This is a genomic window from Microtetraspora sp. NBRC 13810 (assembly GCF_030268685.1).
GTDB lineage: Bacteria > Actinomycetota > Actinomycetes > Streptosporangiales > Streptosporangiaceae > BSRQ01.
The window spans coordinates 52896-106675 of record NZ_BSRQ01000015.1; the positions used below are offsets into that span (position 1 = coordinate 52896).

The 53780-nt window shown below is 71.5% G+C and carries 60 protein-coding genes (1 of these 60 only partly in view); 29 read left to right on the plus strand and 31 right to left on the minus strand.

Annotated features, from left to right (window positions below; genetic code table 11):
- The 4 genes from QSK26_RS26970 to QSK26_RS26985 all read left to right on the plus strand — a co-directional run.
- Nucleotides 1-452: the 3' portion of a heme-binding beta-barrel domain-containing protein gene (locus QSK26_RS26970; RefSeq protein ID WP_285778058.1), read on the plus strand. 55 nt of this gene lie to the left of the window's left edge; 452 of the gene's 507 nt are visible here — the last part of the coding sequence; its start codon lies off the left edge, out of view; the stop codon is at nucleotides 450-452.
- Nucleotides 453-873: 421 nt separating this feature from the next.
- A complete protein-coding gene (locus tag QSK26_RS26975; protein WP_285778059.1) occupies nucleotides 874-1368 on the plus strand; it encodes a SigE family RNA polymerase sigma factor in 495 nt (164 codons plus the stop codon).
- On the plus strand, nucleotides 1365-2456 hold the full coding sequence (locus QSK26_RS26980) for a WD40 repeat domain-containing protein (protein ID WP_285778060.1): 1092 nt from the start codon (nucleotides 1365-1367) through the stop codon (nucleotides 2454-2456). Before QSK26_RS26975 ends, QSK26_RS26980 begins: the two co-directional genes overlap by 4 nt.
- Before the next feature lie 129 nt (nucleotides 2457-2585).
- Nucleotides 2586-3032: a hypothetical protein gene (locus tag QSK26_RS26985; protein WP_285778061.1), complete on the plus strand. Its 447-nt coding sequence runs from the start codon at nucleotides 2586-2588 to the stop codon at nucleotides 3030-3032.
- A gap of 99 nt (nucleotides 3033-3131) precedes the next feature.
- On the opposite strand, the gene QSK26_RS26990 is transcribed toward QSK26_RS26985, so the two are convergent.
- Nucleotides 3132-3482 carry a hypothetical protein gene (locus QSK26_RS26990; protein ID WP_285778062.1) on the minus strand — a complete coding sequence of 117 codons (351 nt, stop codon included), beginning with the start codon at nucleotides 3480-3482 and terminating at the stop codon, nucleotides 3132-3134.
- Nucleotides 3483-3621: 139 nt separating this feature from the next.
- Between QSK26_RS26990 and QSK26_RS26995 the strand changes: the two genes are divergently transcribed.
- From QSK26_RS26995 to ygfZ, 3 genes are all read left to right on the plus strand, one after another.
- A complete protein-coding gene (locus QSK26_RS26995) occupies nucleotides 3622-3963 on the plus strand; it encodes a MerR family transcriptional regulator (RefSeq protein ID WP_285778063.1) in 342 nt (113 codons plus the stop codon).
- Nucleotides 3964-4174: 211 nt separating this feature from the next.
- The gene (locus QSK26_RS27000) at nucleotides 4175-4630 is read left to right on the plus strand and encodes a Fur family transcriptional regulator (protein ID WP_285778064.1); all 456 of its coding nucleotides are present in this window, start codon (nucleotides 4175-4177) and stop codon (nucleotides 4628-4630) included.
- A gap of 9 nt (nucleotides 4631-4639) precedes the next feature.
- Nucleotides 4640-5620, plus strand: a complete 981-nt coding sequence (gene ygfZ / locus QSK26_RS27005) for a CAF17-like 4Fe-4S cluster assembly/insertion protein YgfZ (RefSeq protein WP_285778065.1) — start codon at nucleotides 4640-4642, stop codon at nucleotides 5618-5620.
- Nucleotides 5621-5642: 22 nt separating this feature from the next.
- Here ygfZ and dtd read toward each other — a convergent pair whose 3' ends face one another.
- The gene (gene dtd, locus QSK26_RS27010; protein ID WP_285778066.1) at nucleotides 5643-6068 is read right to left on the minus strand and encodes a D-aminoacyl-tRNA deacylase; all 426 of its coding nucleotides are present in this window, start codon (nucleotides 6066-6068) and stop codon (nucleotides 5643-5645) included.
- Between the two features lie 80 nt (nucleotides 6069-6148).
- Between dtd and QSK26_RS27015 the strand changes: the two genes are divergently transcribed.
- On the plus strand, nucleotides 6149-7087 hold the full coding sequence (locus QSK26_RS27015; RefSeq protein WP_285778067.1) for an asparaginase: 939 nt from the start codon (nucleotides 6149-6151) through the stop codon (nucleotides 7085-7087).
- A gap of 47 nt (nucleotides 7088-7134) precedes the next feature.
- Here the strand turns inward: QSK26_RS27015 and QSK26_RS27020 are convergent, their stop codons facing one another.
- A complete protein-coding gene (locus QSK26_RS27020) occupies nucleotides 7135-7713 on the minus strand; it encodes a TetR/AcrR family transcriptional regulator (protein WP_285778068.1) in 579 nt (192 codons plus the stop codon).
- A gap of 63 nt (nucleotides 7714-7776) precedes the next feature.
- On the opposite strand from QSK26_RS27020, the gene QSK26_RS27025 reads away from it, so the two are divergent.
- Nucleotides 7777-10896, plus strand: coding sequence for a bifunctional cytochrome P450/NADPH--P450 reductase (locus QSK26_RS27025; RefSeq protein ID WP_285778069.1), 3120 nt, complete (start codon nucleotides 7777-7779; stop codon nucleotides 10894-10896).
- Between the two features lie 4 nt (nucleotides 10897-10900).
- Here the strand turns inward: QSK26_RS27025 and QSK26_RS27030 are convergent, their stop codons facing one another.
- Nucleotides 10901-11725 carry a site-specific integrase gene (locus QSK26_RS27030; RefSeq protein ID WP_285778070.1) on the minus strand — a complete coding sequence of 275 codons (825 nt, stop codon included), beginning with the start codon at nucleotides 11723-11725 and terminating at the stop codon, nucleotides 10901-10903.
- 163 nt (nucleotides 11726-11888) lie between these two features.
- Between QSK26_RS27030 and QSK26_RS27035 the strand changes: the two genes are divergently transcribed.
- Both QSK26_RS27035 and QSK26_RS27040 read left to right on the plus strand, forming a co-directional pair.
- Nucleotides 11889-13274, plus strand: a complete 1386-nt coding sequence (locus QSK26_RS27035) for an MFS transporter (protein ID WP_285778071.1) — start codon at nucleotides 11889-11891, stop codon at nucleotides 13272-13274.
- A 1-nt stretch (nucleotide 13275) separates the two neighbouring features.
- On the plus strand, nucleotides 13276-13740 hold the full coding sequence (locus QSK26_RS27040; protein WP_285778072.1) for a hypothetical protein: 465 nt from the start codon (nucleotides 13276-13278) through the stop codon (nucleotides 13738-13740).
- Here the strand turns inward: QSK26_RS27040 and QSK26_RS27045 are convergent.
- The 4 genes from QSK26_RS27045 to trxA form a co-directional block, all read right to left on the minus strand.
- A complete protein-coding gene (locus QSK26_RS27045; protein ID WP_285778073.1) occupies nucleotides 13671-14822 on the minus strand; it encodes a glutathione-independent formaldehyde dehydrogenase in 1152 nt (383 codons plus the stop codon). The two genes, QSK26_RS27040 and QSK26_RS27045, sit on opposite strands and share 70 nt — an antisense overlap.
- A gap of 203 nt (nucleotides 14823-15025) precedes the next feature.
- Complete coding sequence (locus tag QSK26_RS27050; protein ID WP_285778074.1) at nucleotides 15026-15475, minus strand: DUF1931 family protein; 450 nt, start codon at nucleotides 15473-15475, stop codon at nucleotides 15026-15028.
- A 27-nt stretch (nucleotides 15476-15502) separates the two neighbouring features.
- A complete protein-coding gene (locus QSK26_RS27055; RefSeq protein ID WP_285778075.1) occupies nucleotides 15503-17173 on the minus strand; it encodes an FAD-dependent oxidoreductase in 1671 nt (556 codons plus the stop codon).
- Entirely contained in the window at nucleotides 17157-17600 is a 444-nt protein-coding gene (gene trxA, locus QSK26_RS27060; protein WP_285778076.1) for a thioredoxin, read from the minus strand. The genes QSK26_RS27055 and trxA overlap by 17 nt, the downstream gene beginning before the upstream one ends.
- A gap of 383 nt (nucleotides 17601-17983) precedes the next feature.
- On the opposite strand from trxA, the gene QSK26_RS27065 reads away from it, so the two are divergent.
- The 6 genes from QSK26_RS27065 (at nucleotide 17984) to QSK26_RS27090 (ending at nucleotide 22542) form a co-directional block, all read left to right on the plus strand.
- Entirely contained in the window at nucleotides 17984-18139 is a 156-nt protein-coding gene (locus QSK26_RS27065; protein WP_285778077.1) for a hypothetical protein, read from the plus strand.
- Between the two features lie 216 nt (nucleotides 18140-18355).
- Nucleotides 18356-19216 (plus strand): MbnB/TglH/ChrH family RiPP precursor modification enzyme, encoded by an 861-nt coding sequence (locus tag QSK26_RS27070; protein WP_285778078.1) that lies wholly within the window; start codon nucleotides 18356-18358, stop codon nucleotides 19214-19216.
- On the plus strand, nucleotides 19203-20039 hold the full coding sequence (locus tag QSK26_RS27075) for a hypothetical protein (protein ID WP_285778079.1): 837 nt from the start codon (nucleotides 19203-19205) through the stop codon (nucleotides 20037-20039). The genes QSK26_RS27070 and QSK26_RS27075 overlap by 14 nt, the downstream gene beginning before the upstream one ends.
- Nucleotides 19991-21796 (plus strand): glycosyltransferase, encoded by a 1806-nt coding sequence (locus tag QSK26_RS27080; protein ID WP_285778080.1) that lies wholly within the window; start codon nucleotides 19991-19993, stop codon nucleotides 21794-21796. Before QSK26_RS27075 ends, QSK26_RS27080 begins: the two co-directional genes overlap by 49 nt.
- Nucleotides 21797-21837: 41 nt before the next feature.
- A complete protein-coding gene (locus QSK26_RS27085; protein ID WP_285778081.1) occupies nucleotides 21838-21999 on the plus strand; it encodes a hypothetical protein in 162 nt (53 codons plus the stop codon).
- 201 nt (nucleotides 22000-22200) lie between these two features.
- Entirely contained in the window at nucleotides 22201-22542 is a 342-nt protein-coding gene (locus QSK26_RS27090; RefSeq protein ID WP_285778082.1) for a hypothetical protein, read from the plus strand.
- 70 nt (nucleotides 22543-22612) lie between these two features.
- Here QSK26_RS27090 and QSK26_RS27095 read toward each other — a convergent pair whose 3' ends face one another.
- The 6 genes from QSK26_RS27095 to QSK26_RS27120 form a co-directional block, all read right to left on the minus strand.
- Nucleotides 22613-23476, minus strand: a complete 864-nt coding sequence (locus QSK26_RS27095; RefSeq protein WP_285778083.1) for a S1 family peptidase — start codon at nucleotides 23474-23476, stop codon at nucleotides 22613-22615.
- 174 nt (nucleotides 23477-23650) lie between these two features.
- On the minus strand, nucleotides 23651-24049 hold the full coding sequence (locus tag QSK26_RS27100) for an STAS domain-containing protein (RefSeq protein WP_285778084.1): 399 nt from the start codon (nucleotides 24047-24049) through the stop codon (nucleotides 23651-23653).
- Nucleotides 24046-24417: a DUF5994 family protein gene (locus QSK26_RS27105; RefSeq protein ID WP_285778085.1), complete on the minus strand. Its 372-nt coding sequence runs from the start codon at nucleotides 24415-24417 to the stop codon at nucleotides 24046-24048. The genes QSK26_RS27100 and QSK26_RS27105 overlap by 4 nt, the downstream gene beginning before the upstream one ends.
- Before the next feature lie 340 nt (nucleotides 24418-24757).
- Nucleotides 24758-24961: a cold-shock protein gene (locus tag QSK26_RS27110; RefSeq protein ID WP_285778086.1), complete on the minus strand. Its 204-nt coding sequence runs from the start codon at nucleotides 24959-24961 to the stop codon at nucleotides 24758-24760.
- Between the two features lie 410 nt (nucleotides 24962-25371).
- Nucleotides 25372-25680 (minus strand): DMT family transporter, encoded by a 309-nt coding sequence (locus tag QSK26_RS27115; RefSeq protein WP_352244396.1) that lies wholly within the window; start codon nucleotides 25678-25680, stop codon nucleotides 25372-25374.
- A 14-nt stretch (nucleotides 25681-25694) separates the two neighbouring features.
- Complete coding sequence (locus QSK26_RS27120) at nucleotides 25695-26426, minus strand: SDR family NAD(P)-dependent oxidoreductase (RefSeq protein ID WP_285778088.1); 732 nt, start codon at nucleotides 26424-26426, stop codon at nucleotides 25695-25697.
- A gap of 85 nt (nucleotides 26427-26511) precedes the next feature.
- Between QSK26_RS27120 and QSK26_RS27125 the strand changes: the two genes are divergently transcribed.
- From QSK26_RS27125 to QSK26_RS27150, 6 genes are all read left to right on the plus strand, one after another.
- Entirely contained in the window at nucleotides 26512-27087 is a 576-nt protein-coding gene (locus QSK26_RS27125) for a TetR family transcriptional regulator (RefSeq protein ID WP_285778089.1), read from the plus strand.
- Between the two features lie 436 nt (nucleotides 27088-27523).
- Nucleotides 27524-28885: a DUF6002 family protein gene (locus QSK26_RS27130; RefSeq protein ID WP_285778090.1), complete on the plus strand. Its 1362-nt coding sequence runs from the start codon at nucleotides 27524-27526 to the stop codon at nucleotides 28883-28885.
- Nucleotides 28882-29400, plus strand: a complete 519-nt coding sequence (locus QSK26_RS27135) for a thiamine pyrophosphate-binding protein (protein ID WP_285778091.1) — start codon at nucleotides 28882-28884, stop codon at nucleotides 29398-29400. Before QSK26_RS27130 ends, QSK26_RS27135 begins: the two co-directional genes overlap by 4 nt.
- The gene (locus tag QSK26_RS27140; protein ID WP_285778092.1) at nucleotides 29397-29993 is read left to right on the plus strand and encodes a thiamine pyrophosphate-dependent enzyme; all 597 of its coding nucleotides are present in this window, start codon (nucleotides 29397-29399) and stop codon (nucleotides 29991-29993) included. Before QSK26_RS27135 ends, QSK26_RS27140 begins: the two co-directional genes overlap by 4 nt.
- On the plus strand, nucleotides 29963-31060 hold the full coding sequence (locus QSK26_RS27145) for a hypothetical protein (RefSeq protein ID WP_285778093.1): 1098 nt from the start codon (nucleotides 29963-29965) through the stop codon (nucleotides 31058-31060). The genes QSK26_RS27140 and QSK26_RS27145 overlap by 31 nt, the downstream gene beginning before the upstream one ends.
- Complete coding sequence (locus QSK26_RS27150; RefSeq protein ID WP_285778094.1) at nucleotides 31053-31895, plus strand: EamA family transporter; 843 nt, start codon at nucleotides 31053-31055, stop codon at nucleotides 31893-31895. The genes QSK26_RS27145 and QSK26_RS27150 overlap by 8 nt, the downstream gene beginning before the upstream one ends.
- A gap of 2 nt (nucleotides 31896-31897) precedes the next feature.
- On the opposite strand, the gene QSK26_RS27155 is transcribed toward QSK26_RS27150, so the two are convergent.
- Nucleotides 31898-32422, minus strand: a complete 525-nt coding sequence (locus QSK26_RS27155) for a CGNR zinc finger domain-containing protein (RefSeq protein ID WP_285778095.1) — start codon at nucleotides 32420-32422, stop codon at nucleotides 31898-31900.
- A 25-nt stretch (nucleotides 32423-32447) separates the two neighbouring features.
- Between QSK26_RS27155 and QSK26_RS27160 the strand changes: the two genes are divergently transcribed.
- The 3 genes from QSK26_RS27160 to QSK26_RS27170 all read left to right on the plus strand — a co-directional run bounded on the left by QSK26_RS27160 (nucleotide 32448) and on the right by QSK26_RS27170 (nucleotide 33993).
- Nucleotides 32448-32636 carry a hypothetical protein gene (locus QSK26_RS27160; RefSeq protein ID WP_285778096.1) on the plus strand — a complete coding sequence of 63 codons (189 nt, stop codon included), beginning with the start codon at nucleotides 32448-32450 and terminating at the stop codon, nucleotides 32634-32636.
- A gap of 143 nt (nucleotides 32637-32779) precedes the next feature.
- Entirely contained in the window at nucleotides 32780-33406 is a 627-nt protein-coding gene (locus QSK26_RS27165; protein WP_285778097.1) for a ClpP family protease, read from the plus strand.
- Complete coding sequence (locus QSK26_RS27170; protein WP_285778098.1) at nucleotides 33403-33993, plus strand: ClpP family protease; 591 nt, start codon at nucleotides 33403-33405, stop codon at nucleotides 33991-33993. Before QSK26_RS27165 ends, QSK26_RS27170 begins: the two co-directional genes overlap by 4 nt.
- A 27-nt stretch (nucleotides 33994-34020) precedes the next feature.
- Here the strand turns inward: QSK26_RS27170 and QSK26_RS27175 are convergent, their stop codons facing one another.
- Nucleotides 34021-34377, minus strand: a complete 357-nt coding sequence (locus QSK26_RS27175; RefSeq protein ID WP_285778099.1) for a helix-turn-helix domain-containing protein — start codon at nucleotides 34375-34377, stop codon at nucleotides 34021-34023.
- A 245-nt stretch (nucleotides 34378-34622) separates the two neighbouring features.
- A complete protein-coding gene (locus QSK26_RS27180; RefSeq protein WP_285778100.1) occupies nucleotides 34623-35357 on the minus strand; it encodes an alanyl-tRNA editing protein in 735 nt (244 codons plus the stop codon).
- 173 nt (nucleotides 35358-35530) lie between these two features.
- Between QSK26_RS27180 and QSK26_RS27185 the strand changes: the two genes are divergently transcribed.
- Nucleotides 35531-36076 (plus strand): SGNH/GDSL hydrolase family protein, encoded by a 546-nt coding sequence (locus QSK26_RS27185; RefSeq protein ID WP_285778101.1) that lies wholly within the window; start codon nucleotides 35531-35533, stop codon nucleotides 36074-36076.
- A gap of 288 nt (nucleotides 36077-36364) precedes the next feature.
- Here the strand turns inward: QSK26_RS27185 and QSK26_RS27190 are convergent, their stop codons facing one another.
- From QSK26_RS27190 to QSK26_RS27205, 4 genes are all read right to left on the minus strand, one after another.
- The gene (locus tag QSK26_RS27190) at nucleotides 36365-38875 is read right to left on the minus strand and encodes a glycoside hydrolase family 9 protein (protein WP_285778102.1); all 2511 of its coding nucleotides are present in this window, start codon (nucleotides 38873-38875) and stop codon (nucleotides 36365-36367) included.
- Nucleotides 38876-39008: 133 nt separating this feature from the next.
- Nucleotides 39009-41957, minus strand: coding sequence for a glycoside hydrolase family 48 protein (locus tag QSK26_RS27195; protein WP_285778103.1), 2949 nt, complete (start codon nucleotides 41955-41957; stop codon nucleotides 39009-39011).
- A gap of 164 nt (nucleotides 41958-42121) precedes the next feature.
- Entirely contained in the window at nucleotides 42122-43312 is a 1191-nt protein-coding gene (locus QSK26_RS27200) for a lysylphosphatidylglycerol synthase transmembrane domain-containing protein (protein WP_285778104.1), read from the minus strand.
- A 23-nt stretch (nucleotides 43313-43335) separates the two neighbouring features.
- Entirely contained in the window at nucleotides 43336-44724 is a 1389-nt protein-coding gene (locus tag QSK26_RS27205; protein WP_285778209.1) for an MFS transporter, read from the minus strand.
- A 180-nt stretch (nucleotides 44725-44904) separates the two neighbouring features.
- On the opposite strand from QSK26_RS27205, the gene QSK26_RS27210 reads away from it, so the two are divergent.
- Entirely contained in the window at nucleotides 44905-45372 is a 468-nt protein-coding gene (locus QSK26_RS27210; RefSeq protein ID WP_285778105.1) for a MarR family winged helix-turn-helix transcriptional regulator, read from the plus strand.
- A 114-nt stretch (nucleotides 45373-45486) separates the two neighbouring features.
- On the opposite strand, the gene QSK26_RS27215 is transcribed toward QSK26_RS27210, so the two are convergent.
- From QSK26_RS27215 to QSK26_RS27245, 7 genes are all read right to left on the minus strand, one after another.
- Entirely contained in the window at nucleotides 45487-47010 is a 1524-nt protein-coding gene (locus QSK26_RS27215; RefSeq protein WP_285778106.1) for a serine/threonine-protein kinase, read from the minus strand.
- Nucleotides 46997-48001, minus strand: coding sequence for a LacI family DNA-binding transcriptional regulator (locus QSK26_RS27220; protein WP_285778107.1), 1005 nt, complete (start codon nucleotides 47999-48001; stop codon nucleotides 46997-46999). The genes QSK26_RS27215 and QSK26_RS27220 overlap by 14 nt, the downstream gene beginning before the upstream one ends.
- 149 nt (nucleotides 48002-48150) lie before the next feature.
- Nucleotides 48151-48483, minus strand: coding sequence for a DUF2516 family protein (locus QSK26_RS27225; RefSeq protein WP_285778108.1), 333 nt, complete (start codon nucleotides 48481-48483; stop codon nucleotides 48151-48153).
- Between the two features lie 164 nt (nucleotides 48484-48647).
- A complete protein-coding gene (locus QSK26_RS27230; RefSeq protein ID WP_285778109.1) occupies nucleotides 48648-49085 on the minus strand; it encodes a hypothetical protein in 438 nt (145 codons plus the stop codon).
- Nucleotides 49086-49087: 2 nt separating this feature from the next.
- On the minus strand, nucleotides 49088-49609 hold the full coding sequence (locus tag QSK26_RS27235) for a helix-turn-helix domain-containing protein (protein WP_285778110.1): 522 nt from the start codon (nucleotides 49607-49609) through the stop codon (nucleotides 49088-49090).
- Nucleotides 49610-49689: 80 nt separating this feature from the next.
- The gene (locus QSK26_RS27240) at nucleotides 49690-50613 is read right to left on the minus strand and encodes a M56 family metallopeptidase (protein WP_285778111.1); all 924 of its coding nucleotides are present in this window, start codon (nucleotides 50611-50613) and stop codon (nucleotides 49690-49692) included.
- Complete coding sequence (locus QSK26_RS27245) at nucleotides 50610-50966, minus strand: BlaI/MecI/CopY family transcriptional regulator (protein ID WP_285778112.1); 357 nt, start codon at nucleotides 50964-50966, stop codon at nucleotides 50610-50612. The genes QSK26_RS27240 and QSK26_RS27245 overlap by 4 nt, the downstream gene beginning before the upstream one ends.
- An 84-nt stretch (nucleotides 50967-51050) precedes the next feature.
- On the opposite strand from QSK26_RS27245, the gene QSK26_RS27250 reads away from it, so the two are divergent.
- On the plus strand, nucleotides 51051-51578 hold the full coding sequence (locus QSK26_RS27250; RefSeq protein ID WP_285778113.1) for an O-acetyl-ADP-ribose deacetylase: 528 nt from the start codon (nucleotides 51051-51053) through the stop codon (nucleotides 51576-51578).
- Here the strand turns inward: QSK26_RS27250 and QSK26_RS27255 are convergent.
- The 3 genes from QSK26_RS27255 to QSK26_RS27265 are packed head-to-tail and all read right to left on the minus strand — an operon-like array spanning nucleotide 51559 to nucleotide 53691.
- Entirely contained in the window at nucleotides 51559-52086 is a 528-nt protein-coding gene (locus tag QSK26_RS27255; RefSeq protein WP_285778114.1) for a GNAT family N-acetyltransferase, read from the minus strand. The two genes, QSK26_RS27250 and QSK26_RS27255, sit on opposite strands and share 20 nt — an antisense overlap.
- 43 nt (nucleotides 52087-52129) lie before the next feature.
- On the minus strand, nucleotides 52130-52951 hold the full coding sequence (locus QSK26_RS27260; protein ID WP_285778115.1) for a class I SAM-dependent methyltransferase: 822 nt from the start codon (nucleotides 52949-52951) through the stop codon (nucleotides 52130-52132).
- The gene (locus tag QSK26_RS27265) at nucleotides 52948-53691 is read right to left on the minus strand and encodes an SDR family oxidoreductase (protein WP_285778116.1); all 744 of its coding nucleotides are present in this window, start codon (nucleotides 53689-53691) and stop codon (nucleotides 52948-52950) included. Before QSK26_RS27265 ends, QSK26_RS27260 begins: the two co-directional genes overlap by 4 nt.
- Between the last annotated feature and the right edge of the window lie 89 nt (nucleotides 53692-53780).

Consider the following 53780-nt stretch of genomic DNA (forward strand, 5'->3'; position numbering starts at 1 on the left):
GCTGGGAAGGCGCCGGTGTGGGCGGATATCCGACGATGGAGAGCATCCAGTTCGGCCAGGAGATCGTTTTCGGCCACAACGGCAAGCCTTTCCTGACCTACCGGAGCCGCACCTGGCTGCTCGACGAGGCGGGCGAGCGGGTCCGGCCGCTGTCCACCGAGTCCGGCTTCTGGCGCGCGCAGCCGGAGCGGCAGCTTGAGGTGGTGCTCGCGCACCCGACCGGCATCGTGGAGATCTACCTCGGCGAGGTCGTCTTCCACAAGATCGAGCTGCGCACCGACGTGGCCGCGCGCACGGCCACCGCCAAGGAGTACAACCAGGGCCACCGGCTCTACGGCCTGGTCAACGGCAGCCTGATGTGGGCCTACGACATGGAGGCGATGGGGCAGCCGCTCCAGTCGCACATGTCGGCCGAGCTGAAGAAGGTGGCCGACTTCACCGGCGAGGAGTAAGCAGAACGACCCTTCCGCGAGACGCGGAAGGGTCGAAGAAATGAAGAACCTCGGGCTGCTCCGTCCGATCTGCGGACGGGCCGGATGGACCAGTGGACGGGTTTCTGCCCGTCCTCCGGCGGCCCGAGGTCCCGGTGGTGTCATGGATTCGCCGGACGTCGCCAAACGTCCAGACGTGGTCCGGAGTCGGCGAGCCCTAGCGGACAGCCACCTCGCTAGCCCAATTATGATCAACCATTACTTGGACCACCTCCTTTCCGCGTGCTTGTACCTTATGCAGCGGGTGCGGGGCGGGCAAATGTTTTTCGAACGGCATCCCGGCCAGGCGCGATCCCGCCGCCGCGCCGAGCCCGGACCCTCCTGAGGACCTTTCGCGCCGGGCATTCCAACCTGGAGCCCCTCAGCGGAGTTGTTTCGATACATGGACCGTTACGAGGGGTTCCATGAGTTCGTGCGCGCGCGTCAGCAGTCGCTGATGCGGACGGCGTACCTGCTCACCGGGAACCCCCATCTCGCCGAGGACCTGTTACAGACGGTCCTGATCCGCGTCGCCTCCCACTGGGCGAAGCTCGCCAAGGGCGGCAACCCCGAGGCGTACGCCCGCAAGGCCCTGGTGAACCAGACGCTCTCGTGGCGCAGGCGCAGGCGGGTCGAGTTGCCCGGGGCCGAGTTGCCGGAGCGGGCCGAGGCCGGGCAGTCGCACGACGAGGTGACCGTGCGCCGCATGGCCCTGCGCCAGGCGCTGGCGCAGCTCACGCCGAAGCAGCGCGCGGTGATCGTGCTGCGGTTCTACGAGGACCGCTCGGAGCACGAGACCGCGCAGCTCATGGGCGTCTCGGTCGGCACCGTCAAGAGTCAGACCCATTACGCGCTGTCCAAGCTCCGGGCGCTCACCCCCGAAGAGGTGTACCGATGAACACACTGCGTGATGATCTGCAGGCGCTGGCCGAGGAGGCGCATGTCGTCGATCTGGCGACACGGGCGGTGCGGGGTGCGCGCAGAAGGCGGGCGACCCGGCTGGCCGTGGCGGCCGCCGCCGTCACCTGCCTGATCGCGGGCGGTGGGTCCGTGTTGCTGCTGAAAGCGAACCCCTCGCCGCCGGTCGTGCTCACCCCGCCGGAGACGAAGGCGCCCCCACTGCCCGCGAAGGGCGTCGCGCCGGTGGAGCAGGCGTATGAGCCGGAGTGCCGGATCACGGTGGAGACGTGCACCGAGCGTGCCTGGCGGATCGTGACCCGCGACGGCCGCACGTACGAGCTGGGCGAGGATGTGGCGCGACCGCTGGAAGTCACCGCGGACGGCCGCAGGATCGCGTACTACAGCTCCAGGCATCGCGCGATCGTGGTGCGCGACCTCGCGAGCGGGAGAACGTGGAAGTCGCCGCTGAAGCAGCCCGCGGAGGACTTCTCGGTCGAGTACGCGCTGCGGCTGTCGCCCAACGGGCTGAGGTTCATCGTGTCCGGGTGGGGCGGTCGGCGGCAGCCGAACAAGCTGGTGGACCTGGAGCGCGGGACGGTGACCGACCTCAGGCGAGGATGGTGGCCGGTGAGCGTGTCGGACGGTTCAGGACCCGTGGTGCTGGTCAAGCCGTACGACAAGTCCAGCCGGGTGTGGGTGCTGGGCCAGGAGCCGATCACCATCAAGGACTTCACGTACGACTACAGCGCCCTCGCGCCGGACGGACGGACGCTGGCCAGGGTGGGGACGACCCGCGACCCGGATCGGGAGCCGATGATCCAGAAGGACGGCTCGATCGTCGTCTTCGACGCCGTGCGGGCCGGCCGGGAGACCCGTGTCCCCGTATCCGGGCTCGCCGAAGGTTGGCGTCCCTGGCGGCTCGGGAGCTGGCTGAACGCCACGGAGGTGACCGTGCTGGCCGGTGCCGAATCGCCGAACAGCCCGCCGCCGGTGGCTTATGCGGTCGATGTGCGCACGGGCGCGAGCAGGGAGCTGTTCGCACTGCGCGGAGAGGGGCGGGTCGTGGTGCCGGGGCTGGTGCGCTAGTGCCTGACGTCCTCGGTGTTCCTGACCGGTTCGTCCGACCTCACCAGGTTTTGGGACGACCGCCACACCAAGCTTTGGGATGTCCACTACGGTGATCACGGAAATTGATCCCCTTTGTGAGGTTGGCGCATGAATCGCAAGAAGCTCGCATCCGTTCTGCTCGGCTCCGCCACCGCGGCGGCCCTGCTGCTGACTCCGGAAACGGCTGCGTCCGCGCAGGCGGGCGCCGCATCGTCCAACGCGGCCACCGCCGCGGCGAAGGCGGCTCCGGCGAAGGCCGCTACGGCGTCGGCCCGAGCCGCGGTCGAGCGCGACAGTGTGAAGTGCTCCAAGCCCGGTGGCAAGTGGGCCAACTACTCCTGGGGCGAGGGCAACACGACCGTGACCATCTACTTCAACAACCACTGCAGCCACAAGGTCAGTACCAAGATCGCGTTCGAGAGGAAGGGCTCGGTCGGCGACAAGGTCACCAAGTACCGGTGCATGACGGTCAACGCCAGGACCAAGGGCAAGAAGAAGTTCTACGCCGCGGCCTACAAGCCGTACTCCGTGATCCGGGTCGCGCGCTGCAGTTGAGCCGCTCGACCGGGGGACCGGGTGGACACCCCCGCCGGTTGGCCGGGGCAGGTCCCACCTGACCCGGCGCCGGGTGAGAAGGCGGGCCGATCGGGCTCCTCAGTCTCCCTGAGACCAGGCGGCTACCGGAAGTGACAGGTAGACGCCGAAATCGAGGAGCCCGGTCGCGGCGCCGATGCTCTCATGGAGCCGGTCCACGCGCTCCTGGCGGTTGACGGCCCTGCTCTCGAACCACTTGGACCGCACCTCGATCACGACATCCAGGCCGCAGCGGTCCAACGGCCCGAGCCCGCGGAAGCGCATCTCCACATCGCCCGGTTGCAGGTTGCCGTCGTAGGGCTCCTCGGGACACTCCACGGCCTGGGACACCAGATGCGGCAGCACCGACCCGAGTTCGCGGAGTGTGGTCTCGGCGACATGCGGAGCGTAGGTGATCTCGACGAGCGGCATCGAATCACCATAGGTGAGGTTGCCCCCGGGTCCAGTCGGCGATCCCGGGTGGGGGCGCCGGGCGGGTCAGGTGAAATGTTCGCCCGCGAGGCGGCGTTGAAGCTGTACATCGTGTCGGAGCCTCGGATAGGGCGGTCACATGCTGATTGGGGAGTTGTCCCGGCGTACCGGGGTCAGCCCGCGGTTGCTGCGGTACTACGGAGCGCAGGGCCTGCTCGAAGCCAGGCGAGACGCGAACGGCTACCGCAGCTACGACGAGGACGCGGTGATCGTCGTACGGAAGGTGCGCGCCCTGCTGAACGCCGGCCTGTCCACCGAGGTGATCCGCGAGGTGCTGCCGTGCACCCGGGGCGATGGCACCGAGTTCGACTGGTGTGCCGACCTGCGGGCCCTCATCGACCGGGAGCTCGCGGCCATGGACGAGCGCATCGACGACCTCCGGCGCAGCCGCGGCACCCTCGCCGGCTACCTGGAGTCCTGAACCGCGCGCCCGAGAGTCGTCCTCTGCCCCCGCTCCGCAACTTGGCGAGGACAGAGGACGCCCCACCAGGGTGCTGCACGCGGTCGCGCTCCGGTGCCGCAACGGCGGGACCCGCGGCGACTCCGGCGACCCGCGGCCGGTCGTGTGCGCGCGGGTGAAAACTCGCGTCGCGGGCGCCGGGCGGGGACGCCGGCGCGACTAAACTCGTGACATGACGGAGACTTCATGGCACGAGGAGCTCAGGGCGCGAGGTTACCGGGTGACGCCTCAGCGGCAGCTGGTGCTTGAGGCGGTCAAGAAGCTGGAGCACGCCACGCCCGAGGAGATCTGCTCCGCCGTGCGCGAGACGGCCAGGGGCGTCAACATCTCGACCGTCTACCGCACCCTTGAGCTGCTCGAAGAGCTCGGCATGGTGACCCACACGCACCTCGGCCACGGTGCTCCCACCTACCACCTGGCCGCGGACGCCGACCACGTGCACCTGGTGTGCCGGGGGTGCGGGGAGATCAGCGAGGTGCGGCCTTCGGTGGTGCAGGGGCTGGTGAGCGCGTTGCACGACGAGCTCGGGTTCGACACCGACGTGCACCACCTCACGGTCTTCGGCCGGTGCCGCAACTGCGTCGGCGCGGGCCGTACCGGCGGCGAAGCGGCGCGGAGCGCGAAGTAACCTTGGAGCATGCGAAGCCCGCTGCTGGACACGCCCGGCGCCGTCGCCGCCGAGGCACCTGACGCCGATGTCGCGGCCCACTACGGTGACCCGTTCGCCGAGCAGCGGGCGCTGCTCGGCGGCGCGGCGATCGTCGACCGGAGCAACAGGGAGGTCGTCCGGATCTCCGGCGTCGACCGGCTGCGCTGGCTCAACGACCTGAGCTCCCAGAAACTCGACGCCCTCGCCCCCGGCGAGGTCACGCAGACCCTGCTGCTCGACCCGCAGGGCCGGGTCGAGCACCACGTCACGCTGGTGGACGACGGCGAGGCGGTGTGGGGGCACGTCGAGCCCGGCGGGGCCGCCGCGCTGGTCGCCTTCCTGGACAAGATGCGGTTCATGCTGCGGGTCGAGGTGAGCGACGAGACCGCGGCGTACGCGGTGGTCACCGTGCGGTCCGCCGTGGCCGGGCCGCCGGCGGGCACCGTCGTGATGGGCGAGGACCTGCTGCTGCCGCGCGAGCACCTGGCCGGGCACCTGGGCCTGCGCCTCGCGGGCCTGTGGGCCTACGAGGCGCTGCGCATCGAGGAGCACCGGCCGAGGCTCGGCCGGGAGACCGACCACAAGACGATCCCGCACGAGGTCGGCTGGATCGGCACCGCCGTCCACCTGACCAAGGGCTGCTACCGGGGGCAGGAGACCGTGGCCCGGGTGCACAACCTGGGGCACCCTCCGCGCCGCCTGGTGTTCCTGCACCTCGACGGCAGCGTGGACACCCTCCCCCCGCACGACGCCCCGGTGACGCTGGACGGCGAGGCGGTCGGCTTCGTCGGCAGCGCGGCCCGGCACCACGAGCTGGGCCCGATCGCGCTGGCACTGGTCAAGCGCACCGTGCCGGTGGACGCGGCGCTGCTCGCGGGCGGGGTGGCCGCCTCCCAGGAGGTCATCGTGCCGCCGGACGCGGGGCGTAACGTCTCGATCGACCCGGGGCTGCGCCGCAGGATCCGCTGACCCTTCCCGTCAGGTGTCCAGGTCAGGTGTCCAGGATGAGCGTGATGGGGCCGTCGTTGACCAGCTCGACCTTCATGTCGGCCCCGAAGACGCCCGTCTCGACCCGGGCCCCCAGGTCGCGCAGCCCGCTGACCACCGCGTTCACCAGCGGCTCGGCGACCGGGCCCGGGGCCGCCGCCTGCCAGGTGGGCCGCCGTCCCTTGCGGGCGTCGCCGTACAGCGTGAACTGACTGATCACCAGGAGCGGGGCGGCGACGTCGGAGCAGGACTTCTCGCCGTGCAGGACGCGCAGGCCCCAGAGCTTGGCGGCGAGCCTGGCGGCCTCGGCCGGGGTGTCGGTGTGCGTGACGCCGACCAGCACCAGCAGGCCCGGTTCGCCGATCGCGCCGACCGTCGCGCCGTCCACCGTCACGGACGCGGAGCTCACCCGCTGCACCACCGCTCGCATGCCTGCGCATTCTGCCATGCCCCCGGGGTGAACCCGGATATCGGTCGTCCCTAAACTCAAGGCCCGAGAGGGAGGGCACAGTGGAGCCGCTGCTGGTGGACGTGGTCCGGTCGGGTTTCGTGGAGTCGACGCACCGGGCGCGGATGGTGGTCTTCGGGGCCGACGGCAAGGTCGTCAGGGCGCACGGCGACGTGGACGTCCCGGCGTCTCCGCGGTCCTCGATGAAGCCGTTGCAGGCGCTCGCCATGGTGCGGGGCGGGCTGGCCCTGGAGGGCGAGTCGCTGGCGCTGGCCTGCGCCAGCCACGCCGGGGAGGCGTTCCACGTGGACGGCGCGCGTAAGATCCTGGCCGGGGCCGGGCTCGACGAGGGCGCGCTGCGCTGCCCCCTCGCGCTGCCCGAGGACCCCGGGTCGGCGCGGGAGGTGCTGAGGACCGGCGGCGACCAGGCGCGGATCTTCATGAACTGCTCGGGCAAGCACGCGGCCATGCTCGCCACCTGCGTGGCCAACGACTGGCCGACCGAAACCTATCTGGACCAGACGCATCCCCTCCAGCGGGCGATCAGGGCCTGTGTGGAGGAGATGACCGGGGAGCGGGTGGCCGCCTCCGGGGTGGACGGGTGCGGCGCGCCGCTGTTCTTCGTGTCGATGGTCGGGGTGGCGCGCGCGTTCCGGTCGCTCGTCCTCGCCGATCCCGGTACGCCGGAGCGGCGCATCGCCGACGCGATGCGCGCCCATCCCGAGTGGACCTCGGGCACGTCGCGCCCGGAGACGGCGCTCATGCGGGCCGTGCCCGGCTTGCTGATCAAGGCGGGCGCGGAGGCGTTCGACGCGTTCGCGCTGGCGGACGGCCGCGCCGGCACCGTCAAGATCGAGGACGGCGGCCAGCGGGCCCGCACCCCGGTCACGGTGGCCGCCCTGCGCGCGCTCGGCGAGGACGGCCCCGAGCTGTCCGCCCTGGCCGCCACGCCGGTCTTCGGCCGCGGCGAGCCGGTGGGGGAGATCCGCGTCCGCGGCTGACCTCCGCCCGGTCCCGGGGGCGGGGCGCCTGAGCGCGGCCGGGACCCTCAGGGACGCTTGAAGGCGCCGCCCTGGGCGAGGCCGTCCACGATGAGCTCGACGGCGATCTCGAAGCTGCGGTCGGCGTCCACGGCTCCGGTGCGCATGCCGAGCATGCCGCCGCCCTCAGCCGTGACGAGCGCCGAGACGAACCAGATGAGCACCTCGGCGGTGTGCCCGAGATCGCGCTCGGGGACGCCGGCGGCGCGCAGGATGCGGCTCAGCACGGCCATCATGCCGGAGTCCGCCTGGATGACGGCCGGATGCGCGTCGATGTAGGACATGAGCGCGGGATGCCGCATGGCGTACACGCGATAGGCGCCCGCCAGTACGCGGAGCTGTTCCTGCCAGGGGGAGCCGTCGTCGGCGGGCAGCTGGAGGCGGCTCACGGCGAGCCGGGCGACCTCGCGGATGAGCGCCGTCTTGTCGTCCACGTGGTGGTAGAGCGACATGGGGTTGACGCCGAGCTCGGTGGCCAGCTTGCGCATGGACAGCGCTTCGACGCCGCCCGCGTCCACCAGTCGCAGCGCCGTCTCGTAGATCTCCCCGGGGGTCAGGGGCTCCCCTCTGCGCGCACTGTTGGCCATACGCCGTATGGTAGTAGCCATACAGTGTATGGCTGGTAGTCCGGCACACCGTGAGGAGCCCCCGTGACGACGACAGAGATACCCGCGCCCCAGGGCCTGCCCTTCGTCGGCAACACCTTGCAGATCCCGGCCCACGCGCCCAACGAGTTCTTCGTCGAGCAGGCGGCCCGGCATCCGGACGGGATCTTCCAGCTCGACATGATGGGACGGAAGGTGCTCTTCGTCTACGATCCCGACCTGGTGGCCGAGGTGTGCGACGAGAGCCGGTTCGCCAAGGTGATCGACCCGCCGCTGTCCATCGTGCGCGATTTCGCCGGCGACGGGCTGTTCACCGCCCGGGAGGACGAGCCGGTCTGGGGGCACGCGCACCGGATTCTCATGCCGGCGTTCAGCCAGCGGTCCATGAAGTCCTACTTCCCGCAGATGCTGGAGGTCGCCGACCAGCTCATCGCCTCCTGGGAGCGCCGGCAGGGCGAGGACCTCCCGGTCTCCGACGACATGACCAGGCTCACGCTGGACGTGATCTCCCTGACCGGGTTCGACTACCGGTTCGACTCCTTCAACTCGGCCGAACTGCACCCCTTCCTCCAGGCGATGGGCCGCTCGCTGACCGAGGCGATGATCCGCAACCGGCAGCTCCCGCTGGTCACCAGGCTGAAGAGGAAGCAGGAGGACGGCTACCGGGCCGACATCCGGCTGATGCACGACCTGGTGGACGACGTCATCGCGCGCCGCCGTACGACGGGCGGCGGCGGCACCGGGGACCTGCTCGGCCTGATGCTGGAGGCCGCCGACCCGCGTACCGGCGAGCGGCTGCCGGACGAGAACATCCGCAACCAGGTGCTCACCTTCCTCATCGCCGGCCACGAGACCACCAGCGGCCTGCTGTCCTTCGCGCTGTACAACCTGCTGCGCAACCCGCACGCCCTCGCGCAGGCGTACGCCGAGGTGGACCGGCTGCTGCCGGGCGACACCGTGCCCACCTACGAGACGGTCATGAAGCTGGACGTGGTCTCCCGGATCCTGGAGGAGACGCTGCGGCTCTGGTCGCCGATCCCGGCGTTCGCCGTGGCCGCCCGGTCGGCCACCACGATCGGCGGGTACCCGGTGGAGGCGGGCCGCAAGGCGGCGGTACTGCTGCCCGCGCTGCACCGGCACCCCAAGGCGTGGGAGCGGCCCGACGAGTTCGACATCGACCGCTGGCTGCCCGAGGCCAGGGCGGCCCACCACCCGGCGGCCTACAAGCCGTTCGGCAGCGGCGAGCGGGCCTGCATCGGGCGGCAGTTCGCGCTGACCGAGGCGCGGCTGGCGCTGGCGCTCATCCTGCGGCGGTTCGCCCTCGCCGACCCCGGCGCCTACCGGATGCAGATCAAGCAGACCCTCACCCTCAAGCCGGAGGGCTTCACCATCCGGGTCAGGGCCCGCAGGGAGCACGAGCGCGCCACCGCGCAGCCGGCGCCGGAGGCCACGCAGGAGGAGGCCGAGGTGAGCGTCACCGGGGTGAGCATGGCGGTCGCCTACGGCTCCAACCTCGGCACCTCGGCGGACGTCGCCGAACGGCTCGCCGAGCGGGCCGGCCGCTCCGGCTTCGCCACCACCCTGATGACGCTGGACGAACTCGCCGCCGCCCCGCCGGCCGGCGGCCTGCTGGTGGTGGTCACCTCCACCTACAACGGCAAGGCCCCGGACAACGCGCAGGTCTTCGACGCTGCCGAGCTGCCCGCGCTGGACGGGGTACGGCTGGCGCTGCTCGGCTGCGGCAACACCCAGTGGCCCACCTACCAGGACTTCCCCCGGCGCGCGTTCGCCAAGCTGACCGGGGCCGGCGCGGTGCCCCTGGTGGACCGCGGCGAGGCCGACGCGGACGGCGACTTCGACGGCGACGTCCTCGCCTGGAGCACGGGCCTGTGGGAGGCCGTCGCACGCGAGTACGGCGCCACCGCCGCCGACGCCGGCCGCCGGTACGAGATGGACGTCCTCACCGAGGCGGACGTCCGGCCGGCCATCGTGTCCGAGCAGGCGTTCCCGCTGCGCGTGGTGTCGAACGAGGAGCTGACCGGCGACCCCGGCGGGCTGTGGGACTTCTCGGTGGAGGCCCCGCGTCCCGGCGTGCGTTCGATCGTGGCCGAGCTGCCCGAGGGCGTGACCTACTCGGCGGGCGACCACCTCGCGGTCTTCGCCAAGAACGACCCCGAGCTGGTCGCCTGGGCGCTGCGCTGCCTGCGCGTCCCACGCGATCAGGTCGTACGGCTGCGCGCCCGCGGCGCGACGCACCTGCCGGTGGAGACCCCGGTCACGGCCGAGCTGCTGCTGAGCGAGTTCGCCGAGCTCCAGGAGGTGGCCACCCGCGCCGACCTCGCCGCGCTCGCCGAGCACACCGGCTGCCCGTGGACGACGGGGGAGCTGGACCGGCTCGGCGCGGACTACGCGGAGGAGATCCTGGCCAAGCGGATCTCGGTGCTGAAGCTGCTGGAGCGCTTCCCCGCGGTGGAGCTGCCGCTGCCGGTCTTCCTTGAGCTGGCCGGCCCGATCAGGCCGCGCTACTACTCGATCTCCTCCACGCCGCTGGCCGATCCGCGGCGGATCCGGATCACGGTCGGGCTGGTGGAGGGCGCGGCCTGGTCCGGCGGCGGCGCCTATCGCGGCATGTGCTCGGCCTACCTGGCGGGACTGTCGGAAGGGGATGTCTTCTACGGGTACGTCCGGGTGCCGAGCCCGCCGTTCCGGCTCCCGGCCGACCCGGGCACGCCGGTGATCCTCGTCGGCCCGGGCACCGGGTTCGCGCCGTTGCGCGGTTTCCTGGAGGAGCGGGCGCTGTCCGGCGCCACCGGCCCGGCCGAGGTGTTCTACGGCTGCCGCCACCCCGAGCACGACTGGCTCTACCGCGCCGAGCTGGAAGGCTGGCGCGACTCCGGCCCGGTCCGGGTGCACACCGCGTTCTCGGCCGTGCCCGGCCACCGGTACCGGTTCGTCCAGGACGCGGTGGCGGGCGAGGCGGACACGGTGTGGGAGCTGCTCAGCCGGGGGGCGTACGTCTACGTGTGCGGGGACGGGCTGCGGATGGCGCCGGCCGTACGGCGGGCGCTGGCGGCGATCCACGAGGAGCGCGCCGGCGGCGACGGCGAGGAGTGGCTGCGCGGCCTGGAGGCCGAGGGCCGCTACCAGCAGGACGTCTTCGCCTGACCGGTCACGCCGGGGATGCCTGGGCGGACCGGCGGTGTGCCTGGCTCGATGGGCGGTGCGCCTGTCCGGCGGCCCGCAGGTGGCGCAGCGTCCAGCCGTGCCCCGCGGGGTCGAGCGGCCGGGTCGCGCCGGTGAACAGCTCGGCCGCCCGCCGGTAGGACAGGCGGCCCCGCCCGGTCACCGGATCCCGGTCCCCGGGCGGCGTCGCCCGTGCGGCGCGGCGCTCGGTGAGCAGGACGGGACCCGTACCGCGGCCGAGCAGGAGCAGCGGCAGCAACCGGGCGGCGCCCGCCCGCCAGCGGATCGCGGGCGCCCGCCGCAGCCGCCTGCGCGGCAGGTCGAGATCGTCCACGTTCAGGGCGAGGAGCCGCTCGACCGGGGCGGCGGTCTCGTAGAGCAGCCGCCAGAAGGTCTGCTCGCGCAGGCCGGCGGGCAGCCGGAAGATCTCCGCCACCTGCTCCCCGCTGAGGATCTCGCCGGACGTGGCCGGCAGCGCGGGCGACCGCAGCGGACCCACCGGGTCGCCGCTGATCCAGCCGCGGTTGCGCCACCAGCCGACCGCGCCGCGCAGGATGGACAGCTCCCGGCCCAGCGTCCGCGCGTCCACCGCCGCCGCGCGCTCCGCGAGCGCCTCGCGCAGCCGGTCACGGGCGGCCGGGGTGTCCAGCAGGGCGAGCGGCACGATGGGCGGCGGCGCGCCGCGGCGCTCCCTGCCGCCGGGCGGCGTCCTGCCGACGAGCGGCCAGGCCCAGGTGGCGAGCGCGATGCGGTAGACCCGGCGGGAGGCCGGGCTCAGCCGCAGCGTCTCCAGGTAGCGATCGATCGCCACCGCGTACTCGACCGGGGCGACATCGCCGTCTGCCGCAGTAAAAACCGCCGCCTCCTCTGAGAAGAGCCAGCCCACAAGGCTGTCCGCTATTGCAGTATAGAGACTCAATCTCCTTGAGCCCATCTCTTGCAACCGGCTGGACCGGCACCCAGGCTGAGATGCCATGACAGGGATTCGACGCCGCCTTTCGCCGCTCGCCGACCGGAACCTGCGGCTGTACTTCGCCGGGGCGGCCACCTCGCTGCTCGGGTCGTCGATGTCGGCGCTGGCCGTGGTCTTCGCCGTGCTCCACGCCGGCGGCGGGCAGAGCGACCTCGGTTACGTGATGGCCGCGCGCATCGTGCCCATCGTGGCGTTCATGCTGGTCGGCGGGGTCGTCGCGGACCGGTTCGGGCCCCGGCGGGTGCTGCTCGCCGCCGACGTGCTGCAGTGCGTCACCCAGGCGGCCTTCGCCGCGGCGCTGCTCCTCGGCCGCCCGCCGATCTGGACGTTCTTCGTGTTCGTCGCGATCTGGGGGATCGGCGAGGGGTTCGCGATGCCGGCCCGCGGAGCGCTCGTGCCCGGTGTCGTGGCCTGGGGCAGGCAATATGACGGCAAGCTCAGAGACGCCAACGCGCTGTACGGCCTGGCCCAGTCGGCGGCCACCGTGGCCGGCCCCGCGCTCGCCGGGCTCCTCGTCGCCTCGGCGGGCTCCGGCGCGGTGATCCTCCTCGACGCCGTCACCTACGCCCTCAGCGCCGTCGCCCTGCTCCTGCTGCGGCTGCCCGCCCATGCCGCCGCCCCCGTGTCCTCGGGCCGGTTGGCCGTGCGGGAGGGCTGGCGGGAGTTCAGCTCGCGGACCTGGCTGTGGGTGACGACGTTGCACTTCACGCTGTTCAACCTGGCCGTGTGGGCGCCGTTCCTGGTGCTCGGGCCGGTGGTGGCCGAGCGCGACCTCGGCGGCGCCCGGGACTGGGGGCTGGTGATGGCGGTCTACGGCGCCGGAGCGCTCGCCGGCGGGCTCGCGCTGGTAGGCGGGCGGGTCCTGCGCCGGCCGCTGGTGGTGGCCACCGCGGCGACCTTCGGCTGGGCCGTCCCGTCGGCCGCCCTCGCCGCCGGGGCGCCGTTCGCCGTCCTGCTGGCCGCCGCCCTGGTCGCCGGGATCGGCTCCGCGGTCTGCTCCGCGCTCTACGCGACGGCCAACCAGCAGCACGTGCCCGCCGAGGTGCTGGCCCGGGTCACCTCCCTGACCGGCATGGGAGCTTTCGCGCTGGGGCCGCTCGGCCTCGCGGTCGCCGGACCGGCGGCCGAGGCGGCCGGAACCGGCGCCGTCCTGGGTTTCGGGGCGGTCTTCCAGGTCGTGCTGGGCCTGTCGGTGCTCGCCGTGCCCGCGGTGCGCCGCCTCGGCGCCGCCCCGGACCGTGCAACTGCGATCCGACTCGGCCGCGCTCGCCGGGCAGGAGGTTGTGCTCGTCGAGCAGCTGGCGGCCGTGCGGGACCGTGCCCGCCACCTCTCCGTGCCCCGGGACACGCAGATCCGTGCGATGAGCGCATGGTCCACGACCCGTGACATGGAACTGCTGGACGCGGTCGAACGGCTGCGAGTCGAGACCGAGCAGGATGCGCATGACGACGACCAGCAGTTCCATCCCCTTGCCCGCGCCCACCTCGGCACCGCTGCGGCGCACCTACAGCAGGCACGCGCCGCGATCGACCGCGCCACCGGCTACGGCGTCGCCTGCGAGCTCATCCGCGACTACGACCTGGACGACGACAGCGGCAGCCCCTGCGACGCCGAGCGCCTGTATGAGGTCCTGGTGTGGCTGCCCGGCGAAGGCTTCGAAGAGCTTGCCTGCCCGGTGCACGCCGCAGTCGCAGAACGTCGCGGCCGTCGGCCGATGCCGGCATTGTCTTCCGGGCGCCGCGATGGCGTGCGCCATCGCGGCGGTGGTCCGGGCGATGCGTGTCAGTCGAGCTCGCCGGGATGGATGACGACCTTGGTCCAGCCGAGATCCCGCCGGTCGAAGTGCTCGTAGCCGTCCGGTGATTCGTCCAGGTTCAGTTCGTGCGAGACGACCCAGGACGGCCGGGCCTTTCCTTCGTGGATGAGCGTGCGGAGCTGCCGGTTGTAGCGCTTCACGTTGCACTGGCCGTTGCCGATCATCTGGCCCTTGAACCAGAACATCCCGTAGTCGAAGGCGATCTCGCCCTGCTTGAAGAGATCGTCCGGGCTGCCGGGGTCCGACGGGATGAAGACGCCGACGACGCCGATGGTCCCGGTGAACTTGACCGATTTGACGAGGTTGTTGAGCGTCATGTTGGGGTGCTCGTGTCCCTGTGGGTCGTGCGCCTGGTAGCCCACGCACTCGCAGCCCCGGTCGGCGCCCAGGCCCGTGGTGAGCTCCATGACCTGATCGACCGGTGACGTCTGGGAGTCGTCGATCGCGATCGCGCCGATCTCCTCGGCTTTGGCGAGCCGGTCGGGGTGGCGGTCGACGACCATCACCTTGCTCGCGCTCTTGAGCGTGGCGGAGTAGGCGGCCATCAGCCCGACGGGCCCCGCTCCGTAGATCACGACCGAGTCGCCCGCCTCCACCTGGGCGAGTTGGGTCGCGTGCCAGCCGGTCGGCCAGATGTCGGCGAGCATCACGTAGTCGTTCTGCTTCTCCTTCGCGTCGTCCGGGAGGACGAGGCAGTTGAAGTCGCCGTACGGCACGCGCAACAACTCGGCCTGGCCGCCGTTGTAGGGCCCCATGTCCGCGAAGCCGTAGGCCGCCCCGGCCATGCCCGGCTCGGGATTGGTGGTGAGGCAGTAGGCCGTCAGGCCCTTTTCGCAGTTCGCGCAGAAGCCGCACGAAATGTTGAACGGGATGCAGACCACGTCGCCGACGCGAACGTGGTCGACGGCCGATCCGACCTCGACCACTTGGCCGAGGTTCTCGTGACCGAGGATGCGGCCCGTCTCGAAGTCGGTCCGGCCTTCGTACATGTGCAGGTCCGACCCGCAGATGTTGGTCGTGGTGATGCGAACCAGGACATCGGTGGGCCGCTCTATGCGCGCGTCCGGGACTTCCTCGACGTTGACCTGTCGAGGTCCGTTGTACACGATCGCTTTCATGGTTTCCTCGCATGCGGTTGATTGCGAAGGATCGCTTACCCGTCGACGACGGGGCGAGAGGTTCTACGCCGTACAGCAGGTCAACGGTTCGTTCCTCCTTCCTCGCTCGCCGCGGCCGCGCCCCCGGGAGGGCTCGGCGCCGGATTCACCGGGCGTCCGGGGCGGGCCGTTCCGAGCTGATCGCCGAGGCCGTCCCGGCCGCCTCAGAGCAGCAGGTCGAAGGTACGTATCGTGCGTTCCCACTGCTCGGTCGCGGGGTTCTTCACCTCCGGATCCACGATCTTGAAAGCCTGGGCCAGTGCCACGGACATGCCGCCGACGATCTCGGGCAGGCGTCCGACGGTCTCCTCGCCGACCGACAGGTCGAGCGGAGGCAGCGCGGCGAGCCGCTCCAGGATGGGTTTCAGCTCGATGTCCTCGTCGAGGAGGCGGAACCGGTGGATGCTCTCCTGGAGGCCCTTGGTGACGGGTAGATCCCAGGGTTCGATGATGTCGCGACGGTTCGCCTTGGCGTGGGCCTGGCCGATCACCAGCAGGTCGTAGAGCTTGTCGTTCACGAAGTCGCCGTAGCGCCGGAGGTCGTCCTTGTCGACATCGACACCTGCGGCGCTGCGGAAGAAGCGTTCGAATCTCGGCACCGCCATGACAGCCATGGAGGTCTCCTTCCTTCCGGCCCGGAGTCACTCGCCGGCCTGGAGGTAGTCGTGGATCAGCCGTACGGCCATGGCGCCTTCACCGACCGCCGCGGCCACCCGCTTGATCGACCCGCTCCGCACGTCCCCGGCCGCGAACACGCCCGCCCTGCTCGTCTCCAGCGGAAACGGCCGGCCGGCGGAGCCGGGCGTGCCTTCCTTGCCAGCCCGGGTGGCGTCCGCGCCCGTCAGGATGTAGCCCCGCGGGTCGAGCGCGATCTCGTCGGCCAGCCAGGCGGTGTAGGGCTTCGCGCCGATGAAGATGAACATCGCGCGGGCCTCGATCGTGGAACGCTCGCCGGTGACGTTGTTCTCGGCGATGACCGCGGCGAGCTTCTCTTCTCCCATCAGCTCCCGGACCTCGGTGTTCAGCATGATCTGGATCTGGGGGTGCCGTTCGATCTCGACGGCCAGATAGCGGGACATGTTCCTGGACAGCGCGTCTTCGCGCACGAGCAGCCGGACGCGGGCGGCGTGCCGGGCCAGGAAGAGGGCGCCCTGGCCGGCCGAGTTGCCTCCGCCCACGACGACGATCGGATCTTGCTCGCACATCTGGGCTTCGAACATGGTCGCCGCGTAGTAGACGCTCGTGGGCTCGAACCTTTCCAGGTTTTCGACATCGAGCCTCCGGTAGCGGACGCCGGTCGCGACGATCAGGGTGCGCGCGTGGATCGTGCCGCCCTCCCCTACGGTGACGATGTGATCGCCCGCGTCCAGGCGCAGTCCGCACGCCTGTGCGGGGACGCGGAAACCCGCGCCGAACTTGCCGGCCTGGATCGCCGCCCGCTCCGCCAGTTCGCCGCCGGAGATCCCGGACGGGAAGCCGAGGTAGTTCTCGATCCGCGAGGAGGTACCCGCCTGGCCGCCCGTCGCGACATCGTCCAGGACCATCGTCGCGAGGCCCTCCGACGCCCCGTAGACCGCCGCCGCCAGCCCCGCCGGCCCGGCCCCGATGACGAGCAGGTCGCATCGGGTCTCCTGCACCCGTGGTGCGAGGAACCCGAGCGCCCGGGCCAGCTCCGCGTTGCTCGGGTTGCGAAGCACCCTCTCGCCACGCCAGATCACGACCGGGGTCTCCTGCGGGGTGACGCCCATGCTCCGCAGGAACCGCTCCGCCTCCTCGTCCTGCTCCAGGTCGATCCACCGGTGCGGCAACCGGTTGCGTGCCGCGAACTCCCGAAGCCGCCGGGAGTCGGCCTGGAAGCGGGAGCCGATGATGCGGAAGCCCGCCCCCAGTCCGATGAGCATCGTGCGACGGATGAGGTAGGCCCGCAGGATGAGGTCGCCGAGTGCCGGATCCCCGGCGACCAGGCGGCGGAGCGCGTCCGCCGGCACGGCGAGAACCTCGCCGTCCTCGGCCACCACGCCGGTGACGAAGCCCACCTGGCCGGTGAGTATGTTGAGCTCTCCCAGGAACCGGCCTGCCCCGTGGACGCCGATCACCTGGTCGTCCGCTCCGAATCCCTCGACCGTCGCCACCTTGCCGGCCAGGATCGCGAAGAACTCGGTGCACGGAAGACCCTCCGCGTACAGGACCTCGTCCTGGCGGACGCGGCGCCGCTCGCCGTGCGGAGCCAGCGCCTGGAGCTGCGCGTCGCTCAGCCTCGGGTAGGCCCCCTGCGGGTCCGGCGTCTCGCAAAGCTCAGGCGGCCAGCGCATCGTCCACCCATTCGCGGAGGGCGGGAGCCGGTGCCGCGCCCGACCGCCGGGTGAGGACCCGGCCCTGATCGATCACGACAAGGGTCGGGATGGCCTGTACGGTGAAGCGCTCCGCGAGCCGGGGCGCTTCGTCCACGTTCACCTGCACCAGCTTCAGGCGACCGGCAAGATCGGCCGCGACCTGCTCCAGCGCCGGGCTGACCATGCGGCACGGGCCGCACCAAGGTGCCCAGAAGTCGACGACCACCGGGATCCGGGCCGCCTCGACGACCTCGCTGAAGTCGTCGTCCCCGGCCTCGGTGACCCAGGGAAGTGGCTGGTGGCAGTGGCCGCACCGCGGGACTCCCGAGGCGGCCCTGGGCAGCCGGTTCTTCCGTCCGCATGTCGAGCATTGGACGACGCTCGCGTCCCTGGTCTGTGACCGCATGGTCAGACCTCCGGATTCCCCTACGTCATCGAGGGTGTTCCGCCGGTCGGTGCGACATGGATGCCCGCCCCGTCGAGGGCGTCGCCGGCGACCGGTTCGCCGGTCTCGGCAGCCGCTCGGTGACGAGCCGCTGCTCAGCCTCCTCCACATCCCAAGCTATCTCCGCCACCAAAGGCGCTTTGCAGCACCCCCCCGAACGCTGACCAGCGGCTATCCCCGCGTGTGATCCCTTTCTGCCCTGTCGGGGTGCCGTCGACGAACGTGTCACCAGCCGTCAACCGAGTCGAACGGAGGTGTGGGTGTAGCGCGTGGGCTTCCCCATCGCTTGGCAGCGCTGGTTCACCCGAGGTCGCCGAGTTCAGTGAGGACGCACCGCTTCGTCCATGGAATCCGGCACAACGGCCGTCGTCGCCGTGTTCGGCGTCGATGTGCCTGTGGAGGCGGTGGCGGCAGCGTGCGCGGCCATCAGCCGGCACGACGTGCCCTATCCGGCCTTCTCCCGCGCCCAGCAGCTGCCTACCGGCAGGCCGCACGACTGACGGACCTGTTGACCGCCTGGCCCGCTACCGGCTCCCCTTGCCGCGGTGGTGGCCCGACACCTCTCGCCTGCGGTCAGCGTGCCTGCTGGCGGACACGGCGGACACAGCGGACACGGCGGGCACGCTTCACTGAGTGTTGGCTCGTTCGGGGGATGGGGGAGGAGCGGCGGGGGGCACTGTCCAAGACGGCGCGTCGGGCGGTTGTCGGGAGGGCGGATGGGGTCCAGGCTGCGCGAGCTGGGATCCGGGTTGGGTTACCGGGCCGAGCTGGCCGGGGTGGTCGGCGAGCACGCCGGCCGGATCGACTGGCTGGAGGTCATCACCGAGCATTACCTGTTCGCCCCGGCGGACCTGCGGGAGGAGCTGGGCGAGCTGGCCGGGCGGTTCCCGGTCGTGCCGCACGGGGTGGAGATGTCGATCGGCTCGGCGGGCGAGGTGGACGGGGTCTACCTGGACGCGCTGGCGGCCCTGGTGGACGAGATCGACGCCCCCTGGTTCAGCGACCACCTGTGCTTCACCCGTACCGAGGACGTGCTGCTCGGCCTCCTCGCCCCGCTGCCCCGCACCCGGGACGTGGCACGCGAGCTCGGCCGCAAGGCGCGACGCGTGCAGGACGCGGTGGGCAGGCCGTTCCTGCTGGAGAACATCACTTACTACGTCGACCTCGCCACCCCGCTCACCGAGGCGCAGTTCATCGCCGAGGTGATGGAACACTGCGACTGCCACCTGCTGCTCGACCTGGCCAACCTGGACATCAACGCGCGCAACCACGGCTTCGACCCGCTCGGCTTCCTGGACGTCATCCCGGTCGAGCGCGTGGCGCAGGTGCACCTGGCCGGCGGGATCGACGGCGTGGCCGGGGAGATGTCCCTGGACAGCCACGGCGCGGCGGTGCCGGAACGGGTGTGGGAACTGCTGGACGAGTTGCTGAGCCGCACCGCCGTACCGGCGACGCTGATCGAGCGGGACCAGAACTTCCCCGACGACCCGGCCGAGTTGCTCGCCGACCTCGACCGCGCCCGCGCCCGGCTGCGCCGTCCGCTCGCACGGGACGGGGTGGCCGATGGGCGTGCGTGAGGCGTTGTCCGGGGTGCTGACCCGCGCGGAGGACCTGGCGATGCTGCGCGAGAACCCGGCCGCGCTGCGACGGCGGTACGGGCTGACCGAGGCGGAGCTGGCCATGCTGGCCGGCGCCCCGCTCACCGGCTTCCACGTCACCAGGCAGAACGTGCGCCGCAAACTGGCCCGCAAGATCACGTCCTATCTGCCCGCCACGGTCGCCGAGCTGGAGGCGTCGCACCCGGCGCTGCTGGCCGGCTTCCTGGCCGCGACGGTACGGCGTCCGCAGCCGGGGGAGGGCGTGACCGGCTCGTGGGAGGCCGAGCGTCTGGTCGCCTGGATCGACGGCCGGGTGTCCGCCTCGCTGTCCGACTTCGCCCGCTACGAGCTGGCCAGGGTCTCGCTCACGACCGACCGCCGGGCCGCCGGCGCCGCCAGGGCCGCCAGGGACACGGGGCCCCCTGACACGGGGGCCGGTGGGGCGGGGCGGCTGCGGGTGTCGGCGGCGGTGCGGGTGGCGGTCTTCGACCACGACGTGACCGTCGGCGGGCCGCCGGGGCTGCTGCCGCTCCGGTACACATCCGTCCTGTTGAAACGCGGCTGGGGCACGCCCGCCGTACGGGCCTTCCGGGTCGGCGAGGGGACCGTGTCCCTGCTCGCCCGCTGCGACGGCTCCCGCGACGCCGCGCAGGTGGTCGCGGCGGCCGGCGGCGACCGCGGCCAGACCGCCGCCATGCTCGACCGGCTCATCGCGGCCCGCGTCGTCCTGGCCACGACCGGAGAGGAGGACCGGTGCGAATCTGTGCGATCGTCAAATACCCACCCATCCAGGGTGGGATAAGCGCGCTGTCCTACTGGACGGTGCACGGGCTCGCCCAGGCGGGCCACCAGGTGACCGTGGTCACCAACGCCGAGGAGGTCGAGGACGACTTCCGGATGCTGCTGACCGCCGCGGACCGCGCCCTGCTGGAGGCCGACTATCCGGGCGGCGGCGCCGTACGGCTGGCCGCCACCCGGCGACCGGCGCCGGCGCACGTGCCCTACTCCCCGCTCTACGTGACCAAGCTGGCCGCGCTCGCCACCGACGAGATCCGGCGCGGCGGCTGCGACCTCATCTACGCCCACTACCTGGAGCCCTACGGGCTGGCGGCGCACCTCGCCTCGTCGTGGACGGGGGTGCCGCACGTGCTGCGGCACGCGGGCAGCGACCGCGTCCGCCTGCTGGGCGAGCCGGAGCTGTCGGCCGCCTACCGGGAGATCCTGCGCCGCGCGGACGCGGTCGCCGGGCAGCCGTGCTCGGTGTCCGGGTTCGGGGCCGTCGCCGAGCCCGTCGCGCCGCGGGCCGGCCGGTTCGTGCCGTCCTGCTGGCAGACCGCGGCCCGGCTGGACGTGAACACGCTGATCGCCGGGTTGGCCGAGCACCCGTGGGTGACGAACACCGCGCCGCTGCCCGCCGGGCCGCCGGTCATCGCGGTCTACGGCAAGCTGGGCGAGACGAAGGGCTCGTTCGACCTGCTCGCGGCGCTCGCGGAGGTGCACGACGCCGGAAGGCGGTTCAGCCTGCTGGTGATGGGCGGCGGCTGGCGGCGGGAGGCGTTCGCCGAGGCGGTCGAACGGCACGGGCTCGGCCCGGTGACCTGGACGCTGCCGTTCCTGCCGCACTGGCGGGTGCCCGGGTTCCTGCGCCGGGCGGACGCGGTGTGCGTGCTGGAACGCGACTTCCCGGTGGCCGCCCATATGCCGGCCCTGCCCGCCGAGGTCCTCGCCGCCGGCACCTGCCTGATCGTCTCGGAGGAGGTCGCCGCCAAGCAGCGGCCCGCCCTGCGCGACGGCGTCAACGCCCTGGTGGTGGCCGACCCCAGGGACACCGCCGCGCTGGCCGCCGTGGTGACCCGGGTCCTCGACGACCTGCAAGCCGCCCGGCGGATCGGCGCGGCCGGGCGGCAGAGCCTCGGCACGTACGGCGAGCGGGAACTCGGCGAGGCGACCGCCGCCCTGCTGAGCCGCGTCCTTTCCCGCCGCCCGGCGCCCGGCGGCGCGGCCCTGCTCACCGAGCACATGCCCGCGACCACCCGGCTCGCCTGCGAGGTCGACCCGCCGGTGGTGACGGCCGACCCGCAGGACGTCTACCAGGCCGCCTGCGAGCTGGTCACCTGGATCGACAAGCGCCGTGACGAGCTGCCGTGCGGCGCGGCCGAGATCGCCCGCTACGAACGCGACCGGCTGTGGCTGCGCCTGGACCTGGAGGCCGCCGGCGGCGAGCGGATGTTCCCGCGCCGCCCGGCCGGCGGCCATCCGGTGCGCAGCGGTCTGCTGCGGCTGCGCGAGTACCGCAGCGACATCGACGCCGCCGCGGCCGACCTGTCCTACGGCATCCCGGTCCGCCCGCACCCGGGCACCGCGGACCGTTTCCTGTTCCACAAGCTGCCCAACCTGCTCGGCCAGGTGGTCAGGATCAACTCCGCCACCGCCCGTCTCATCGAGTCGTGCGACGGCCGTACCCCCCTCACGGTCATCGCCACCGCGCTCCGCGCCGACCTCGACGTGGTCACCGACATGGCGCGGGACCTGGCCCGGCAACGGGTCATCGACATGTGACCACGGCTGAGCGCAGCCGGGGTCGCCCAGGGGAGAGGAAGATGATGAAGACATCCGCGCCGGTCGCCGTGACCGCCGCCGAGGACGTGGCACCCACGGCCGAGTGGGAGTCGCTGTTCATGTTCGAGCCCGTCGCCGAGGACGGCCTCGCCCACCCGATGGACCAGCACGCCCACTGCCTCAACTGCCAAGCCTGCTGGTAGCGCCGGCCACCCGGGTGGGGCCGTCGCGCCCCACCCGCCTTTCCCGCCCAGGCTCACCGGCCCGCGTCCGCCGCGGGCGGAGTGACCGGGAAGTGACCACGACGTCACCGGCTCACAGCAGTCTGTGAGCGCGGCGGACGGAACGCCGTGAGGTGACGTCGGACCGGGGCCTCGGAGGCTCCGCACAGGGAAAGAGACAACGTGAACGCATCGAGCAAGTCGCGCCGCTCCGGCCGGAAGACCGTGACCACCCTCGCCGCCGCGGCCGTCTGCCTGGGACTCGGCCTCACGGGGGCGGTCGCGGCCTCGGCCGAGGCGCAGCCTCCCGGCCTGGACCGGTTGCACGCATACTGCCAGCACAAGGGGCATCTGAACTCGGTGGCGACCAACCCCAGGTCGGTGTGGAGCTGGCGGTGCATCGGGCACCGGGGCGAGCACCACGGCATCGACATGAACGACGCCTGCCGCTGGCACACCAACGGCAGGCTGACCAGGGCCTCCTTCCACAACGAGAGGGACGCCTTCTCCTGGTACTGCTACTGATCACCGGGGTCCGGTGGCGCGCGGCGGCGATCCCGCCCGCGCCACCGCCGGGCCCGCTGGTGCCGGGGGCTCAGGCGATCGGGTAGACGAAGGCGTTTCCGCCGTTCTGCGGGCCGCCGCTGACCAGGGCCAGGGCGGTGGAGGTGGAGTAGACCGAGCCGCCGCTGTCGCCGGGCGCGGCGTAGGCGGTGGTCTGGGCGAGGCCGTAGACCGGGCCGTCGCCGTAGTTCACCGTGACGTCGAGCGCGGTGACGGTGCCGCAGGTGGTGCCCGAGGTGGCGCCGGTCTTGCACACGCTCTGGTTGAGCGTCGGCCGGGCCTGCGCGGTGATCTGCTGGATGCTGCCGTCGGCCTGGCGGACGGCGGCCGGGGCCTCCCAGTCCGCCGCCCTGGTGATGAAGGCGATGTCCCTGCCGGGGTATTCGTGGGAGGTGATCTCGCCCAGCCGCACGCCGCCGAGATCCCAGGTCTGGGAGAACTTCTGGCAGTGCCCGGCGGTCAGCGTGCGCGGCTGGCCGTCCACGACGAGGTTGAAGCCGGTGGTGCAGTAGGCGTTTCCGCCGTCGATCCGCTGGCCGCCGTGCACCACCTGCTGGGTGGCGAGGCGGGGGGCGGAACGGCCGCCGACGTAGGCGGTGACGGGGGCGGAGACGGTGTGGGTCTCGACGAGCCCGCTGCGGCCGGTGCCGATGAACGCCTTGGTGGCCGGGTCGGACGCGCCCTCCAGCACGGCGACGTGCACCTTGCCGGTCTTCTCGTCGACATACCAGTACTGGGCGGCGCCGGCCTTGCCCTGTGCGGCGAGGTTGTCGAGTTGCTGCTTCAGCTGGTCCAGCTCCGGGTTGGCGGCGGCGGACACGGCGGGAGCGAAGCCGAGGGCGACGGCCATGACAACGGTCATGACGACCGCGGACGGCAGTCGGCGAGGACGCATGGGGGCTCCTGAAGAACACGATAATGACGGAGAGTAGATTATCCATCACTCTGTGTCTTCAAACGGTCCGCGCCCGGGTGATCCGCAACTCCCAAGGTCATGAACGACAAAAGGGACATTCCGCGCATCGCCCGGCGCGGCAGCCATCACCGGCTCGCCTGAGGTTAAGGGGGGTCAGTCCCGCTGGGCGGTCTGCCGGATGGGGAGCGGTTCGTCCGCGTACGCGAGGTGGGGGTCGTCGGAGTAGACGGTGAGACTCCGGTCCAGGCCGGTGACGTGCAGCAGCTTGGCCATCCGCGGGCGCAGCCCGGTCAGGCCGAAGCGCATCCCGTGCGACCTGGCGTGCCGCTGGATCCCGACGAGCACGGCCAGCCCGCCGGCGTCGACGAACGACACCCTGGACAGGTCGCAGACGAGCAGGCCGTCGCTGTCGCGCAGCGCCCGCCGTAGGCGCTCGCGCAGCTCGGGGCTGGTGAAGATGTCGATCTCGCCGTCCAGGCGGACCACGGTGGCGGTGGGCGGGATCGTGCGGGGGCCCGCTCTGAGCGGGGTCCGGTCGCGGTGGGAGATCATGATGCTCCGACAAGGGGCTCGGTCATGCCGTACGGCCTCGGCGTGTTCGCCGGCCGGAGATCGGTGACACCGGGGATGACCACGAGCAGGATGACGTCCTCCGCGCCCGCCAGGGTCAGCTTGATCAGCCGTGGGTCCAGGTCGCGGAACCAGTCCACCTGGATCCGGCGGCCACGGGCGGAGATGTGCCGGGGGAGGTCGTCCCAGGCGTCCAGGTGAAGGGACACCCGCAGGGTGATCCCGCCCAGCCACTCGTCGATCATGGAGATCAGGCCGGGCAACTCCGCGGCGGCGTCACGGGAATAGGGCCACCAGGCCCCGTCTGGGACGTCGGGCCGGCTCGGCCCGGGGAAGAGAACGAAACGCACCGCCTTCGCGTTCACCGGCGGGGCGCCCGCGCCGCGACACGGCACGAAAGCGGAAAGAATTTTCGGCGTCATGACGATCGCCAGACCTGACCCGGATCTCTCATGGGGATCCGAAGGGTTGTCCATCACCTCGGGCGACGCCGACCGAATGCCAACGTACGGGTAGTCCTCAGCAAGTTACTCGCCCCCTACCCGTGCATGGTGACGCGAAACCCGGCCGGCCGCTCAAGGCGCCGTCGGCCGGGGCAGGTGTGGCAGGCGGGCCGGTCAAGACCGCCCGCCGCCCGTTTACCTGTAGCCTTGAGCCGGCCATGCGGGCCGGCTCAAGGCGAGGGCCGCATCAAACGGGAACGATGTTCTCGGCCTGCGGGCCCTTCTGGCCCTGAGTGATGTCGAAGGACACCTTCTGGCCTTCCCGAAGCTCGCGGTAGCCCTGAGCGGCGATGTTGGAGTAGTGGGCGAAGACGTCGGCGCCACCGTCATCCTGCTGGATGAAGCCGAAGCCCTTTTCCGAGTTGAACCACTTCACGGTTCCAGTAGCCATGTCAATCTCCTTCGATAGGGGGGCATAACCGGTATTCGTACTGCACGAATGCCGCGTTGCCGCAATGACCCATCCGGAGATGACCGGTAAACGAAAATGCACCTGATGGTCACGTCCCGTCAGGTGCACATAAAGTTTCATGGGTACCACAACTGCAACTGCGAGCAGCGTAGCATGTACCCCCCGACGGTGGGCAAGCGGGCTGGTCGGTGCCGCGGGCCCCCTCGCTGAGATGTCCGGCTTAACGGAAAAGTGTGACCATACCGCCCGTATGCCTGTCCGAAAATCCTTGGGCGGCGGCTGACGAGCCCGTTAACGATCTGGTAAGTAGCGGATCCCCTATGTGGTGACTTGCGGCCAAATGCATCAATAAATGGCGCTATCTAGCACAAGTACGGCGGCCTGCCGGGTCATCCGTCCAGCAACCGGAGGCCGACGACGCCGCCCAGGATGAGAGCGAGACAGCCGAGCCGGGCGGGAGCCGCGCTCTCGCCCAGGGCGAGGATGCCGGCGGCGGCGACGCCCAGCGCGCCGAGCCCCACCCAGACGGCGTAGGCGGTGCCCACCGGCAGGGTTTTGAGCGCGAAGGTGAGCAGGACGAAGCTCAGGATCGCCGCGGTCACCCCGATCACGGCCGGCCAGAAATGGGTGAAGCCGGCCGAGCGCTCCAGCGCGATCGCCCACACGATCTCCAGCGTGGCCGCCGCACAGAGCAGCATCCAGGCCATGGTGGTCAGGCCGTGGTGCCGGCGTCGACGGTGAAGGCGGCGCCGGTGATGTTCCGGCCCCCCTCGCCCGCCAGGTGGGCGACGGTGGCGGCGATGTCGCCCGGGGCGCAGTAGCGGTTCAGGGCGGTGTAGCGGCGTTCCTCGTCGGCGTCCGGGCCGTCGGCGGGATTCATCTCGGTGTCGGTCGAGCCGGGATGGACGAGGTTGGCCGTGATGCCGCGCGGGCCGAGGTCCCTGGCGAGCCCCTTGGTCAGGCCGGTCAGCGCCGACTTGCTCATCGAGTACAGGGTCCAGCCCGGGTACGGCACGCGCTCGGCGAGGCTGCTGCCGATGCTGATGATCCGCCCGCCGTCGCCCATGTGCCGCGCGGCCGCCTGGGCCAGCACGAAGGCGGCGCGCGCGTGGATCGCGAGCGTCTCGTCGACCTGCTCCAGGGTCATCTCCTCCAGCGGGCCGTAGGGGGCGATGCCCGCGTTGTTGACCAGGATGTCGATCCGGCCGAACTCGGCGACCGTACGCTCGACTGCCGCGACCAGCTCGGCGGCGTCGGACGCCTCGGCCGCCACGGCGAGGCCGCGGCCCCCGGCGGCCTCGACCTCCCGGACGACCGCCGCCGCCCGCTCCGCCGCCCGCGCGTACGTGATCACCACGTCGGCGCCCTCGGCGGCCAGGCGTAGTGCGATCGCGGCGCCGATCCCGCGGCTTCCCCCGGTGACCAGCGCGACACGTCGTGACATGACTTCCTCCAATATGCGGAATGCGTTCCGGTTAACCATAAGCGGAACGCGTTCCGCATGCAAGGTCTTCAGTACCCTGTGAACCGTGAACGCCATCGGGAACCCGCGTCGCGAGCGGGTGGACGCCGCGCGCAACCGGGAGAAGATCCTCGCCGCGGCGGCCGGCATCGTCGCGGCGCACGGCGTCGAAGGGCTGGCGATGGCGGAGGTGGCCGCCGCGGCCGGAGTCGGCGTCGGCACGCTCTACCGCCGGTTCGGCGACCGTTCGGGGCTGGCCTATGCGCTCATCGACGAGCGGGAGCGGGAGTTCCAGGCGGCCTTCATCGAGGGACCGCCGCCGCTCGGCCCCGGCGCCGACGCGCGGGCCCGCGTCCGCGCCTTCCTGCACGCCCTGGCCGACCGGACGGCCGAGCAACTCGACCTGCTGGTGATGGCGGAGACGGCGACCCCGTTCGCCCGCTTCGGCGGCGCCTACGACGCCTACCACGCGCACCTTTCCATGCTCGTCGCCCAGCTGAGCCCCGCCGCCGACGCCTACACGCTGGCCGACGCCCTGCTGGCCCCCCTGGCCGCCCCCCTCCTCGCCCACCGCCTGCGCGACGGCAAAGTGACCGTGGAAAGGGTCAAGACGGGGCTGGACGCCCTGCTCGCCGGCCTGTGACCGCACGGGGCCGGACCCCGACGCCCACAAGGTCGCTTCCAGGCCATGACCGGATCGGTCAGGGTTCGCCGCCGCCTGACCGGTCCGTCCGCCGGCGCCCCGTGTCGCCGGGCCCGAGCGTGGCGGGTCCCGGCGGGGGCGTCGCGCCCCCCACCTGCGATCCGGCGCCGTGGCACCCGCCCGGATCCGCGCGACCGCCGGAAAAGGCAACGCTCTGAAACCGCCGTTATTGGTTGCCCCTTTCCGTGGAATCACCCGGTAAGGGTTGAATCCGCCTAGGCGGCGACAGCAATATCGACACCGCGCGAGTATCCGCGCGGCAAGGCGTGGCAGGGGTGATGCCGAACCGGGCGACATTGGCTGTGACATCCTCCTCGGCCGCGCCGCAGAGCCATGCCATAAGCGAAAACTCAGCGAAAGAAACGGAAGGAGAACAATGCGGAGTTTCACGCATGCGCGCGTCGAGAACATCCTGAGCCGCGAGTACGACTTCCTTGTCCGGGCGCTGAAATCGATGGAGGCGGGGGAGGTGGAATCCGATGAATTCCGGCCGCCGTGGCGGATTCCGGCGCTCTCGGAGCGATTGGCGGAGTACTTCGCCGCGGCGACGATGGAGACGTCCCCCACCCCCGGCTACGCGGGCCGGCGGATCACCGTCCTGGACCTGATGGGCAACCGCGGGACCCGCACCACGAAGACCATCGCGTCCCTGGTCATGGTGGCGCGGGCGGTGCGGCACATCCACGAGACCGGCGAGCCCGTCACCCTGCTCACCCCCACCTCCGCGAACAAGGGCACCGCGCTGCGCGACGCCGTGCACCGCGCGCTGGAGACCGGGCTGGCCGGCGCCGACCAGCTGAACATCGTCACGCTGGTGCCCCGGCACGCCCGCGACAAGCTGTGGTCCTCGCCGCTGAGCGAGGACGACCGGCTCGCCGCCCGGAACCCGGTGGGCGTCGTCACCTCCGAGCGCCGCGACGACGTCAAGCTCATGGCGAAGGCGTGGTACGACGAGCACGCGACGCGTTACTCCAAGGCGACCGGCGCGCGTCTTTGGTACACGCTCGACATTCGTCATTACCAGGTCGCCGACGCGTTACGGGCCTGGTTCGAATACCAATATCTGCCTTCGGCGGACACCCGCCTTCACGCGCACGCGGTCTCCAGCGCGTACGGCCTGCTCGGCCACCGGTTCGGCGCGAGGCTTGTCGGCGCCGACTTCGCCGAGAAGGCGAGGTATTTCCTCGTGCAGCACCTCGCCACGCCCGATATGGTGCTGCACCTGCTGTACAACAGCTTTTCGCGGGACAACCTCCCCCGCTACGTCTACGACGCCGACACCGGGCTCTACACCCAGCGGCACGATCCCCGTTTTCCTTTCGTGACCGGTGATCCGGACGAATTCCTGGAAACCACCTTCTACACCTCCCGCCCGCCCACAGTGAAGGAGATGACGCCGCTCATCCGGCGTCAGGGCGGCGGCGGCATCGTCGTGTCGCTGCACGAGTGCCTGGTCCGCTACCCCGAGATACGCGAGCTCCTTTCCTCGACGTCGATAGAGCTTCCCGCCGATCCCCGGGAACTGCGGGAATGGTCCCTGGTCATGGCGATGACCGGCCTGCTGAACGGGCTCGACCGTCAGACGGTCCCGCGGACGGACGACATCCTGCTGCACGCCTCCGGCAGCTACGGCGTCCGGGACTTCACCCCGATCTCCGGCGATCGCCTGCACGCGCTGCCGAACTCCGCCGACGAGCTCACGCCCCTGATGTACGCCGCGGCCGGGAGGACGGGATGACCAGCACCACCCTGGCGGACGATCGTGCCCTCCGGCTGACCCGCGGGCTGCGCGATCTGGGATACGACGAGTTCATCGGAGTGCCCTGCGGCATTCTGGCCCCGCTGTTCGCGGCACTGGACACGGACCCGGGCCGCGTCCTGTACGCGCCGCGCGAGGACACCGCCGTCGCGGTCGCGGCCGGCGCCGAGATGGGCGGCAGGCGCCCGCTCGTCGTCATGCAGAACTCGGGACTGGGCCAGTCGGTCAACGCACTCGCCTCCCTGGTCGTGCCCTACCGGCTGCCCATCGCCATGATCGTGAGTCTGCGGGGCCTCCCCCCGGACGCCACCGGCGAGAACGTCGTCATGGGACGGCTCACCGAGCCGCTCCTCGGCCAGATGGGCATCGCCACCCGCCGCTGCGGTGACATCGACGACGACCTCACCTGGCTGGCACGCGTTTCGCTCACCGACCGCCGCCCGGCGGCGCTCCTGGTGGAGCCCGCCTTCTTCGGATGGGACCCGGCACGATGACCGACATCGACCAGCTGACCAGCACCGAAACCCTCAGCGCCGTGATCGCCCGGAGCGGCCACTGCCCCATCGTCTTCACCACCGGTTACACCTGCCGCCGCGCGTTCGCGATCGGCGACGCGCCCAACCACTTCTACATGGTCGGCTCGATGGGGCTCGCGTGCGCGATCGGCTGCGGTCTCGCGCTGGCCCGTGCCGACGTGACGGTCGTGGTGGTGGACGGCGACGGCAGCCTGCTGATGAACCCGGCCAACTCCTTTTTCCTGGGGGCGTACGGGTTGGACAACGTGCACCATCTCGTCCTGGACAACGGCGCCTACGCCTCGACCGGCAACCAGCCGACGAACAGCGGGAGCGTGCGGTTCCCCGTCCTGGCCGATGCCCTGGGCTACCGGGACATCGCCACCGTGACCGACGCCGGCGAGCTGACCGAACGGCTCACCAAGATCAACGACACGCCCGGCCGGGGAGCGGCCTTCACCTACTGCCCGGTCGCCGACGACGGCGTGCCCGGGGGCAGGATCGACATCTCCCTGCCCGACCTCGCCACCCGGATGACCTCGTGGCTCGGCTCATCGGCACGGCGGCCATGAGACTGACGCTCTTCGGCACCGGCGAACTCGCCCGCGTGGTGGCCAACAGCCTGGCCCTGCTGCACTCCGGTCCGCTGCACGTGACGATCGCCGGCCGTGACCTCGGCAAGGCCGCGGATCTCGGCCGCGTGGCCCAGACGCTCGCGCGTTCCCGGCACCCCGGCTCCGTGTTCGAGGCGGTCGAGCTGGAGTGCTTCGAGGAGAGCGGCCCGGTCGCCGAGCTCCTGGTACGGCTGGCGCCCGACGTCGTGGTGTGCTGCGCCTCGCTGAGCTCCTCTCGGGAGGCGGAGACCACTCCGTCGGCGTGGACGGAGCTGATCGGCGGGGCGGGCTTCGGCATCGCCCTGCCCCTGCACACCGTCATCCCGCTCACCCTGGCGCAGGCCCTGCGGCAGATCGGGTCGAAGGCGGTGCTGCTCAACTCCTGCTACCCCGACGCCGTCAACCCGCTGCTGGCCGCACAGGGGCTGCCGATCTTCGGCGGGCTGGGCAACGCGGCGACGATCGCCGCCGCGGTCCAGGCCGAGCTCCGGGTGGCCGACCGCGAACGCCTGCACGTGCTGGCCCACCATCGGCACCTGTACGGCCCGGCCGGCGGCGAGGTCGCGATCTGGCTGGACGGCCACCGGATCGAGGACGCCGGCCGGGTGCTCGCGCCGCTGCGGGCCGCCCGGCGATCCTCGCGGTACCCGCTGATCGGCATGGCCGCCGCCCACCTCGTGAACGCCGTCGGCGGTGACGTTCCGGAGCTGCTGCACCTGCCGGGCCCGCTGGGCCACCCGGGCGGCTATCCGGTGGTGGTCCAGGGGAGAAGCGTCGCCATCTCGCTGCCGGGCGGCGTGTCGATGGCCGAGGCGCGGACGGTGAACGCGCGCGCCGCCGAGGCGGACGGGGTCAGCGTCTCCGCGGAGGGCTGGGCCACCCCGTCGCCGGAGGCGTCGCGGCAGCTGGCGGCGTGCCTGCCCGAGCTCGCGGCGGGCTTCGCGGCCGGCGACGTGCGCTCGGCGGCCAAGGAACTGCTCGACCTGCGTGCCCGGTTGCGGCGGTGCGAGCCACTCGGTGAGTAACCCTCCCGGCCGGTCCGCGTGGTGGCGTGCCACCGGGATGACCACCCTGTCCGGGATCTCGCAGCATTTCGGGGCGGCGCTGGCCTTCTCCTCGTTCTCCGTGGTCGGCCCCACCGCGATGGCGTGGCTGCGGCTCCTGGTCGCGGCGGTCTTCATGGGCGTCTGGCGCAGGCCGTCCTTCCGGCTGGGGAGGACCCGGCTGGCGGTGGCCGTCGGCTACGGGTCGGTGACGGCCGGGATGAACATCAGCGTGTACCAGGCGATCGAGCGCATCCCGCTGGGCACGGTGACCGCGATCGAGTTCTGCGGCCCGGTCGTCGTCGGCGCGTTACTGTCGCGAAGCCTGCGGGACTGGGCGGCCGTCGTCCTGGCGGCGGCCGGGGTGCTCGTGATCACGGGCGGGATGTGGGCGCAGGAGGTGATCGGGGTGCTGTTCGCGGCGGGCGCCGCGGTCCTCTACGCGATCAAGATCGTGCTGACGGACCGGATCGCCAGGTCACCGCGCAGTCTCGACGACCTGTCCGTCGCGTTCGCCGTCCTGACGATCGCGCTGGCGCCCGTGATGTTCCCGCACACGCTGCGGGCCTGGACCTCCGGCACGACCCTGCTCGCCATCGTGACCGTCGGGATCCTGTCCACCGTGGTGCCGTACCTGATCGACCAGTACACGGTGCGGATCGCGGGCCCCGGCGGGCTGGCCGTACTGCTGGCCCTCCTGCCGGGGACCGCCACCCTGGTGGGCGCGCTGGCGCTGGGGCAGGTCCCGACGCTGCGGGAGGTCGTGGGGGTCGCGTTGATCATGGCGGCGGTCGGGTCGCGGACGACGCGGCTGTGAGCTCAGGAGGCGGTACGCCGCCGGTGACGATGTTCGGCCACGTACGTGCGGTTGGCGCATTTGACCGTGCAGAATCGGCGGCGGCCGTTCTTGGAGGTGTCGACGAAGGCGAGGCCGCAGTCGAGGGCGGCACAGCGCCCCAGCCGGTGACCGCCCGCGTCGCAGAGCATGACGGCCACGCCGACGGCCGTGAAGGCGCGGACCCGGCTCATGAAGGGTTCGCGCTCCCGCGCGAAGTGCAGGTGCGGCGGACGCCCGTCGTGGCACGACACGAACGGGCGGCTGGCGGACCGGGCGAGCAGGTCGTTGATGGCCGCCACCTTCTTGTCCGTGGACTGGGAGCCGAAGACGGCTCCCAGTAACGCGCTCCACTCGTGCGCTTCGGCGACGTCGGCCTCCTCGACCGCCGGCACCTCCATGCCGTGCTCTTCCAGCAGCCGCCGCAGACTCCGCGGGTCGCTCTCGGTGTGGTTGGCCAGTGCCGCGGCCAGGTGCGCGCCCTGGCCGCTGTAAGGGTTGAAATCCATAAAGCGATTACATCACCATCGGCTCATGGAGACCATCCGCATACGTCCCTGCTGCGCCCGCTGCGGCGCCTCCCTGGGGAAGGAAGTACGCCTGTCCGAACACGCCTCCTCCTGCGGCACGGTCGTCTACTGGCGCTGCCGCTGCGGAGCCTTCACCGTCACTTGGAGCGGCGAACGACTCCTCGTCCCCTCCCCGACGCCGCCAGGGGAGTGATGCGAAGTCGCCGAGCCGGAGCGCGGAGATGACGCCCTGAACGCTGCTGACCGGGCCGGAAACCGAGTTCTCGCTGCCCAGAGCAGATCTGCCCCGGGCGGATCGTGTCGACGCCGGTCCGGAGCGCCTCACATGATGGACGCATGAGCGAAGAATCGAATGTTCCACTGTTCAACGCGCGGGTGCGGCGCGAGCTCTACGAGCAGCGTGTTCTCGTTCTCGACGGGCCTCTCGACGATGACAACGGGACACTGCTGGCCACGCAACTGATGGGCCTCGCCACGCAGGACGCGTCGACGGACATCGCATTGTGGATTCACTCGCCGGGCGGGTCGGTTCCCTCGATGCTCGCGATCCGCGACGTCATTCGGCTCATTCCCTGTGACGTGTCGACCCTCGTGCTGGGCATCGCTTACAGCGCCGGGCAGTTCCTGCTGTCGTCGGGAGCCCGAGGGAAGCGCCGCGCCCTGCCGCACGCACGGGTCCTGATGCACCAAGGCTCGGCGGGAATCGGTGGCACCGCGGTCGACATCGAACTGCAGGCCGGCGACCTTCGGCATACTCGCGACACGGTGCTCGGTCTTATCGCCGACGACACGGGTCAGCCCGTCGAGCGCATATTCGAGGATTCTCTGCACGATCGCTGGTACACGGCGCAGGAGGCGCTGGACTACGGCTTCATCGATGCGATCGTGCAGAACTTCGACGAAATCGCGCCACGCAATCGCCCACGGCTTGGATTCGGCGTCACCGAAGGAGTCGGCCAATGACCACGTATACGATCCCGAACGTCATCGCCCAGAATCCTCGTGGCGAGCGGATCATGGATGTCTACTCGCATCTGCTCACCGAGCGAATCGTCTATCTCGGCACCGCGATCGACGCGGGCGTCGCGAACGCGCTCATCGCGCAGCTGATTTTCCTGGAGGCGGACAACCCCGACGCCGAAATACAGTTCTATATCAACTGTGAAGGCGGAGACCCGAGCGCGATGCTCGCGATCTACGACACCATGCGCCATATCCGCCCCCGGGTTTCGACCACCTGCGTCGGCCAGGCCGTCGCGGTGGGTGCCGTCCTCCTCGCCGCGGGTGCCGAAGGAAAGCGTGCCGCCCTCCCACACGCACGGGTGATCCTGCACCAACCCGCCGCTCAGGGGCGCGGAGCGATCCCCGATCTCATCCTGCAGGCCGACGAGGTCGTACGTGTCCGGGCGGACATCGAGCGCATCCTGTCACGGCACACCGGCCAGACGGTCGAGACCCTCCGCGCCAACACCGATCACGATCGCGTGTTCACCGCGACCGCGGCCTTGGAGTACGGGCTCCTCGATCAGATCATCGAGGAGCACTCCTAGCCCGGCGGCCGATCCCGGCAGGCCACGCTACGCGGCCAGCGCGTAGACCGCCGAGCAGGTGGCGCCTCTCGACGCGCTGCTCTGAGCAGACCGCAGGCTCTCGGCGACGGCGAGGGTCAGATCCACCAGGGTCACATCCAGCGCGCCGGCGACCGCGGCGATCATTTCACTCGACGGCTCTTTGACGCCGCGTTCCATCTCGGAGAGATACTGCGGCGAGACTCCGGCGCGGCGTGCCGTCTCGCTCAGCTTCTCGCCCCGCTCGTGACGAAGCCCTCTGAGACACTCACCGAGCGCGTGCCGCCACAGCGGCTCGCGAGGCGGAGACGGCTTGGGGTCGGTCCGAACGATCGCCGGACGCAGCGGCGAGACAGAAGAGGCCATGCCTCACCTTAGATAGATGGGGCGTTCACGTTCGGCCGGATCCGCGCAGAGCGGAACCGTCCCCGTCTCCTCCGGTCCGTCTCAGGGCGAATCGCGCTCACCGGGTGGTGCGGGGATCTCCAGGTGGCCAGGATGTCGAGTCATCCCTTCCAGGGATGTCGATCATCCTGGCCTCCGGTACCGGGGAAGAGTAGGAGCGGAACTCCCTCGACCGGCTTGAGGGAGCAGAGAGACGGCGGGACGCCCTAGCCGGACACCTCGATGCGGACGCGGCGGAAGCCCTTGCCCTTGTTCTCGATCTTGGCGACGCGGACGCGGCCGATCTGTTTGGTGGAGGCGACGTGGGTGCCGCCGTCGGCCTGGCAGTCGAGGCCGACGATGTCGACGATCCGGACCTCCTGGACGGACTCCGGGACGAGGTTGGTGGCGGTGCGGATGATGTCGGGGATCCGGAACGCCTCCGCGCGGGGCAGGACGCGGACGTCGATGCGGCGGTCGGCGGCGATCTCGGCGTTGCACGCGTCCTCGATCGCCTCCTTGAAGCCGGCGGGGACCTCGGGCATGTTGAAGTCCATCCGCGCGACCAGCGGCTCCATGTTCCCGCCGGTGACCAGCGAGCCGTAGTCGCGGAAGACCACCCCGCACAGGACGTGCAGCGCGGAGTGCGTGCGCATCAGGGCCGAGCGGCGCTCGTCGGCGACGGCGGCGCGCACGGTGACGCCGGGGGGCGGCACCGGGTCGCCCTCGGCGGGGATCAGGTGCAGGTCGTCGTCCTTGCGCACGCCGACGATGCGCGTCTCGACCCCCTGCCAGAGCAGAACTCCGTGATCGGCGGGCTGGCCGCCGCCTCCCGGATAGAATGCCGACCTGCTCAAGACGATCCCCTCGGGCGTGGCGGCGAGCACCACGGCCTCCCAGTCACGCAGATCCTGGTCGGTGAGTTCGAGGCGCCGGGTCCGCCCGTGGAGGTCATCGGTCATGTCGGCAGCCTAGAGCTCGCGAGGTGTCCATGCGCGGCCAGCCCCGACCGCAGCGCCCTTTGACCGCCTCGCTCGCCCTCGTTCTGGCGATTTGCTGCGGTATTTCGGGATGTGCGTACCAGGCCGGCCGGGAGCAGCCGCCGCCCGCCGCGAAGCCCCCGGCTCCCGTGGTCATGGTGCTCGGCGACAGCTTCACCGTCGGCTCGGGGCCGGTGCGCCCGTGGGAGACGTACGCCGCCGAGGCCGCCAGACGCCTGGGCTGGCAGCTCGTCGTCGCCGGCGCGGCGGGCACCGGGTTCGTCAACCGGGGCCGGGTCGGGCGCGACTTCCGGGAGTCCTACGCCGAAGAGCTCTCCTGGCGGCCCGCGCCGGACATGCTGATCATCTCCGGCGGGCACAACGACCGCAGGGTCGCGCCCGCCCGCGTCCACGCCGCCGCCCGCCGCCTGCTCGCCGACGTGCGCGAGACGTGGCCGGCCACGCGGATCATCGTCGTCGGTCCCCTGTGGGTCGCCGATCCCCCCGCCTGGGCCTTCGACGTCAAGGACGCCGTCGCGACGGCCGCGGCGGGCGCCGGCGCCACCTTCCTCGACCCGCTGGCCCGCCGCCACGTCGCGGGCGACCCCGCCGTCGCCCTGCTCCCGGACGGCGTGCACCCCACCTTCACCGGCCATGTACGGCTGGCGCGCTGGCTCGTCGGAGCCCTGGAAAACGGGTGAGAGGGAGAAGAACTTCTACCTCAAGGCGGTGAGCAACTCCATCGCGGCAGCCGCGCGAGGATGTGCTCGCGCACTTCTCCACGAGGGCCGCCTGGCGCGAGGCCGGTTACGTGCTGCTGTGGGTGACGGCGCTGCCGCTGGTCATGGCAGCCGCCGGGAGGAGCCCGGCCGGGCGAGGGGTCCGTCGACGCCCGGCCGGGGGTACAGGGGCGGAGCTCAGGTGAGGGTGCGGGGGATGGAGGTCAGATGGGCTGAGGGAATTGGGGTTTTGACGGGAGTTGGGGTGGGTCAGGTGGGGGTGCAGGGGATGGGGGTGGGGGTGATGGCGGGGCCGGAGGCGGTGAAGCCGAAGGAGGTGGTGGCGTTGGGGGACAGGGAGGCGTTCCAGGTGGTGTTGCGGACGGTGACGTCGGCGCCCGTCTGGGTGTGGGCGCCGTTCCAGAGCTGGGTGACGGACTGGGCGCCGGGCCAGCGCCAGGTGACCGACCAGCCGGTGAGGGCCGTCGCGCCCTCGTTCCTGACGGTGACGTCGGCCTGGAAGCCGCCCTGCCAGGAGTTGGTCACCCGGAAGGTAGCCGTGCAGCCGCCGGCGGGGGCGGAGGTGGTGGTGAAGGACGTGCTCTCCGACTCGGGGGAGCTGTGGCCGGCGGCGTCCCTGGCCACGACGTGCACGGTGTAGGCGGTCGCCGGGGTCAGGCCGGTGAGGGTGTACGCGGCGGTGTCGGCGGTGGCGACCTTGGTGCCGCCGCGGTAGACGTCATAGCCGGTGACGCCGATGTCGTCGGTGGCGGGCGTCCAGGTGAGCCGGGCGGTGGAGCCGGTGACGGCGGAGACCGCGGGTTTGCCGGGGCGGGTCGGCGGGCTCGCGTCCTCGGCCGGCGGACCGTCGTCCGGCGGCTCGCCCCAGATCACGGCGCCGCCCGAGTGCACGGTGATGTTCCGCACCGGGACCGGCGTCGCACCGGGCGTCGTCGCGACCCCCCGGTAGGACCAGTCGTTTCCCGGATCCCAGGTCCCGGCGCTGGCCAGGCGGAACTGCACCTCCCGCCGGTGCGCCGACTGGCCGGCCGGGGCGATGGAGGTGCCCGAGCAGTCCACCGTGACGTAGTACGTCCGGCCGCTGAGCAGCGTCGGGCCGGTCGGCGGCCGGCACTGGTTGTACGCGGAGGTGACGGTGATCTGGCCGGGCGTGGTGGTCCCGTCCAGGGTGAAGTAGTAGCGGAACGAGCCGTCGTCCAGCGTGCGGGCGGGCCAGCCGGACTGGTTCCGGACGATCGCCTTGATCTCGGTGAACGTCGTGCCGGTGGCGTTCACCCCGGCCTCGACGAAGATCTCCGGGCCGTCCGGCGTCTCGGCCGGCGGGAAGTCCGCCAGCGGCGTTCCGCCGTACTCGCGGTAGAGGCGGGCGAGCGCCCCGGTGAAGCCGGCGTTGTAGTCGGTGGCGACCTCGTTCATCACGTAGTCGTCGCGCCGGTCGGTGTAGACGTCGTCCGGGTCGGGCGGGCCGCCGACGAGCGCGCCGTACAGCGTGTGCCGGCTCTCGGCCGGCGTGGAGAGCTGATCGGTCCACGAGCCGTGCGCCGTGCGGTGGTGCGGGTTCTTCGGCGGGTTCGTGCCGAAGCCGATGACATAGGAGGAGTTGCGCGGGTTGTCGCCGAGCGCGTAGTTGATCTGCCTGACCGCGAAGTCGTGGTACCGCGTTCTACGCTGCGTGTCGCTGATCGAGTCGCTGTGCACCAGTGCGACGAAGGCCGTGTTCGCCGCATAACGCAACGACCCCCACCGGTCCAGTACGGCCTGCCCGCCTGGCGAATAGCGGACCTTCGAGCCGTTCACCCCGATAGTCCACCAGTCCAGCCATCGGTTGGCGTCGTCGAGATACCGCTGCCCGCCGGTCAGCTTGTGCAGCAGCACGTAGGCGCCGAACGACTTGTCGTCCCAGGCGATCGTCCACTTGTAGGACTTCGTGGTGGTCTGCGGCTCGTTGCTCAGGGTGTCGTAGTACGTCTCGGCCTTGGTGAGGTAGGCGGCCTCGCCGGTGGCGCGGTGCAGCCAGATCGCACCCCAGACCAGTTCGTCGTTGTAGCCGCTCCAGGAGTTGTAATAGCCCTGGACGTCGGTGATGCACTCGCTGTACTTGCGGCGGACCGTGTCCGCGAAGGTGTAGAGCTGCCGGGCGTGCGTGACCAGGGTGTCGGCGTAGGCGGGATCCGTCGGGCGGAAGACGATCGACGACGCGGCCATCGCGGCGGCCGTCTCCCCGGCCAGCTCCGACCCGCCGCAGGAGGCGTCGATCTTGTAGGCCGGCCGGGTCATCGGCATCGCCTCGGCCGGGCCCCACCAGGCGTGGTCGGTGCCGCCGTTGCCGACCTGGCCGTAGAGCACGTTCGGCGCGGGGTGGGCCTTGATGAAGTAGTCGTTGACGAAGCGCAGGTTGTTCAGCAGGTGGGTGAGCTGCCCGCTGCCGGCGTACGCGTCGCGGTACTCCACGGCGCCCCAGGCCAGCATGGTCGCGGAGGCCGCCATCGGCAGGCCGAACTTCACGTGGTCGCCCGCGTCGTACCAGCCGCCGGTGAGGTCCAGGCCCGCGTCCCGGCCGTCGGAGAGGGCCGAGTCGCCGCGCCACGCCACCCGGTTCCACTCGGGCAGCTCGCCCGACTGCTGGGCCTCGTAGAACAGGATCGACTTCTGCAGCGCCTCGGCGTAGTCGAAGGCGGGAGCGGCGGCGGCCCGGTCCGGAGGCAGGCCCGCGAGCAGCGGGAGGACCAGGGCGGCCGCCGCGAAGAGGGTTCTCTTCATCGGTGTCCTTAGGGGTGCCCGGGGCACGGGCGGCAGGTCAGGCGTGCCGCCCGCGCCCCGGGGGTTCAGGAGGTGGGCAAAGAGCCGCGGCCCTTTTCAGGAGGTGGGAAGTCCTTTCAGGAGAGGGCTGAGGTCAGGAGGTGGGGAAGAGGCGGCCGTATTCCGCGAGGGCGACGGCGACGTCGACCTGCGCCCAGAACCGGTGGTAGTTGAAGGTCGGCGCGGGGCCGGTGCCGTCGAGGTAGTCCTGCACCTTCGGCCAGTCCGGGTCGTCCTCGTAGAAGGACCGGATGGACAGGAAGGTCGAGGAGGAGTTGATCGGGTCGCCGTTCGGCATCTCGCCGCTCCAGCCGTTCGGCACGTAGATCGGGTCGTCCAGGCGGTTGTAGTCGGCCTTGGTCTCCGGCACCGACACGCCCTTGTCGTCCTGGTGGTGCTCCCAGATGCCGTCGAGCAGGCCCTTGGCCACCGCCTGGACCTCCTCGTCGCCCGCCTTGGCCGCGTAGTACATGAGCACCTTGGCGTAGGAGCCGGCCACGCCGACGTCGGTCGTGTAGTCCCGGACCGTCACGTGCAGGTCCGAGTTGTCACCGGGGTTGGCCGGGTTCCAGGTGTCGGGCTGGCCGGTCCACACCAGCGTCGAGGGGATCTCGTACGTGCCGTCGGCGTTGATCGTGGTGTGGTCCACGGCCCAGGCGACCCACTTGTCGAGCAGCGCCTTGGCCTCGGCGTTCCCGGTGGCGTAGTACAGCTCGGCCACCCGCTCCATCGACCACGCCTGGAAGCCGAACCACTGGTTGGACGGCGGGTCGTGGTAGACGGGCTGCCAGTCGTAGGTCATGCCATAGAAGGTCGGCAGGTTCGCGGGCCGGGCGGCGTAGTGGCCCTGCCAGCTGTTGGTGGCGCCGCCGGCGATGGCGCCCTCGGCGGACTGGAGCCAGGTGTAGAACTCAAGCTGCCGGTCCAGGCTGGTGGTCCAGTCCTGCACGGCGGTGGCGCCCCTGGGCTTGAGCACGTCCACGCTGGACAGCGCCCAGGCGGCCATCGGGTTCTGGTAGCCGGAGTGGTTGTGGCTGGAGCCGATCCGCCACGCCCAGCCGGCCGACGAGTCGATCGCGCCGCCCCAGGCGTAGTACCAGCTCAGCAGGTAGGCCGAGCTGTTCTTGCCGGTGCCGGCCGGGCACGAGGTGCTGGCGCAGCCCTGCTGCTTGAAGTACTTGTCGTACATCGCGTAGCGGAGGTAGTCGCCCATCTTGGCGGCCTTGCCGACCGTCGCGGAGATCTGCCCCTGCTTGCCCTGCTCGGTCGCCCAGGTGTGCGCCCAGTAGGCGACCTGCACGGCGCGGGCGTCGGCGTCGGGCGCGTTGGTGTACTTCCACTGCCTGGCGTAGCTCGCGTCCCGGGTGAACAGGTCGAGGAAGCCGTTCGGGCCGCCGTGCGCGAAGGTGTCGCAGGACGGCTGCGGCACGGTCTCGAAGACCGACTCCTCCGGTCCGCGCTGGTAGGTGTTGATGTAGACGGGTTTGGTGGTGCCGTCGCCGCAGCGGCCGAAGCCGTAGGTGTTGTCGACGTCGAGCAGCCAGTGCATGCCGTAGATGTCGTTGGTGCCGTAGGCGGTGCGCAGCTCGTTCGCGATCGGGTCGGTGCCGACCGACACGTTGCCGTCGAGCTGCGACGGATACTGCCGGATGTCGTCCCACTCACCGGCGTAGGTGGCCGGGTCGGACGGGTTGTAGAAGGAGTTCGTCGGCTGGTCGGCGGTGGCGGGGATGATGTACCTCTCCATCGACGCCCACGCGTCGTTGAACCGCGTCCAGTCGCCGGTCGCCTTGCCGTACGCCGCCTCCAGCCACAGGTAGTAGCTGTACGCCTCCGACGTCGTCTCGTGCCCGTGGTCGGGCGCCTCCACCAGCAGCGTCTCGACCGAGTGGTACGGCACGCCCTCGGGGGAGAAGTAGCCGTTGGCCGGGTCCTTCAGCTTGTTGTACATCGTGATGAAGCGCTCGGTGTACTCGTTGTCGCCGCCGCCGAGGTCGTTGTCGGCCTCGGACGCGGTCACCCGGGCCGCCGTGTGGCCGGTCGCGCTGGAGGTGAACTGCGCGGTGCCGCCGGTCTGGTCGGCGTCCTCGGCCGCGGACACGGTCACGTCGCGCGGCGTGTTCCAGTTGGCCGTGGTGAAGGTCAGGCTGCCGCCCGAGGTCACGGTGAGGTCCGTGTCGCCGGAGCTCCTGGCGGTGGTCACGGTGACGTTGCCGCTGGGCTGCCGGTTGAGCCGGACGCCGAAGGTCGCCGTGCCGCCCTCGGGCACGGTGATCGTCTCCGGTGAGACCACCACCGCGGGCGCCGAGGTGCCCTGCACGGTGATCCCCACCGGGCTGGAGGTGGTGGCGGCGCCGGTGTTGTCGGTCGCCCTCGCGGTGAGCGAGTAGCTGCCCGCGGCCACCCCGGTCCACCCGAACGTGTACGGCGCGGTCGTGTCGGTGCCGACCACGGTGGACCCGTTGAGGAACTCGACCCTGGCGACCGTGCCGTCGGCGTCGGCCGCGTTCGCGGCGAGCTGCACGGTGGCCGGCGCGGTGAAGCTCGCCCCCGCCGCGGGGCTGGTGAGCGCCACGGTCGGCGGCTGGTTCACCGGTCCGCCGCCGGTGCACGTCGTGCCGTTGATGGTGAACGCGGTGGGCTTGGCGTTGGTGCCGCTGTAGCTGCCGTTGAAGCCGATGCTGGTGGACTGGCCGGCGGGCAGGTTGCCGTTCCAGTCCATGCTGCGCGCGGTGACGTCGGCGCCGCTCTGGCTCCAGGTGGCGCTCCAGCCCTGGGTGACCCGCTGGTTGCCGGGGAAGCGGAAACCCAGCGTCCAGCCGTTGAGCGGGTCGCCGTTGTTGGTGATCCGCACGCTGGCGGTGAAGCCGCCGCCCCAGTCGTTCGTCTGGTAGTCGACCGTGCAGGCGATGGCGGCCTGCGCCGCCGTGGGCGCCATCGCCGTCATCATGCCCGCCGCCAGGGTGGCGATGGCGGCCAGGGCGATACGCCGTCTTGATCGACGACGTGGGAGCGCTCCCGTACTCAGGGGTGCTCTGTACATGGGGAAAGGTCCTCCGGGGGTGTTGTCCAGCGAAAAGGTGCCGATAGTGTGGGAGCGCTCCCAAATGGATTCTGATGAGCGACGCCCGTATGTCAATGCGCTGTTACACGCGGATGTCGGCCCCGTCGCCTAGCTGGGCCGTCCGCCGCCCGGCACTGAAACTTTCAGCTCGCGTCCGCGTCGTCCCGCGGGGAACCGGCCCGGCGGAGCAGCGCCCAGGACGCGAGGCCGAGCGGCAGGATGAGCCAGCAGGTGAGCAGCCGGTAGATCAGCACGGCGGCGGTCGCCGGAGCCACCGGGACGCCGGCCGCGGTCAGCCCGGCGATCAGACTGGTCTCGATGATCCCGATGCCGCCGGGGGTGAGCGGGATCTGCCGCAGCATCTGGGCGGCGAGGTACGTGGCGGCCAGCCGTACCGGGTCGATGTGCAGGCCGAAGGCGAGGACGGCGGCCTGGAGGCAGGCCAGGTCGAACAGCCAGCTCAGGACGGCGCTGTTGACGGCGGCGGCCGTGTCGGCGCGCGGCAGCGTGACGATCGAGCGGACGGTCGCGGTGACCGGCGCCAGCCGTTCGGCGAGCCGCGTGCGGCGGCGGGGCGCGTGCGCCGCGCGCGGCCGGCCGGCGTGCAGCACGATCCCGACGACGAGGAGGAGCGCCGCCCCGCCGAGCAGCGGCCCGCGCACGTCGGCGAGCTCACCGGGCGCCAGGACCGCGGTCACCGCGGTGCCGGCCACGTAGAGCAGCAGCAGCCCGATCATCGAGACGGCACCGGAGACCACCGTGACGGACGCGGCGGAGGTACGGCCCGCGCCGTGCGAGCGGAAGGTCCGGTAGGCGTACCCGGCGGACACGGCCGAGCCCGCAGGGAGCGCGGCGGCCATCGCGGTGCGGGCGTAGGACAGCGCCATGGCGTGGCTCACCGGCATGGTGACGCCGTAGGCGTGCAGCACCCGCCGCTGCTGGCGGGCGAACATGCCGAGCGAGATGAGGACCGCCGCGACGGCCAGGGCCAGCTCCTGCGGACGCGCCCCCTGGGCGGTGGCCAGGATCTCCGACGGCGCGGGAAGCTGGTCGCGGAGGGTCCACCCGGCCACGCCCACCAGGGCGACCGGCAGCAGGATCCGGATCCAGCGCCGCAGGGCGGCCGGGACGTGGCGGTCCCGCAGGACGGCGGGCAGGTGGAGCCGCCGACGCGCCGGCGACCGGAGCGGGGGCTCCTGCGAAGACGCCTGGGGAGACGCATGGGGAGACGCATGGGGAGAACCCTGTGGAGACCTCGGCCCGTGCGGCGCACGGTCGCCGCCGCCCGCGCCCGCTGGAGTGCGGTCGCGGTGGTGGGCGAGGCAGTCAGGCATGATCCCGCTCCTTCATCAGCAGGTTACGAGGCCCGGCTCCCGGGGAGGGGCTCCTCGATTCGCGGGGAGCCGATCTCCGAGGCGGTGCCGGCAGTGGCCGCCGCGCGGCGGCCGGGGATGAGCAGGACGATGAGCGCGGCGAGTACGGCGACGCCGCCGCCGATGACGAAGCCGGTGCGGAAGCCCTCCTCGGACGGCAGGACGACCGGGCCCAGCTTCATGGTCATGTTGGCCAGCACGACGCCGATCACCGCGCTGGAGGTGGAGGTGCCGATGGCGCGCATCAGGCTGTTGAGGCCGTTGGCGGCGGCGGTCTCGGAGCGCGGCACGGCGGTCATGATCAGGGCGGGCATGGCCGCGTAGGCGAAGCCGATCCCGGCGCTGATGACGGCGGAGTAGAACAGGATGCCCCACGGGCTGCCGCTGAGGCCGAGCGCCAGGACGTAGCCGCAGGCGATGACGACCGCGCCGGTGAACAGCGAGATCTTCGGCCCGCGCCCGGCCGACAGTCGTGCCGCCAGCGGCGAGACGGCCATCATGACCAGACCGCCGGGGGCCATCCACAGGCCGGCCGCGACCATGGACTGCCCCAGGCCGTAGCCGGTGGCCTCGGGGAGCTGGAGAAGCTGAGGAGTGATCAGCGACATCGCGTACATGGCGAAGCCGACGACGACGGAGGCCAGGTTGGTGAGCAGCACCTGGCGGCGGGAGCTGGTGCGCAGGTCCACCAGCGGGCTGGCCGTCCGCAGCTCCCACCAGCCCCACAGCAGCAGGACGACCGCCGACGCGGCGAACATGCCGAGCGTGGTACCGCTGGTCCAGCCCCAGTCGCCGCCCTTGGAGACGGGAAGCAGCAGCAGGACCAGCCCGGCGGACAGCCCGATCGCGCCGACGACGTCGAACCGGCCCGTGGCCCCGGCGGGCGACTCCGGCACGACCAGGAACACCGCGACCGCCACCAGGACGCCGAGGACGGCCGCCGCCCAGAACAGCACGTGCCAGTCGGCGTGCTGGGCGACCAACGCGGAGGCGGGCAGGCCGAGCGCGCCGCCCACGCCAAGGGAGGAGCTCATCAGGGCCATGGCCGAGCCGAGCCGCTGCGGCGGCAGCACGTCGCGCATGATGCTGATGCCGAGCGGGATCACGCCCATGCCGACGCCCTGCAGGGCGCGGCCGATCACCATGGGGGTGAGGGAGTCGGCCGGGGCGCACACCACGGAGCCGGCGGCGAGCAGGAGGGCGCTGATCAGCAGCAGCCGCCGCTTGCCGTACAGGTCGCCGAGGCGGCCGACCACGGGGGTGGCCACCGCGCCGGCGAGGAGGGTGGCGGTGATGGCCCAGGAGGCGTTGGCGGCGCTGGTGTTCAGCAGCCGAGGGAGGTCGGCGATCAACGGGACGATCAGGGTCTGCATCAGCGAGACCACGATGCCGGCGGCGGCCAGCACTCCTACGACCAGGCCGCTGCGGGGGGAGGCGGTGCTCAACGGTTCTCCACTCACGAAAGAGTATGCACGGTACACATGTTGTGCATCGTGCATACTGTACCGTGCGTATTCTTGAGAGCCGGGGGTGGGCTGGGAGGAGGCCATCTTTTGCGCCACGAGATCACCGAGATCGAGCGCGAACTCATGTTGATCGGTCGTCACGCGACCATGGCGATGCTCAACGCGAAGCCTCTCGAAGGGCGCATGGAGCGCAGCAGCTACGTCCTGCTGAGACGGCTCCACGTGGAAGGACCCATGTCGATCGGCCAGCTCGCCGAGGTCTTCGGCCTGGACACCTCCACGGTCAACCGGCAGACCGCCACCCTGCTGCGGTCCGGTCTCGCCGAGCGCATCCCCGATCCGGACGGCGGGATGGCCCGCAAGCTCCGCATCACCGACGAGGGGCTCAGCCGCCTGGAGCAGGAGCGCGCCTGGACCCTCAAGGGGCTCGCCTCGGTCCTCGGCGACTGGAGCCCCGAGGAGCTCAGCGCCTTCGCCGACGGCCTGGCCCGGTTCAACGCCAGCATCGCCCATCGCGGCGGCTGCCACTGGCCCCGCCCCGAGACCGCTTCCTGACCCTCCGGCCTGCCGACTGAGGGCTGGACCGAACCCTCAGGCTTGGCAGGTGTGCCGGGTGTGGGCCGGGCCGAATCCTCAAGCCTGGTGCCGGGTGAGGGGCGGGCCGAACCCTCAGGCTTGGCGGGTGTGCCGGGTGAGGGCCGTGCCGATCACGGTGAGCCGCACTTCGAGGGCCTGCCGTACGGCGCCGGGGAGCAGGCCCTCGCGGGACCGGTCCTGGACCTTGAGCCGCAGACCGGCCAGGGCGCCGGCGAGGTCGGCCGGTTCGCCGAGCAGGTTCTGCGCGACCTGACGCAGGTCCAGCGCCACGTGCGCCGGGATCAGGCGATCCTCCTCGGCCACCCGGACGGCGGCGGTGAACGCCGCCACCGCGTCCGGCAGCGACGTCGCCCCCACCCTCGCCACGTCCCGCGCCGGTGACTCCCCGCCTCCGGCCACCTCCCGGGCGGGTGACTCCCCGTCTCCGGTGGTTTCCCGCGCCGGTGACTGCGGGCCTCCGGTGGGTTCCCGCGCCGGTGACTCCCCGCTTGTCACGGACGGTCCCCCGGCGGCGCCGCCGCGTCTGCGGGGATCCGCGGCCTCGGCGGCGGGCGGCGAGGCGGGCGGGGACGTGCGGGAGGGCTGCACGGGGGTCAGGTGGGTGTTCATGGTGACCGCGGGCGGCGGAGGGAGGTCGCCGGCGCCGGTCCAGGCGACGACGCCGAAGGAGGCGGCGAGGGTGGCGAGCACGGAGAGGGTGACGGCGGTGCCGCGGGACATGCCGCCGCCGCCCGGCTGGGGGACTGCGGCCGGCGGCGCGGTGAGCGTGCCGATCAGGACGTCGGCGACGTGCTGGGCGGACGGCCGGGCCGCCGGGTCGGCGTCCAGGCACCGCCGGCACAGCGCGCCCACCTCGCCGGGCAGGCCGGGCGCGGCGGGCACGGGCGGCGGCCCCTCCCGGCACGCGGCCTCGACCTCCGCCCAGGTCGTCTCCGGGTACGGCGTGCGGCCCACGAGCATCTCGAACAGCAGCACGCCGAGGGAGTAGACGTCGACGGCGGGATCGGTGATGGCCCCGGCGAGGCGTTCCGGCGCGACGTAGGGCGGCGTGCCGTACTCCGCGACCCGTTCGTCCACCTGCTCCCCGACGAAGGCCGCGATGCCGAAGTCGAGCAGCTTGGAGCCGTCCGGCGTGATCAGCACGTTCTCCGCGGTGACGTCGCGGTGCACGATCCCGCGCTCGTGCGCGGCGGCGAGCACCGTGGCCACCCGGGCGGCGATGGTCACCGCCTCCCGCCAGGGCAGCGGTCCCTCGGTGATCCGGTCGGCCAGCGGGGTGCCGTCGAGCAGCCGCATGACCACGAAGGCCGCCATCCGGCCGCCCGAGGTGACCGTTTCGCCGTAGTCGTAGACCTCGATGGCGTCGGGATGGATCAGCCTGGCGGTGGCCCGTGCCTCGCGGCGCATGAGCTCGCGCTCACCGTGGTCGCCGCCGAGCGGCCCGTCGAGCACCTTGACCGCCACCATCCGGTGCAGCGACTGGTCGAACGCCCGCCAGATGGCGCTCATCCCGCCCGACGCTATCCGTTCGAGCAGCCGGTAGCGCCGGGTGAGCACATCCCCCTCGTGGAGTCCCCCCGCCTCACGCGGACTCACGGATCACCAGCTCAGTGGGGAGGATCGGGTTGCCCGGCGGGCTGTCGCCGGTGGCGGTCGCGGTGAGGAGGAGACGCGCCGCCACGGCGGTCACCTCTTCGACCGGCTGGCGGACGGTGGTCAGCGCGGGGCTGACGTGCCGGGCGATGGGCGCGTCGTCGTAGCCGATCACGGCGACGTCGTCCGGGACCCGGCGGCCGGCCCGTCTGAGCGTCTGGATCACGGCGGCGGCCATCGTGTCGGACCCGGCGAACACCGCGTCCAGGTGCGGCACCCTGCCGAGCAGCCACTGCATGGCGTGCGCCCCGGAGGCACGGCTGAAGTCGCCGTAGGCGACCGGCACGTTGGTCATGCCGGCCCGGGACAGCGTCTGCAGGAAGCCGTCCAGCCGGTCGGCCGCGCCCGGCAGCCCGGGCGGGCCGCCGATCGCCGCGATGGACCGCCGCCCGCCGAGCAGCAGATGCTCGGCCGCCTGCCGGCCGCCGTCGCGGTTGTCCATGTCGACGTAGGGCATGTCCAGGCCGTCCGGCGGGCGGCCGATGCCGCGGATGGGCACGCCCGAGGCGGCGAGCGTGACCATGAGCGGATGGCGGTCGCGGGCGCCGATCAGGAGGATGCCGTCCACCGCCCCGGCGACCAGCGGCGGCGCCGTGATCGTCGAGGTGGCGGGGGTGGCCGTCATGATCAACATGGGCACGCCGTGCCCGGTGAGCGTGTCCTCGGCGGCGGCCAGGACCCGGGCGTAGAAGGGTTCGGTGAACAGCCGGGGCGGTGACTCGCAGACCACCGCGGCGATGAGCTGGTCGCAGCGGCGGGAGGCGACGCCGCGTGGCGCGCGCCGCCGCACATAGCCCAGGCGGGACATGGCGTCGTGCACCTGGCGGCGGGTCGAGGTGCTCACCCGTACCGAACCAGTGAGAACTCTGGAGGCCGTTGCTGGGGAAACTCCGGCGGCTGCAGCGACCTGAGCGAGCGTGGGGGGATCGTCCATGGTCTCCTCCGCACCGATTAAGCGCGCAGGTGGGAGCGCTCCCAGAAACGTATCATTGTTTCGTAAGTGTCAACAGATGTTTCCGAAAAATCACTGTCAACATCGTCAAACCGGTCTGACCGAACATGTTTCCCCAGGTGACGCCGTGATTACCAGGGACCGTAGGGACCGGAGTTGCCGCCTTTACCGATCTCCTTGACCGCGGGTCGTACGTCGGCGAGGTAGACGCCGGAGGCGATCACCGAGGCGATGGTGAAAATGCTGAGGGGCTGCACGTAGACGTATCCGAGCACGGCGGCGAAGGTGAAGAGCGTGGCGAATCCGAGAATGATCGACCACAGCCGCTTGGTCTGCTTGCCGGTGACCGCGAATGCCCGGGCCGGGGTGCGCAACGCATGCACCAGGGAGAATCCCGACATGCCCAGTGCGCCCACTGCCAGCAGCCAGAAGATCAAGTCCAGAATGCTGTAGATCCCAAACATCACCGCTCCCGTCAGGGTAAGGCCGCCGAATCCTCCCCCACCTTAGTGCGCCCACCGACTTTGCGGCGATTGAGCCGGTCCGGGATGTCCCGCACCGGCGGGGATTCCGCGCGGCCTCACCCGGGTGCCCCGGCTCACGCGCAGCCGGGGCACACGCGCGCCATTCAGGGCCTCGCGTTGTTGGTGGACCTGGTGCGGGTGGCGGGCTTCTTGGCGGGGATCGGCTTGGGGGGAGCCGGCTTGGCCGCCGCGGAGACCTCCTCAAGGCCGGTGGCGGCCTCGCCGCTCACCCGGCTCACGACCTTGCGCCCGCGGCTCGCGAAGTCCTCATAGAGCTCGCCGGCCCGCTGGCTGAGGGTGTCCGCGTAGACCTTGGCCTTCTCCGGCAGGTCGCGGGCGTAGGTCTCGGCCTTCGAGGCGTACTCGCGCGCGCGAACCGGCAGGTCCTTGGCCGAGTCGCGGAACTCGCCGCGGGCCGCCTGCAGCTTCTCCAACTGGACGGGCAGTTCCTTCAGCTTCTCGAACGCGAAGTCGCCCGCGCCCGCCACGGCGTAGAACGGCTTGGTTTCCGTGATCTTCTTGACCTCAGTGGCGAATGTCATGGTCAGCCTTCCTTGGTTTCCGGTGTGGCGTTGCCGTTGCCGGTGGACGGTCCAGCGGTCGCCGTGAAGGGTTGGAGTGTGGCGAACAGGTCCGGCACGGGATCGTCGTCGCTCGGGTCGCCCGCCTCGGGCGCCGGGCCGGTATGCGCGTCGTGCGCCTCCTCGGCCGGCACCTCGGTGTCGGTGTGATTCTCCTTGCGGAACGATTCATATATATCGATCAGCACCTGCCGCTGCCGCTCGGTGATGTGCGTGTCGGCGCGGATCGTGGTGATGACATCGCTTTCGTGCGTGCCGTCCTCGATGAGGCCCGCCTGCACGTAAAGCGCCTGGGCGGAGATTTGCAGCCCTTTGGCGATCTGGTTGAGGATCTCGGCGCTGGGCTTGCGCAAACCCCGCTCGATCTGGCTCAGGTAGGGGTTGGAGACACCGGCGGCCGACGCGAGCTGGCGAAGGGAGATCTTCGCCTGCGTGCGCTGGTCGCGGATGTACTCACCAATCGAGCCGACCTTGGGTAGTGCCATGCCTTCGAGTATGCCGCACAGTGCTTGCTGTTGCGCGCATTGGCGCTAACAATAGCAAGCACTTGACCGTGACATCAGTCTCAGTGGGGGATGAGCCAGAGCAACGGCGCAGAGGCGATCAGCGTGACCGACAGCGTCAGCGCCGCCGCGCGCAGCCTGCGCGGCAGCGCGGGGCTGGGCGACACCAGGCGCTCCACCCTGAGCATCACGCAGGCGTGCGCGGCGGCGGCGCCCAGCGTGCCGTCCGGGGTGGCCACGGCGCCCGCGGTGCCGAAGCGGAGCAGGGCGGTGGCCAGCCGGCGCGGTGAGCAGAAGCGCCTGGCCCGGTCGTCGGCGGCCATCTCGATGAGCAGCCCCACCGCGCTCTGCGCGTCGCGGACGACCGCCGACCAGGGCAGCGCGCGGCGCAGCGCGGCGAACGGCAGCAGCACCAGGTCGTGCCGCTCGCGCACGTGCGCGGTCTCGTGGGCCAGCACCGCGGCCAGTTCGTCGGCCGACAGCAGCTTCATCGTTCCGGCGCTGATCACCACCTGGGACCGGAGTCCGGGCACGCAGTAGGCGGCGGCGCCCGGGTGGTCCAGCACCCGCACGCCCGGCATGCCGGGATCGTCACGCGCGATCAGCGCGAGCAGCTCGCGGTGCCGGCGACGGGCCCGCAGGGTCTGCGCCCCCGCGGTCAGCAGCACGGTGACGAGCACGGCGAACAGCGAGAGACCGGCCACCAGCGCCAGGACGTGCGGCAGGTCATAGGCGCCGGGCGGGCCGTACCCGCCGTTGAGGGCGGACCAGGAGAAGGCGGCGAGGCCGCCGAGGACGCCCCGGTCGTAGGGCTGGAGCGCGTAGCTGAGCAGCGCGCCGGTGCTGGCGAGCCCCCAGGTGACGCCGAGCGCCTGCCAGAGCAGGATCGCGAGGTGCGGGGCCCGGTAGGTCCACCGCGCGGTGGTGAAACGCCACGCGCCGAGCGCGCAGACGACGGCGAGCGCCCCGAGGGCCGCCGCCGTCACTCCTCCTCCAGCTCCGTGAGAGCCTTGAGCAGGATCTCCGCCTCGGAGCCGGAGACCGCCTGCGCGAAGCGGGTCAGCGCGGCAGAGCGGTCGCCGGTGAGGTCGAGCGCCTCCAGCATGAGATCCGCGACGTACGCGTCACGGCTCGCGGCCGGCTCGTAGCGCCAGGCCCGGCCGTCGCGGGTGCGGACCAGGAAGCCCTTGCGGGTCAGCCGGTCCAGCACGGTCATGACGGTGGTGGGGGCCAGATCCCGGTCGGCGATGTGCCGGCCCACCTCGCGGGCCGTCAGCGCCGTCTTCTCGGCCCAGAGGATGTCCATGATGCTGCGTTCGAGCTCGCCCAGACCCTTCACATTTTTCAGGGTAGCGCGCCTACCACCCGCCGTAGTACTACGGTACGTCGAGTTCGCGGGACGTCCGGCGGGTAGATTGCCGGGATGACGGTCACACTGGTGCGGGGGGACATCACCGAACAGGCCGTGGACGCCGTGGTGAACGCCGCGAACTCCTCGCTGCTGGGCGGGGGCGGCGTGGACGGCGCCATCCACCGGCGGGGCGGTCCGGCGATCCTTGAGGAGTGCCGGGCGCTGCGCGCCTCGCGTTATCGCGGCGGCCTGCCGGCCGGGGAGGCCGTCGCGACCACGGCGGGCCGGCTGCCGGCCCGCTGGGTGATCCACACGGTCGGGCCCGTGCACAGCCTGTCCGAGGACCGGTCTCATCTGCTCGCCTCCTGCTATCGATCCTCGCTGCTGCTCGCCGAGGAGCTCGGAGCGCGCAGCGTGGCCTTCCCCGCGATCTCCACCGGCGTCTACCGGTGGCCCCTCGACGACGGGGCGCGTATCGCCCTCACCACCGTGCGCGACACGCGGAGCCGGCTGGAACAGGTGAAAGAGGTCAGGTTCGTCCTGTTCGACTCCACAGCCTATGCGCATTTCGAGCGGGCGCTCAGGGAATCAGGTGCTTGACCAGATAGATCTCTTCGCGGTCGTCGCCCGGCGTCACCCGGATGGCCCGCGGGATACGGCCCACCTCCGTGTACCCGGCCCCGGCGTAGAACCGGTCGACGCCGGTGCCGCCCCGGCAGACCAGGTGCAGCGACTCCACGCCGAGGCGGGCGGCGGCCTCGTCGGCGGCCCGCATCAGCTCCAGGCCGAGCCCCGTGCCCTGCCGCTTCGGGTGCACCATCACCTTGAGCAGCCACCGCCAGTGCGCGCGCAGCGGCGAGCCGTTGTCGGCGAGCACCAGCCAGCAGGACAGGTCGCCGGTCTCGTCGTCGAAGCCGGCCAGCAGCCGGTCGGTCCCGCCGGGCCGGCAGCGCGCGAACAGCGCCTCGGCCGTGGGCCGGATGTCCCCGGCCGACACGGGGGGCACGAAACCGACGGCCCCGCCGGCGTTGGTCACCTGGGTCCAGCAGTCGATCAGCTCGTCCACCAGTGCGGGAGTCAGGTCGGGATCCAGGACGAATCGGGTCACGGGGTGACGTTATCCCCGGGTCTCCCGCCGGCGGGACGGGGGGTCAGCGCGGAGGAGCGACCGCGGACCAGGGGAGGGTCAGCTCGCCCAGCCGCCAGCGGGCCCTGCCGCCGAGCGGCGGGCGGGTGTGGATGGGCCAGGTGGCCGTGAGGCTCTCCACGGCGGCGAGCCACCGCTGCCGCACCCCGTAGGGCGCGTACGGCGCGCAGACCGCCCAGGCCCGGTCCAGATCGCTCAGCAGGGCGTGGATCGGCTCACCGGGCACATTGCGATGGATCAGCGTCTTCGGCAGTCGCTCCGCCAGATCCGAAGGCCGCTCGAAACCGGCGAACCGGGTGGAGAGGGTCAGCGTGCGCGGGCCTTCGGCGTCCAAGCCCACCCAGGTCGCCCGATGTCCGACCTCCGAGCAGGTGCCCTCCACGATCACCCCGCCGGGCGCGATCCGCGAGCGCAGCATGTCCCACGCCCGCCACGCCTCCGCCTCGCCGTACTGCCTGAGCACGTTGAACGCGCGGACCAGCACCGGCGGGCGGGCCACCGGGAGCTCGAAGCCGCCGAGCGCGAAGCGCAGGCCGGGCTCCTCGAAGGGGGCGGCCGCGGCGACCCGGGCGGGGTCGATCTCCAGGCCGACCACCTCCACATCCGGGCAGACCAGGCGCAGCCTGCTGAAAAGCTCCACGGTCGTGACGTGCGAGGCGCCGTACCCCAGATCCACCACCAGCGGGCGGGGAGCCGACGTGAGCAGGCGGCCGTGCACGACGGTCAGCCACCTGTCGGCCCGGCGCAGCCGGTTGCGCGCGGTGGTGCCGCGGGTGACGACGCCGACCGGCCGGACGATCCGCGGGCTCTTCGGGACCCCGGTCACGACGTCACGCGGTGGACCTTGTGCTGGGCCGCCTGGGCGCGGGGGCGGATGACCAGGCGGTCGATGTTCACGTGCGCGGGGCGGGTGACCGTCCAGGCGATGGCGTCGGCCACGTCGTCGGCGGTCAGCGGGCCCGGCACGCCCTCGTACACCCGGGCGGCGGCGTCGGCGTCGCCGCGGAAGCGCACCAGCGAGAACTCGTCGGTCCGCACCATGCCCGGCAGGATCTCCACGATCCGCACCGGCTCGCCGACCAGCTCCAGCCGCAGCGTCTCGGTCATCGCGGTCTGGCCGTGCTTCGCCGCGACGTAACCGCCGCCGCCCTCGTAGGAGACGACGCCGGCCACCGAGGTCAGCATCACCAGCACGCCGTCGCCGGACTCGATCAGCCTGGGCAGCAGCGCCCTGGTCGTCCGCAGCGAGCCGAGCACGTTGACCTCGTACATCCGGCGCCAGTCGTCCGGGTCGGACTCCGCGACCGGCTCCAGGCCCACCGCGCCGCCCGCGTTGTTCACCAGCACGTCGCACCGGTCGAGCGCGGCGGCCAGCTCGTCCACCGACTCCTGCGAGGTGACGTCGAGCGTCACCGGGGTCACGCCGGGCACCTCCGCGGCCAGCTTGTCCAGGCGGTCACGGCGGCGGGCCGCCGCGACGACGTGGAACCCCTCCGCGGCGAGCCGGCGTGCCGTCGCCTCGCCGATGCCGCTGCTGGCCCCCGTCACCACCGCAGTGCGCTTCAACCCGTCCTCCTCTGGTTCTGCTTCATTGTCGGCCATCCTGCCAGCCCCCCGCCGTCCACTCCGTCCGGCCCCTGTGATCGCATGCGGGA

Excerpts from the sequence above, each read along its gene's own strand:
- QSK26_RS26995 (WP_285778063.1), top strand. The coding sequence starts at position 3,622 with ATGCTGATTGGGGAGTTGTCCCGGCGTACCGGGGTCAGCCCGCGGTTG.
- QSK26_RS27020 (WP_285778068.1), bottom strand. The coding sequence starts at position 7,713 with ATGGCCAACAGTGCGCGCAGAGGGGAGCCCCTGACCCCCGGGGAGATC.
- QSK26_RS27065 (WP_285778077.1), top strand. The coding sequence starts at position 17,984 with ATGGAATCCGGCACAACGGCCGTCGTCGCCGTGTTCGGCGTCGATGTG.
- QSK26_RS27070 (WP_285778078.1), top strand. The coding sequence starts at position 18,356 with ATGGGGTCCAGGCTGCGCGAGCTGGGATCCGGGTTGGGTTACCGGGCC.
- QSK26_RS27035 (WP_285778071.1), top strand. The coding sequence starts at position 11,889 with ATGACAGGGATTCGACGCCGCCTTTCGCCGCTCGCCGACCGGAACCTG.
- QSK26_RS26985 (WP_285778061.1), top strand. The coding sequence starts at position 2,586 with ATGAATCGCAAGAAGCTCGCATCCGTTCTGCTCGGCTCCGCCACCGCG.
- QSK26_RS27115 (WP_352244396.1), bottom strand. The coding sequence starts at position 25,680 with ATGCTGCTCTGTGCGGCGGCCACGCTGGAGATCGTGTGGGCGATCGCG.
- QSK26_RS26975 (WP_285778059.1), top strand. The coding sequence starts at position 874 with ATGGACCGTTACGAGGGGTTCCATGAGTTCGTGCGCGCGCGTCAGCAG.
- QSK26_RS27100 (WP_285778084.1), bottom strand. The coding sequence starts at position 24,049 with ATGATCTCCCACCGCGACCGGACCCCGCTCAGAGCGGGCCCCCGCACG.
- QSK26_RS26990 (WP_285778062.1), bottom strand. The coding sequence starts at position 3,482 with ATGCCGCTCGTCGAGATCACCTACGCTCCGCATGTCGCCGAGACCACA.
- QSK26_RS27195 (WP_285778103.1), bottom strand. The coding sequence starts at position 41,957 with ATGTACAGAGCACCCCTGAGTACGGGAGCGCTCCCACGTCGTCGATCA.
- QSK26_RS27000 (WP_285778064.1), top strand. The coding sequence starts at position 4,175 with ATGACGGAGACTTCATGGCACGAGGAGCTCAGGGCGCGAGGTTACCGG.
- QSK26_RS27205 (WP_285778209.1), bottom strand. The coding sequence starts at position 44,724 with ATGCAGACCCTGATCGTCCCGTTGATCGCCGACCTCCCTCGGCTGCTG.
- QSK26_RS27055 (WP_285778075.1), bottom strand. The coding sequence starts at position 17,173 with ATGCGCTGGCCGCCTGAGCTTTGCGAGACGCCGGACCCGCAGGGGGCC.
- QSK26_RS27095 (WP_285778083.1), bottom strand. The coding sequence starts at position 23,476 with ATGCGTCCTCGCCGACTGCCGTCCGCGGTCGTCATGACCGTTGTCATG.
- QSK26_RS27170 (WP_285778098.1), top strand. The coding sequence starts at position 33,403 with ATGACCACGTATACGATCCCGAACGTCATCGCCCAGAATCCTCGTGGC.
- QSK26_RS27085 (WP_285778081.1), top strand. The coding sequence starts at position 21,838 with ATGATGAAGACATCCGCGCCGGTCGCCGTGACCGCCGCCGAGGACGTG.
- QSK26_RS27130 (WP_285778090.1), top strand. The coding sequence starts at position 27,524 with ATGCGGAGTTTCACGCATGCGCGCGTCGAGAACATCCTGAGCCGCGAG.
- QSK26_RS27235 (WP_285778110.1), bottom strand. The coding sequence starts at position 49,609 with ATGGCACTACCCAAGGTCGGCTCGATTGGTGAGTACATCCGCGACCAG.
- QSK26_RS27165 (WP_285778097.1), top strand. The coding sequence starts at position 32,780 with ATGAGCGAAGAATCGAATGTTCCACTGTTCAACGCGCGGGTGCGGCGC.
- QSK26_RS27050 (WP_285778074.1), bottom strand. The coding sequence starts at position 15,475 with ATGGCTGTCATGGCGGTGCCGAGATTCGAACGCTTCTTCCGCAGCGCC.
- QSK26_RS27190 (WP_285778102.1), bottom strand. The coding sequence starts at position 38,875 with ATGAAGAGAACCCTCTTCGCGGCGGCCGCCCTGGTCCTCCCGCTGCTC.
- ygfZ (WP_285778065.1), top strand. The coding sequence starts at position 4,640 with ATGCGAAGCCCGCTGCTGGACACGCCCGGCGCCGTCGCCGCCGAGGCA.
- QSK26_RS27185 (WP_285778101.1), top strand. The coding sequence starts at position 35,531 with ATGGTGCTCGGCGACAGCTTCACCGTCGGCTCGGGGCCGGTGCGCCCG.
- QSK26_RS27075 (WP_285778079.1), top strand. The coding sequence starts at position 19,203 with ATGGGCGTGCGTGAGGCGTTGTCCGGGGTGCTGACCCGCGCGGAGGAC.
- dtd (WP_285778066.1), bottom strand. The coding sequence starts at position 6,068 with ATGCGAGCGGTGGTGCAGCGGGTGAGCTCCGCGTCCGTGACGGTGGAC.
- QSK26_RS27250 (WP_285778113.1), top strand. The coding sequence starts at position 51,051 with ATGACGGTCACACTGGTGCGGGGGGACATCACCGAACAGGCCGTGGAC.
- QSK26_RS27230 (WP_285778109.1), bottom strand. The coding sequence starts at position 49,085 with ATGACATTCGCCACTGAGGTCAAGAAGATCACGGAAACCAAGCCGTTC.
- QSK26_RS27200 (WP_285778104.1), bottom strand. The coding sequence starts at position 43,312 with ATGCCTGACTGCCTCGCCCACCACCGCGACCGCACTCCAGCGGGCGCG.
- QSK26_RS27155 (WP_285778095.1), bottom strand. The coding sequence starts at position 32,422 with ATGGATTTCAACCCTTACAGCGGCCAGGGCGCGCACCTGGCCGCGGCA.
- QSK26_RS27180 (WP_285778100.1), bottom strand. The coding sequence starts at position 35,357 with ATGACCGATGACCTCCACGGGCGGACCCGGCGCCTCGAACTCACCGAC.
- QSK26_RS27040 (WP_285778072.1), top strand. The coding sequence starts at position 13,276 with ATGGAACTGCTGGACGCGGTCGAACGGCTGCGAGTCGAGACCGAGCAG.
- trxA (WP_285778076.1), bottom strand. The coding sequence starts at position 17,600 with ATGCGGTCACAGACCAGGGACGCGAGCGTCGTCCAATGCTCGACATGC.
- QSK26_RS27135 (WP_285778091.1), top strand. The coding sequence starts at position 28,882 with ATGACCAGCACCACCCTGGCGGACGATCGTGCCCTCCGGCTGACCCGC.
- QSK26_RS27120 (WP_285778088.1), bottom strand. The coding sequence starts at position 26,426 with ATGTCACGACGTGTCGCGCTGGTCACCGGGGGAAGCCGCGGGATCGGC.
- QSK26_RS27220 (WP_285778107.1), bottom strand. The coding sequence starts at position 48,001 with ATGGACGATCCCCCCACGCTCGCTCAGGTCGCTGCAGCCGCCGGAGTT.
- QSK26_RS27045 (WP_285778073.1), bottom strand. The coding sequence starts at position 14,822 with ATGAAAGCGATCGTGTACAACGGACCTCGACAGGTCAACGTCGAGGAA.
- QSK26_RS27110 (WP_285778086.1), bottom strand. The coding sequence starts at position 24,961 with ATGGCTACTGGAACCGTGAAGTGGTTCAACTCGGAAAAGGGCTTCGGC.
- QSK26_RS27225 (WP_285778108.1), bottom strand. The coding sequence starts at position 48,483 with ATGTTTGGGATCTACAGCATTCTGGACTTGATCTTCTGGCTGCTGGCA.
- QSK26_RS27160 (WP_285778096.1), top strand. The coding sequence starts at position 32,448 with ATGGAGACCATCCGCATACGTCCCTGCTGCGCCCGCTGCGGCGCCTCC.
- QSK26_RS26980 (WP_285778060.1), top strand. The coding sequence starts at position 1,365 with ATGAACACACTGCGTGATGATCTGCAGGCGCTGGCCGAGGAGGCGCAT.
- QSK26_RS27140 (WP_285778092.1), top strand. The coding sequence starts at position 29,397 with ATGACCGACATCGACCAGCTGACCAGCACCGAAACCCTCAGCGCCGTG.
- QSK26_RS27175 (WP_285778099.1), bottom strand. The coding sequence starts at position 34,377 with ATGGCCTCTTCTGTCTCGCCGCTGCGTCCGGCGATCGTTCGGACCGAC.